Annotated in this window: 57 protein-coding genes, 1 tRNA gene and 1 other annotated feature (1 of these 59 running past the window's edge); of the genes, 31 read left to right on the forward strand and 27 right to left on the reverse strand. The window is 41.0% G+C overall.

The annotated features are described in order from the left end of the window. Positions 1 to 39 precede the first annotated feature (39 nt). Positions 40 to 240, forward strand: a complete 201-nt coding sequence (locus DW938_RS06285; RefSeq protein WP_118124235.1) for a hypothetical protein — start codon at positions 40 to 42, stop codon at positions 238 to 240. 104 nt (positions 241 to 344) lie between these two features. Beyond that, positions 345 to 1958, forward strand: coding sequence for a recombinase family protein (locus DW938_RS06290; RefSeq protein ID WP_118124236.1), 1614 nt, complete (start codon positions 345 to 347; stop codon positions 1956 to 1958). A 135-nt stretch (positions 1959 to 2093) separates the two neighbouring features. Here the strand turns inward: DW938_RS06290 and DW938_RS06295 are convergent. Both DW938_RS06295 and DW938_RS06300 read right to left on the reverse strand, forming a co-directional pair. After that, positions 2094 to 2177: transfer RNA gene (locus tag DW938_RS06295), tRNA-Leu, on the reverse strand. Between the two features lie 97 nt (positions 2178 to 2274). Then, entirely contained in the window at positions 2275 to 2586 is a 312-nt protein-coding gene (locus DW938_RS06300) for a thioredoxin family protein (RefSeq protein WP_181981559.1), read from the reverse strand. Between the two features lie 373 nt (positions 2587 to 2959). Between DW938_RS06300 and DW938_RS06305 the strand changes: the two genes are divergently transcribed. The 5 genes from DW938_RS06305 to DW938_RS06325 all read left to right on the forward strand — a co-directional run bounded on the left by DW938_RS06305 (position 2960) and on the right by DW938_RS06325 (position 8237). After that, positions 2960 to 4027, forward strand: a complete 1068-nt coding sequence (locus tag DW938_RS06305; protein ID WP_118124237.1) for an ABC transporter ATP-binding protein — start codon at positions 2960 to 2962, stop codon at positions 4025 to 4027. Between the two features lie 17 nt (positions 4028 to 4044). Next, entirely contained in the window at positions 4045 to 4821 is a 777-nt protein-coding gene (locus tag DW938_RS06310) for an ABC transporter permease (RefSeq protein WP_118124238.1), read from the forward strand. 25 nt (positions 4822 to 4846) lie between these two features. Then, on the forward strand, positions 4847 to 5899 hold the full coding sequence (locus DW938_RS06315; RefSeq protein WP_118124239.1) for an ABC transporter substrate-binding protein: 1053 nt from the start codon (positions 4847 to 4849) through the stop codon (positions 5897 to 5899). Between the two features lie 17 nt (positions 5900 to 5916). Continuing rightward, complete coding sequence (locus DW938_RS06320) at positions 5917 to 7407, forward strand: aryl-sulfate sulfotransferase (protein WP_117856430.1); 1491 nt, start codon at positions 5917 to 5919, stop codon at positions 7405 to 7407. Between the two features lie 161 nt (positions 7408 to 7568). Then, a complete protein-coding gene (locus DW938_RS06325; RefSeq protein WP_118124240.1) occupies positions 7569 to 8237 on the forward strand; it encodes a redox-sensing transcriptional repressor Rex in 669 nt (222 codons plus the stop codon). A gap of 48 nt (positions 8238 to 8285) precedes the next feature. Here DW938_RS06325 and DW938_RS06330 read toward each other — a convergent pair whose 3' ends face one another. Continuing rightward, positions 8286 to 8876 (reverse strand): hypothetical protein, encoded by a 591-nt coding sequence (locus DW938_RS06330; protein ID WP_117856428.1) that lies wholly within the window; start codon positions 8874 to 8876, stop codon positions 8286 to 8288. 211 nt (positions 8877 to 9087) lie between these two features. Beyond that, the gene (locus DW938_RS06335) at positions 9088 to 9846 is read right to left on the reverse strand and encodes a phosphotransferase (protein WP_022288440.1); all 759 of its coding nucleotides are present in this window, start codon (positions 9844 to 9846) and stop codon (positions 9088 to 9090) included. Positions 9847 to 10334: 488 nt separating this feature from the next. Between DW938_RS06335 and adhE the strand changes: the two genes are divergently transcribed. From adhE to udp, 5 genes are all read left to right on the forward strand, one after another. Beyond that, complete coding sequence (gene adhE / locus DW938_RS06340) at positions 10335 to 12953, forward strand: bifunctional acetaldehyde-CoA/alcohol dehydrogenase (RefSeq protein WP_117898028.1); 2619 nt, start codon at positions 10335 to 10337, stop codon at positions 12951 to 12953. Between the two features lie 281 nt (positions 12954 to 13234). After that, positions 13235 to 14731 (forward strand): FAD-binding protein, encoded by a 1497-nt coding sequence (locus tag DW938_RS06345; protein WP_118124241.1) that lies wholly within the window; start codon positions 13235 to 13237, stop codon positions 14729 to 14731. Then, positions 14728 to 15567, forward strand: coding sequence for a carboxylating nicotinate-nucleotide diphosphorylase (gene nadC / locus DW938_RS06350; RefSeq protein WP_022288437.1), 840 nt, complete (start codon positions 14728 to 14730; stop codon positions 15565 to 15567). Before DW938_RS06345 ends, nadC begins: the two co-directional genes overlap by 4 nt. A 62-nt stretch (positions 15568 to 15629) precedes the next feature. Continuing rightward, entirely contained in the window at positions 15630 to 16184 is a 555-nt protein-coding gene (locus DW938_RS06355) for a DUF3592 domain-containing protein (RefSeq protein ID WP_022288436.1), read from the forward strand. 20 nt (positions 16185 to 16204) lie between these two features. Then, entirely contained in the window at positions 16205 to 16993 is a 789-nt protein-coding gene (gene udp / locus DW938_RS06360) for a uridine phosphorylase (RefSeq protein WP_118124243.1), read from the forward strand. A gap of 41 nt (positions 16994 to 17034) precedes the next feature. Here udp and DW938_RS06365 read toward each other — a convergent pair whose 3' ends face one another. Next, a complete protein-coding gene (locus DW938_RS06365) occupies positions 17035 to 17658 on the reverse strand; it encodes a pentapeptide repeat-containing protein (RefSeq protein ID WP_242992423.1) in 624 nt (207 codons plus the stop codon). A gap of 1 nt (position 17659) precedes the next feature. Next, entirely contained in the window at positions 17660 to 18412 is a 753-nt protein-coding gene (locus DW938_RS06370; protein WP_118124244.1) for a glycerophosphodiester phosphodiesterase family protein, read from the reverse strand. A 197-nt stretch (positions 18413 to 18609) separates the two neighbouring features. Here DW938_RS06370 and DW938_RS06375 point away from each other — a divergent pair, with 197 nt between their 5' ends. The 3 genes from DW938_RS06375 (at position 18610) to DW938_RS06385 (ending at position 22119) form a co-directional block, all read left to right on the forward strand. After that, a complete protein-coding gene (locus tag DW938_RS06375; RefSeq protein ID WP_118124245.1) occupies positions 18610 to 19830 on the forward strand; it encodes a peptidylprolyl isomerase in 1221 nt (406 codons plus the stop codon). A gap of 211 nt (positions 19831 to 20041) precedes the next feature. Then, positions 20042 to 20677 carry a hypothetical protein gene (locus DW938_RS06380; protein ID WP_242992416.1) on the forward strand — a complete coding sequence of 212 codons (636 nt, stop codon included), beginning with the start codon at positions 20042 to 20044 and terminating at the stop codon, positions 20675 to 20677. 38 nt (positions 20678 to 20715) lie between these two features. After that, entirely contained in the window at positions 20716 to 22119 is a 1404-nt protein-coding gene (locus DW938_RS06385; protein WP_118124285.1) for a serine hydrolase, read from the forward strand. 49 nt (positions 22120 to 22168) lie between these two features. Here DW938_RS06385 and DW938_RS06390 read toward each other — a convergent pair whose 3' ends face one another. Next, positions 22169 to 23491 (reverse strand): AI-2E family transporter, encoded by a 1323-nt coding sequence (locus DW938_RS06390; RefSeq protein ID WP_117927360.1) that lies wholly within the window; start codon positions 23489 to 23491, stop codon positions 22169 to 22171. A gap of 206 nt (positions 23492 to 23697) precedes the next feature. Beyond that, positions 23698 to 23950, forward strand: a binding site (T-box leader). Between the two features lie 75 nt (positions 23951 to 24025). On the opposite strand from DW938_RS06390, the gene trpE reads away from it, so the two are divergent. Genes trpE through trpA form a run of 7 tightly spaced genes read left to right on the forward strand, consistent with a single transcriptional unit; the run spans position 24026 to position 31635 of the window. Beyond that, complete coding sequence (gene trpE / locus DW938_RS06395) at positions 24026 to 25501, forward strand: anthranilate synthase component I (RefSeq protein WP_117876088.1); 1476 nt, start codon at positions 24026 to 24028, stop codon at positions 25499 to 25501. A 19-nt stretch (positions 25502 to 25520) separates the two neighbouring features. Then, a complete protein-coding gene (gene trpS / locus DW938_RS06400; RefSeq protein WP_117876089.1) occupies positions 25521 to 26597 on the forward strand; it encodes a tryptophan--tRNA ligase in 1077 nt (358 codons plus the stop codon). Positions 26598 to 26609: 12 nt separating this feature from the next. After that, on the forward strand, positions 26610 to 28247 hold the full coding sequence (locus DW938_RS06405; RefSeq protein ID WP_118124247.1) for a bifunctional anthranilate synthase component II/anthranilate phosphoribosyltransferase: 1638 nt from the start codon (positions 26610 to 26612) through the stop codon (positions 28245 to 28247). 3 nt (positions 28248 to 28250) lie between these two features. After that, positions 28251 to 29030 (forward strand): indole-3-glycerol phosphate synthase TrpC, encoded by a 780-nt coding sequence (trpC, locus tag DW938_RS06410; RefSeq protein WP_118124248.1) that lies wholly within the window; start codon positions 28251 to 28253, stop codon positions 29028 to 29030. Continuing rightward, entirely contained in the window at positions 29031 to 29663 is a 633-nt protein-coding gene (locus DW938_RS06415) for a phosphoribosylanthranilate isomerase (protein WP_118124249.1), read from the forward strand. It begins immediately after the preceding gene. After that, a complete protein-coding gene (gene trpB, locus DW938_RS06420; protein WP_118124250.1) occupies positions 29664 to 30854 on the forward strand; it encodes a tryptophan synthase subunit beta in 1191 nt (396 codons plus the stop codon). After that, positions 30844 to 31635, forward strand: coding sequence for a tryptophan synthase subunit alpha (trpA, locus tag DW938_RS06425; protein ID WP_118124251.1), 792 nt, complete (start codon positions 30844 to 30846; stop codon positions 31633 to 31635). Before trpB ends, trpA begins: the two co-directional genes overlap by 11 nt. A 95-nt stretch (positions 31636 to 31730) precedes the next feature. On the opposite strand, the gene DW938_RS06430 is transcribed toward trpA, so the two are convergent. Beyond that, a complete protein-coding gene (locus DW938_RS06430; RefSeq protein ID WP_118124252.1) occupies positions 31731 to 33146 on the reverse strand; it encodes an extracellular solute-binding protein in 1416 nt (471 codons plus the stop codon). Positions 33147 to 33395: 249 nt separating this feature from the next. Here DW938_RS06430 and rnhA point away from each other — a divergent pair, with 249 nt between their 5' ends. The 4 genes from rnhA (at position 33396) to mnmA (ending at position 36652) form a co-directional block, all read left to right on the forward strand. Then, positions 33396 to 33833 (forward strand): ribonuclease HI, encoded by a 438-nt coding sequence (gene rnhA, locus DW938_RS06435; protein WP_117927368.1) that lies wholly within the window; start codon positions 33396 to 33398, stop codon positions 33831 to 33833. Between the two features lie 106 nt (positions 33834 to 33939). Further along, positions 33940 to 35145 (forward strand): cysteine desulfurase NifS, encoded by a 1206-nt coding sequence (gene nifS / locus DW938_RS06440; RefSeq protein ID WP_118124253.1) that lies wholly within the window; start codon positions 33940 to 33942, stop codon positions 35143 to 35145. 12 nt (positions 35146 to 35157) lie between these two features. Beyond that, positions 35158 to 35589, forward strand: a complete 432-nt coding sequence (gene nifU, locus DW938_RS06445) for a Fe-S cluster assembly scaffold protein NifU (RefSeq protein WP_022288418.1) — start codon at positions 35158 to 35160, stop codon at positions 35587 to 35589. Continuing rightward, entirely contained in the window at positions 35582 to 36652 is a 1071-nt protein-coding gene (gene mnmA, locus DW938_RS06450) for a tRNA 2-thiouridine(34) synthase MnmA (RefSeq protein WP_118124254.1), read from the forward strand. The genes nifU and mnmA overlap by 8 nt, the downstream gene beginning before the upstream one ends. Before the next feature lie 41 nt (positions 36653 to 36693). On the opposite strand, the gene DW938_RS06455 is transcribed toward mnmA, so the two are convergent. Then, positions 36694 to 37524 carry an AraC family ligand binding domain-containing protein gene (locus DW938_RS06455; protein WP_117856409.1) on the reverse strand — a complete coding sequence of 277 codons (831 nt, stop codon included), beginning with the start codon at positions 37522 to 37524 and terminating at the stop codon, positions 36694 to 36696. Between the two features lie 163 nt (positions 37525 to 37687). Between DW938_RS06455 and DW938_RS06460 the strand changes: the two genes are divergently transcribed. From DW938_RS06460 to yfcE, 3 genes are read left to right on the forward strand one after another with little or no spacing between them, the layout of a single operon-like run. Continuing rightward, positions 37688 to 38689: an SGNH/GDSL hydrolase family protein gene (locus DW938_RS06460; RefSeq protein WP_118124255.1), complete on the forward strand. Its 1002-nt coding sequence runs from the start codon at positions 37688 to 37690 to the stop codon at positions 38687 to 38689. Between the two features lie 6 nt (positions 38690 to 38695). Further along, on the forward strand, positions 38696 to 39883 hold the full coding sequence (locus tag DW938_RS06465) for a PIN domain-containing protein (protein WP_118124256.1): 1188 nt from the start codon (positions 38696 to 38698) through the stop codon (positions 39881 to 39883). Between the two features lie 13 nt (positions 39884 to 39896). Beyond that, the gene (gene yfcE / locus DW938_RS06470) at positions 39897 to 40412 is read left to right on the forward strand and encodes a phosphodiesterase (protein WP_118124257.1); all 516 of its coding nucleotides are present in this window, start codon (positions 39897 to 39899) and stop codon (positions 40410 to 40412) included. A 34-nt stretch (positions 40413 to 40446) separates the two neighbouring features. On the opposite strand, the gene DW938_RS06475 is transcribed toward yfcE, so the two are convergent. From DW938_RS06475 to DW938_RS06525, 11 genes are all read right to left on the reverse strand, one after another. Beyond that, positions 40447 to 41574 carry a DUF4317 domain-containing protein gene (locus DW938_RS06475; RefSeq protein WP_118124258.1) on the reverse strand — a complete coding sequence of 376 codons (1128 nt, stop codon included), beginning with the start codon at positions 41572 to 41574 and terminating at the stop codon, positions 40447 to 40449. 108 nt (positions 41575 to 41682) lie between these two features. Next, on the reverse strand, positions 41683 to 43080 hold the full coding sequence (locus tag DW938_RS06480; protein ID WP_022288411.1) for an oxaloacetate decarboxylase subunit alpha: 1398 nt from the start codon (positions 43078 to 43080) through the stop codon (positions 41683 to 41685). Positions 43081 to 43117: 37 nt separating this feature from the next. Beyond that, the gene (locus DW938_RS06485; protein WP_117923454.1) at positions 43118 to 43480 is read right to left on the reverse strand and encodes a biotin/lipoyl-containing protein; all 363 of its coding nucleotides are present in this window, start codon (positions 43478 to 43480) and stop codon (positions 43118 to 43120) included. Between the two features lie 38 nt (positions 43481 to 43518). Beyond that, on the reverse strand, positions 43519 to 44901 hold the full coding sequence (locus tag DW938_RS06490; protein ID WP_118124259.1) for a carboxyl transferase domain-containing protein: 1383 nt from the start codon (positions 44899 to 44901) through the stop codon (positions 43519 to 43521). Between the two features lie 233 nt (positions 44902 to 45134). Then, the gene (locus DW938_RS06495) at positions 45135 to 45866 is read right to left on the reverse strand and encodes a pseudouridine synthase (RefSeq protein ID WP_117897423.1); all 732 of its coding nucleotides are present in this window, start codon (positions 45864 to 45866) and stop codon (positions 45135 to 45137) included. Between the two features lie 37 nt (positions 45867 to 45903). Continuing rightward, positions 45904 to 47088: a D-alanyl-D-alanine carboxypeptidase family protein gene (locus DW938_RS06500; protein WP_242992419.1), complete on the reverse strand. Its 1185-nt coding sequence runs from the start codon at positions 47086 to 47088 to the stop codon at positions 45904 to 45906. A 24-nt stretch (positions 47089 to 47112) separates the two neighbouring features. After that, a complete protein-coding gene (gene ytfJ / locus DW938_RS06505) occupies positions 47113 to 47508 on the reverse strand; it encodes a GerW family sporulation protein (protein ID WP_117927375.1) in 396 nt (131 codons plus the stop codon). Between the two features lie 20 nt (positions 47509 to 47528). Further along, the gene (locus DW938_RS06510) at positions 47529 to 48533 is read right to left on the reverse strand and encodes a hypothetical protein (RefSeq protein ID WP_118124261.1); all 1005 of its coding nucleotides are present in this window, start codon (positions 48531 to 48533) and stop codon (positions 47529 to 47531) included. A 19-nt stretch (positions 48534 to 48552) separates the two neighbouring features. Further along, a complete protein-coding gene (scpB, locus tag DW938_RS06515; RefSeq protein ID WP_118124262.1) occupies positions 48553 to 49116 on the reverse strand; it encodes an SMC-Scp complex subunit ScpB in 564 nt (187 codons plus the stop codon). 20 nt (positions 49117 to 49136) lie between these two features. Beyond that, entirely contained in the window at positions 49137 to 50324 is a 1188-nt protein-coding gene (locus tag DW938_RS06520) for a segregation/condensation protein A (RefSeq protein ID WP_118124263.1), read from the reverse strand. A 26-nt stretch (positions 50325 to 50350) separates the two neighbouring features. Beyond that, the gene (locus DW938_RS06525) at positions 50351 to 51016 is read right to left on the reverse strand and encodes a site-2 protease family protein (protein ID WP_038671741.1); all 666 of its coding nucleotides are present in this window, start codon (positions 51014 to 51016) and stop codon (positions 50351 to 50353) included. Positions 51017 to 51264: 248 nt separating this feature from the next. On the opposite strand from DW938_RS06525, the gene rpmB reads away from it, so the two are divergent. Beyond that, positions 51265 to 51450 carry a 50S ribosomal protein L28 gene (rpmB, locus tag DW938_RS06530; protein WP_022288401.1) on the forward strand — a complete coding sequence of 62 codons (186 nt, stop codon included), beginning with the start codon at positions 51265 to 51267 and terminating at the stop codon, positions 51448 to 51450. 105 nt (positions 51451 to 51555) lie between these two features. Here rpmB and DW938_RS06535 read toward each other — a convergent pair whose 3' ends face one another. Beyond that, complete coding sequence (locus DW938_RS06535; protein WP_118124264.1) at positions 51556 to 53826, reverse strand: LTA synthase family protein; 2271 nt, start codon at positions 53824 to 53826, stop codon at positions 51556 to 51558. 427 nt (positions 53827 to 54253) lie between these two features. Here DW938_RS06535 and DW938_RS06540 point away from each other — a divergent pair, with 427 nt between their 5' ends. Beyond that, positions 54254 to 55039 (forward strand): HAD family hydrolase, encoded by a 786-nt coding sequence (locus DW938_RS06540; protein WP_117923460.1) that lies wholly within the window; start codon positions 54254 to 54256, stop codon positions 55037 to 55039. 47 nt (positions 55040 to 55086) lie between these two features. On the opposite strand, the gene nspC is transcribed toward DW938_RS06540, so the two are convergent. The 6 genes in view from nspC to DW938_RS06570 are tightly spaced (at most 16 nt apart) and all read right to left on the reverse strand, a layout consistent with a single transcriptional unit that may run on beyond the window. Next, positions 55087 to 56217 carry a carboxynorspermidine decarboxylase gene (gene nspC / locus DW938_RS06545; RefSeq protein WP_118124265.1) on the reverse strand — a complete coding sequence of 377 codons (1131 nt, stop codon included), beginning with the start codon at positions 56215 to 56217 and terminating at the stop codon, positions 55087 to 55089. Between the two features lie 16 nt (positions 56218 to 56233). After that, a complete protein-coding gene (locus DW938_RS06550) occupies positions 56234 to 56518 on the reverse strand; it encodes a hypothetical protein (protein WP_038671736.1) in 285 nt (94 codons plus the stop codon). Next, the gene (locus DW938_RS06555) at positions 56519 to 56839 is read right to left on the reverse strand and encodes a YbjQ family protein (RefSeq protein ID WP_022288396.1); all 321 of its coding nucleotides are present in this window, start codon (positions 56837 to 56839) and stop codon (positions 56519 to 56521) included. Next, positions 56820 to 57050, reverse strand: a complete 231-nt coding sequence (locus DW938_RS06560) for a hypothetical protein (protein WP_022288395.1) — start codon at positions 57048 to 57050, stop codon at positions 56820 to 56822. The genes DW938_RS06555 and DW938_RS06560 overlap by 20 nt, the downstream gene beginning before the upstream one ends. 12 nt (positions 57051 to 57062) lie before the next feature. Beyond that, complete coding sequence (locus tag DW938_RS06565) at positions 57063 to 57302, reverse strand: hypothetical protein (protein ID WP_117923462.1); 240 nt, start codon at positions 57300 to 57302, stop codon at positions 57063 to 57065. A 14-nt stretch (positions 57303 to 57316) separates the two neighbouring features. Then, positions 57317 to 57671 carry the end of a saccharopine dehydrogenase family protein gene (locus tag DW938_RS06570; RefSeq protein ID WP_117957932.1) on the reverse strand. The gene runs 848 nt beyond the window's last position, so 355 of the gene's 1203 nt are visible here — the last part of the coding sequence; its start codon lies off the right edge, out of view; its stop codon occupies positions 57317 to 57319.

The following is a 57671-nucleotide window of genomic DNA, read 5'->3' on the forward strand; positions in this document are numbered from 1 at the left end:
AAGCATAGCCTGTCACCACTGTAGTCAGCAGTTTGGACTATGCTAATATCATACCAAAGAAACGAAAGCTGTTGCTCCGGCAGCATAACGCAAACTGAGGATAAGTATATCAAAAGTCGTTCCGAGATCATTGACGGAATTGTTTACAACATCAACTCGGTGTTTGATATGACCTCAAAATCCACAGCTGAGGACAAGCTGAAATATTTGCTGAGATCCGCCGCTGAAAAATTATCATAAATTTATAGATTATCGCTGGACTTTCAGAATCGATTGTGATATACTATCTGTAATCTCAATCGGTTTGACAGAGTCCGCATAATGGACGGAAAGAGAGGTTAATAATGTCAGACACGAATAAGATAACGGCTTTGTATTGCAGGCTCAGTCACGAGGATGAGCTTGCGGGAGAAAGCAACAGCATTTCAAATCAGAAAGATATACTTCAAAAATATGCCGATGAACATGGATTTTACAACACCGCGTTCTACATTGACGACGGGTACACGGGAGTAGATTTCGAACGTCCTGCATTCAAACGCATGATAGACGATGTGGACAACGGCAGGATCGGCACAATAATTACAAAGGATCTCTCAAGGCTTGGTCGAAATCATCTGCACGTAGGATTATACACAGAGGAATATTTTCCGCGCAGAAATGTCCGCTATATTGCGATCAATAACAATATTGATTCCGATAATCCGGATTCCTCCGCTGTCGATATGGCGGCATTCTACAACATTTTTAACGAATTCCACGTCAAGGATACAAGCAGAAAAATTAAGGCAAGCTGTGTAATAAAATCCGAAAGAGGGCAGAGAGTCGCTTCACGTCCGCCTTACGGTTACATGAAATCTCAGGAGGATCACAACAAAATTCTGCCCAATCCCGAAACAGCGCTGGTCGTAAAATATATTTTTCAACTATGCGCTGATGGCTTGGGTCCGGCTCAGATCGCGCACAGGCTTGAGGAAGAACAGATATACACTCCTGCGATGTACGAGTACAGTCAAACGGGAAATGTTATTTCTAACTTTGATACAAGCTATCCCTACCGCTGGAATCCGACCGCAGTTGCAAATATTTTGGAGGACGTCAGCTATCTCGGACACACTTGTAATTTCAGGTTCGGCAGAGCGTCATACAAAGACCATCGGAAATTAAAGCTGCCCAAAAGCGAGCACAAGCTGATTGAAAATACTCATGAGCCGATAATCGACATTAATATATGGGAGATAGTTCAGCGACTCAGGCAGAGCAAGCGTAGGTTCACAAGGAGCGGAGAGAAAAGTATTTTTGCCGGAATAGTCTTCTGTGCGGACTGCAAACAGAAGTTATATTTTCACAGACACGCAAGAGAGAAGTCTGAAAACTGGAAATTTATCTGTTCTTCGTATCGAAAAAATAGTCGGGAACAATGTACCATGCACGGTATTAAGGAAAGTCATCTCAAGGAAATCGTACTGCATGAAATACGGAATGTGACTGCGTTTGCGAGAGAACGTACAGATGATTTTGCTGAGTATATCAGTCGGGAGTCAAATACTGCTGCTAAAAAAGAGCTGTCCGAAGCTAACAAAAAACTGAAAAAGAGCGAGAAAAGGCTTGCCGAGGTCGGAATAATTTTCAGAAAGCTGTACGAAGATCACGTTCTTGGTACGATTGATGATGATCAGTTCAGAATGCTGTCGCAGGGATACACTGATGAGCAGAATCAGCTTAAAGCGGAAATATCAGACTTGAAGCATACGATGCAGGAGTTTCAATCCCAGACGGCTAACACCGCAAGATTTGCTGCGCTTGCTAAAAAGTACACAGATATTACAGAATTAACTCAGGAAATCTTACACACGTTTGTATCGCGCATCGAGGTTCACGAAAAGCTGAAAGACGATAACGGCAGTATCACGCAGGAAATCGATATTTACTTTACTCATATCGGAATTGTAAAGTAGACAAAAAGAAAACGGAGAGCATTAGTCTGAATAAATCAGATGACTCTCCGTGATACATAAGTTTAGGGTCGTTCCCTATTTGTGCCGCGATAATACGAGCTTTTCGAGGTGTGCATCTATTTTATTGCACAAGTATGGTGCGGGTGACAGGACTTGAACCTGCACGGTGTTGCCAATAGAACCTAAATCTATCGCGTCTGCCAATTCCGCCACACCCGCATACAAAACAACATTATTATTTTATCATAAACTCCCTACTTTGTCAAGACCTTATGCTCAAAAAAATGCCCGATGCTCAAAACATCGGACTGTTTTTTTATAATCTCTTAATATTGTCAAGAATTATCAGCTTGTGTGTAAAACCCTCAAGCTTGTTTTTGATATCACCGTTCTTTATAAAAAGGAGTGTTGGCAATGCTGTAACGTCATATCTCTTCGCAAGATCTGGCTGAGAGGTGATATCACACTTAGCTATGATAGCGGTTTCTCCAAGCTCTTCTGCAGCTTCGTTAAGCCCTGCCTCTGTTCTTTTACAGTGTACACAGGTAGGTGAGTAAAAATCTATAACAAGCGGTTTGTCTGCTGATATCAGCTCGTTGTAATTCTGGTTTGTCAGTTCTGTAAGCATTTTTTTATTTCCTCCAATATATATTATATTATTCATATAGCTTTACTATGAATATAGTGATTATATCACTATTTACGCACTTTGTCAAGAGTATTATCAAACATTTCTGTATATCATATTTCTCATATATGTTAGTTATGAATAAAATGTACAACAATAATAAAGTATTCCTATCATATATGTATGATTTCACGAAAATCATTCATAACTATTGACATTTCCATAAAATCATGTATAATAAAAACATACTAATCATATCGACTTGATATGAATTGAAAGTGAGGAGCTTAAATTGTCAAAGATCAATAAGCGAATGCAGCGATGTTGACACTGGAACTATCACAGCAATATATCTAAATTGGAGTTGTCAGCTATGTATATAGAATTAAAAAACATTAATAAAAGCTTTGGCGATTTTAAAGCTTCGGATAACGTAAGTTTTGGTATTGAAAAGGGAAAGCTTATCGGTCTGCTTGGACCGAGCGGCAGCGGTAAAACAACTATCCTGCGTATGCTTGCAGGTTTGGAAAAACAGGATAGCGGCGATATTATTATAGATGGTAAAAATGTCAACAAACTTCCATCAAATGAAAGAGGTATCGGATTTGTTTTTCAAAGCTATGCGCTCTTCCCTTTTATGACAGTTTACGATAATATAGCTTATGGTCTGAAGGTTCAGAAAAAAGATAAGAAGTTTATTAAACAACGTGTGGCTGAGCTTCTTGAACTTGTTGGCTTACCTGACGTTGGCAAGCGTTATCCTGATCAGCTTAGCGGAGGTCAAAGGCAGCGTATCGCTCTTGCAAGAGCACTAGCACCTCAGCCTGAACTCCTTCTACTTGACGAACCTTTTGCAGCTATCGACGCAAAGGTAAGAAAAGAACTGAGAACATGGCTTCGTGATACTATTGATAAAATAGGCATAACAAGCATTTTCGTTACACACGATCAGGACGAAGCAATAGAGGTCGCAGACGAAATTGTTATCACAAACAAAGGCAGAGTTGAGCAGATAGGCAATCCGGTTGAGATATACCTTGAACCTAAAACTCCTTTTGTTGCTCAGTTTATCGGTCAGTCAGCTATTATCGAGGATTACAGCAAACTAAAGGGTTTTGAAGTTACAGAAAATAATGCCTCAGCTATAATCCGACCGGAATTTATTGAAATAAATAAATTTGAAGACAGCGAGTATCACCAGTTTGAAAGCTCAATGGAGGATGCCATTGTGGAAGAAGTTTCATTCAGAGGAAACGCCTTTGAGGTTAAAGCTTCCATAGACGGTATCTCAGTAACAGGCAGATATCCGCTGAACGCTTCCCGTCTGAAAAAAGGTGATAAGGTAAAAGTACTTATCAAGAAGCTTTACACTATTGATGAAAACACGACAAATATTCTCGTAAACAAAGCTCTTGATGACTCAGAGCTGTACTATATTTAATAAGGAGGACATTAAAGATGGAAAATAATAAAACAAAGTCCTCTGCTATACAGAAGATACTAAAATGTGGCATCATATCATGGGTAGCAATAATTGCCCTTTGGGGAATAGGATCTTTGAAATATGATGAATATTTTCTTCCAAGCCCAAAGGAAACGATCGACAGCATGAAGGAACTTATCAAAGACGGAACTCTTTGGAGTGACATTGTTGCAAGCGTCGGAAGAGTAATAAAAGGCTGGCTACTTTCAATAATTTTTGCTGTTCCTATGGGTCTTATTGTAGGAAATTTCAGACCTGTACGCTGGCTCGTTGAACCTATACTTAGCTTTTTCAGATTTGTGCCTGCTATTGCATTGACGACACTCTTTCTAATGTGGTTCGGAGTAGGCGAAGAATCAAAAGTCGCACTTATTTTCTACGCATCATTCTTTCCCATGTTCGTAAACACTATAGCGGGTGTGGCTTCAACTGATAAGCAGCTCGTGGAAGCAGCTTCCTGCATGGGGGCAAAAAAAGCAAGAGTTTTTTTCACAGTAGTTGTACCATCAGCGGTATCTAATATCTACACTGGAATAAGACTAGGACTTAGCTCAGCTATCATCTGTGTTGTGGCAGCTGAAATGCTGGTCGGCAGTGATGGCCTTGGTTATCTTATAAACAGCTCGAAGCTTTATTACAAAACAAGCTGGGCTTTTGCAGGAATCGTCACACTTGCTGTGATTGGCTTTGCTGCTGACAGGCTCCTACAGTTTATTGGCAAGAAAAAACTTAAACACTTTGACGTAAAATAATTAATTTAACAGGAGAGATTTAAAAATGAACATAAAAAAGATAATCGCAATATTAGCATCGACAGCATTGACTGCAACTCTTCTTGCATCATGCGGTAGTTCATCAAGCGGAAAAACCGCAAAGAAGGTTACCAAAGACGGTAAAGAGCTTAGCGTTTTGAGAGTTGCGAACATGACAGGTCAGCCAGATCAGTATGCCGACTATATCGGTATGGAGCAAGGAATATTTGAGAAATACGGTATATCTCTCGAAACATCAGAATACGCTGCCGGCATTAACACAGTTGACGCTATTGCAACAGGCACAGCAGATACAGGACTTCTTGCAGATTTTGCTGCTGTAAACAGAATTGGAAATACTCTCGATAACACTAATCTTGTGATTTTTTCAGATCTAAGTTCTAGCGTTTCATATAACGGCGGTCTTTTTGTTGCACCAAAATACAAAGATGATCTTGATGCTTTAGATGAAAGTGAAGGATGGATAACTTCTATTGGAACAGTTTCAGAATACTTCAACTGGCAGGCTCAGACTTATTTAGGACTTGACCCGTCAAAGCAGAAAAACGTAAACACAGATTCCATATCAACTCAGATAGCAGTTGCACATAACGGTGAGGCATCAGCCGCTATCGTTACAGGCTCAGCTATAAAAAAATATGAAGCAGAGGGCTGGACTCAGGTCGCATCCGCAAAAGATATAGGGATAAACGTATCTGCTTATCTTATAACATCAAGCGACTTTGCAAAGAACAATACTGAAACTCTTACGAACTATCTTAAAGCACTTGATGAAAGCGTTAAATACATAAATGACAACTTAGATGAGTCGGCTGAAAAAATATCAAAGAAATATGGAATCGAACCAGATGATTTCAAAACAAACTGGGAACAGTACAGTATTAAACTGGGACTTTCTGAGGAAGCTGCATCTCATCTTGATGAAATAAATAAGTGGGCGTATGAGAATGGTAAATATTCAAACAATTACAACATAAGGAAATTTTATTATCCAGACTCAGCAAAAAAAGCATTTCCATATAACGTTACGGCAGACCTGACAAAAGCAGACAAATAAACAAGGAGGAATCAGACATGGGTTATCCAAGCATTTATCCAACAGGAGTTACAATATACAACAAAGAAAAAGCCTACAGCGGCTATACGATCTTCCCGTCCGCTAAAGGTGCTCTGCTCATAGATATGAATGGCAATGAAGTAAAGCTTTGGGCTGGGCTTGGAGGATTTCCTAACAAAATACTCCCAGGCGGATATGTAATGGGCACAACAGGAGCAAGAGGAGGTAAATATGCATATCAGGATCAACTTGATCTTGTTCAGGTAGACTGGGACGGTCATATCGTATGGAAATTCGACAAAACTGAACTTGTTGCCGACCCGGGTAAGGAACCGGTCTATATGGCTAGACAGCACCATGATTTTCAGCGTGAGGGCAGCACTGTGGGTTACTATTATCCAAATGGCGAGCCAAAGACAGACAGTGGCAATACACTTATCCTTACTCACGAGAACCTCTACAACCACGATATTTCAGACAAAAGACTTATCGACGATAAGATCATCGAAGTGGATTGGGAAGGCAATATAATTTGGAGCTGGCGTGCAAGCGATCACTTTGATGAGCTTGGCTTTGATGAGGCCGCAAAGAACGCATTGTTCAGAAACCCCGGTCTTCACGGTGAGGCAGGTGGAGATTGGATGCACATAAACAACTTCTCTACCCTTGGCGAAAATAAGTGGTATGACGCAGGCGACAAACGCTTCCACCCAGACAATATCATATTTGACGCAAGAAACTCAAACATACTCGGAATTATCGAGAAATCAACAGGTAAGATAGTATGGCGTGTAGGCCCTAACTTCAACGAAAGCGAAGCCACAAAGAAGCTTGGCTGGATAATTGGTCAGCACCACCTGCACATGATACCAAAGGGACTTCCTGGAGAGGGCGACCTGTTGGTATTCGATAACGGTGGCGAAGGTGGCTACGGCACACCTAACCCTGCTTCCCTCACAGGCGTGAACAATGCACACAGAGATTACTCAAGAGTACTTCAATTCAATCCTGTTACACTTGAAATAACATGGCAGTACACTCCCCTTGAAGCAGGAAATCTGCTTTTTACTGACGCTTCTAAGTTCTATAGCTCATACATCAGCTCTGCACAGCGACTTCCGAACGGAAACACTCTTATTACGGAAGGTTCAGATGGACATCTTCTTGAGGTCACACCTGACCATGAAATAGTTTGGGAATTTGTAAACCCTTATTTCAAGAATTTTGCTGGAACATTCAAAAGCAACATGATCTACAGAGCTTATCGTGTACCATACGAGTGGATACCACAGCTTGAAAAGCCTGTTGAAACCTCTATCGAGCCTATCGACATTACAAAGTTCAGAGTACCGGGTGCTTCTATTGGCGAGGGTACAGGACTTGTTACAGCCGTTGACGGGATCGATCCAACAAAAGGAGTTCCTCTCACAGGTTCAGGAAATGAAGAAGATGATGAAGAACGCATCGACTTCTGTGTTGCTTCTGTAAAGAAAAAAGATCTAGAATAAAATTAATGTACATAAGGCAGCTTCTGTAAAACGAGGCTGCTTTTTTAAGACCGCATAGAGTTTACAAGTCCTTGACAAAAGAAAAGATTAGTGCTATTATATTATGTGATATTGTTATTTATTTATCAATCATGTTTATTAGTAAAGGAAAGTGTAAATATATGTCTAAAGACGGTTCGATATCCGCATCAGTAATAAAACGACTGCCACGTTATTATAGATTTTTAGGTGAGCTTCAAAAAGAGGGACTTGAAAGAATATCTTCAAGGGAGCTTTCTGAGAGAATGAAGCTCACGGCTTCACAAATAAGGCAAGACCTTAACTGCTTTGGCGGATTTGGTCAGCAGGGATATGGCTATCACGTTGACGAGCTTAGAATGGAAATAGGCAAGATACTCGGAGTAGACAAGCATTTCAAGACCATACTTATCGGTGCAGGAAACCTCGGTAAAGCTATCGCCACACATATTAACTTTGAAACAAGGGGTTGTAATCTCATAGGCATATTTGATATAAACCCTAAGCTCACCGGCGAAGTAGTAGGAAACATACCGATTCGTCACACTAATGATATAGAAAGCTTTTGCGAAGCAAACTCCCCTGTTGTAGCTGTGCTTTGTATACCGAAAGCAAACACTCAGGCTATTGCAGACCAACTTGTTAATCTTGGTCTGAAAGCGTTCTGGAATTTTTCACATTATGATCTTAGCATCGACTATGAAAACATAGTTGTGGAAAATGTCCATTTGGGTGACAGCCTGCTTACACTTACATATGCAACAAATATCATCACAAGCACTGATGCTGACAACAGCGAAGAGATCGAATAAAAAAATCACACCAGAAAATTCTCTGGTGTGATTTTTTTATATAAAGTATTAGCGAACTGTTTTAACCGCGGCTGTTTCAACAACTGCAGCAAGATGGTCGTTAACCTCTTTGCTCTGATAGTATTCAGCAAAAGACTCAGTTACTTGATCTGCCCATGACTCTGTAGATTGAGTTTTAACATCCTCGGTATTGATTTTTTCAGCACTTCCTGTTTCATCATCAAGAACGTAAAGCTTATCTGATGCGACCTCGGCAGCGACAGTTGCCACCTTTGTCAACACATCGTCATTTTTATCATATATAACAAAAATGTAACAATTCTTTTTGTTCACAGTCTTAGTGCCTGTATAGCCATAAAGCCTTTTTGTTTTTTCAGCCAAAGGGTATATCTCCTTGCAGACATCTACGACCTGATTAAACGAATCAACAGCCTCATCTGGTATCTTTTCAAGAGTGCTTCTGTCAGGGAGTGAAGTAGTTTCGTCTGGCACTTCATCAGAAACCTCTGTCTGAGCTGTCGTTACGTCATTATTTGTAAGATTAACATTATTTTCTGTTTTATTATCGGCATTTTTTCCACAAGCCGGGAAAGCAAACATAGTGCAAACTATAGCAACAGCTATCATTAGCTTTTTCATATTGATCCTCCGAATAACCTCTGTAGTCCTAAATCATTATGTCATATTTCAACAGTTTCACATTATATCACATGAAAATTACTCTGTAAAGAGATTATAAAGAATTGTAACAAAATATCCCGATTATGACGAAACTCATAATCGGGATAAATCATTTTTTAGCTATTTGCACAATAAGAGGTTACAAATTTGTTACAACCTGACAAAAAGACTAATCGTAATCTACAACGTCGATCCACTTCATGAGCAGATCCTTCTCCTCTGGTTTGCCCTTAATGAGCTGTGCTGCTGCAACGATCGGCAACCAAGCCTGTACATACTGCTTAGATGTTCCGCTCTTTACGCAATACTTATCAAGATAAGCCTCAGCAAGATCAGGATTGTTAAGGCAGAACAGCAGGTATGTTCTTGCAACGTCAGCAGAAGCATTGCCTTGTCTAGCAGAACCCCAATTGATAACATAAGTACCTTCGTCATTGATGATAACGTTCTTTGGCTCAAAGTTACCATGGCAAAGCTTGATGTGCTTTGGCATTGAATCAAGTCTTGTGAGAAGCTCATACTTCTTTATCTCGTCGATCTGACCAAGAGTCTTGATCTGTCTTGCCATCTTATCTTTCAGCTTTGAAAGAAGTGGCATATACTGAGCGTGTATCTCGCACTGAATGTCGATAAACTGGTTAAGATATGTGTCTTTCTTGTCTGGATTTTCGTCCATAAGCTGCTGAAGAGTCTTACCTTTTATAAAGTCCATTGTAATAGCCCATTTGCCGTCGATAACGGAAACCTCGTGAAGAACAGGCATTTTTATAAAGGAATTGCCAAGTGTTGTTTCAACTCTTGCGTGTGTAAGAGCCGCATACAGACACTTTTCCTTGTATTCAGGCTTCTTATAGATCCTGACTGCCATTCCATCAGATTCATAAACATCATAGATGTCGCTGGATGCTACAAAGTTATCAAGTTTCATAAGTCATATCTCCTTTTATTTTAAAATATGGTATTAAGTCGAGTTTCAGAGTATACATTGATTTTTCAACAGCCTTATTGTGTAAAATTACCTTTACATCTCCGTGCTTTCTATGTATCTCTGTTATGTCTATATTATACTACAGATTTTCTAAATGTCAAGCACTTTTTCGTTATTTTCACAACTGTTTTATTTTTGTTTAGTTTTTATCTTATATTTATTAATCTCTTTCCAGGCAGCATATATGATAAATTTTTATCAATCTGATTTTAATTGTGCAGTTTGACGGTCATGAATTGTTAATCTATCATAAAACAATGTTCAATATTTATGTATATTGCATAATAAAGTGACGTAAAATATCAAAAAAGCTGTAACTTTATAAGATTGACAAAAAAATAACAATCGTATATAATATAACTAAGATAAAACCCGAGCGGGGGTTATCAAGAGTAAAAACAATAATTAATTTATTGGAGGTTTATTTTATGGCAAAGAGTGAAGCTAAAACAGTCGGCATCGTCGATACAGAGGAAGCTCTGACTGCTAAGATCGCTGAAGTAAGAGCTGCGCAGGCAATCTTCGCTACCTACACACAGGAGCAGGTAGACAAGATCTTCAAGGCTGCTGCTATCGCTGCTAACAAGGCAAGAATCCCACTTGCAAAGATGGCTGTTGAGGAAACAGGCATGGGTATCGTGGAAGACAAGGTTATCAAGAACAACTATGCTGCTGAGCACATCTACAATAAGTACAAGAATGTTCAGACTTGTGGTGTTTTTGAGGAAAATAAGGCTTACGGCACAATGAGAATTTACGAGCCTATCGGTCTTATCGCTGCTGTTATCCCAACAACAAACCCAACTTCTACTGCTATATTCAAGACACTTATCTGTCTTAAGACAAGAAATGGTATCATAATCTCACCACACCCAAGAGCAAAGAAGTCAACTATCGCTGCTGCTAAGATCGTTTATGATGCAGCTGTTGCAGCAGGTGCTCCAAAGGGTATCATCGGTTGGATCGATGTTCCTTCTCTTGAACTCACAAACATGATCATGAGAGAGTCTGACACAATCCTCGCTACAGGCGGTCCTGGAATGGTAAAGGCTGCTTACTCATCTGGTACACCAGCTCTCGGTGTTGGTGCCGGTAACGCATCAGCTATTATTGATTCTTCTGCTGATATCGTAAACGCTGTAAACTCTATCATTCATTCTAAGACATTTGATAACGGTATGATCTGTGCTACAGAGCAGACAGTTATCGCTGATAAGACAGTTTACAACGATGTTAAGAAGGAATTCATCAAGAGAGGTTGCTACTTCCTTAATGATGAAGAGGCTGACAAGATCAGAAAGACAATGCTCATCAACGGTGCTCTTAATGCTAAGATCGTTGGTCAGCGTCCTGTAACTATCGCTAAAATGGCTGGTTTTGAAGTTCCAGAGGATACAAAGGTACTCATCGGCGAGGCTACAAGCACAGCTCCAGAAGAGGCTTTCGGTCACGAAAAGCTCACAACTATCCTTGGTATGTACAAGTCAAAGAACTTTGACGACGCTCTTGACATCGCAGAGGCACTTCTCGTAAACAACGGTGGTCTTGGTCATACTTCAGTACTTTGGGTAGATAACATAAACGAGAGAGAAAAGCTCAATAAGTTCGCTGCAAGAATGAAGACTTGCCGTCTTATCGTAAACACACCTTCTTCACTCGGCGGTATCGGTGACCTCTACAACTTTGACTTTGCTCCTTCCCTCACACTCGGCTGCGGCTCATGGGGCGGCAACTCAGTTTCTGAGAACGTTGGCGTTAAGCACCTGCTGAACATTAAGACAGTCGTTGAGAGGAGAGAGAATATGCTTTGGTTCAGAGCACCTGAAAAGGTATACTTCAAGAAGGGTTGTCTCCCTGTTGCTCTTGACGAGTTGAAGACTGTTATGGGCAAGAAAAAGGCATTCATCGTAACAGACCAGTTCCTTTATAAGAATGGTTATACAAAGGCTATCACAGATAAACTCGATGAAATGGGTATTCTCCACGAAACATTCTTCGATGTTGCTCCAGACCCAACACTTGCTTGCGCACTTGAGGGTGTTGCACAGTTGAGAGCTTTCGAGCCTGACACAATTATCGCTATCGGCGGTGGTTCTGCAATGGACGCTGGTAAGATCATGTGGGTTCTTTACGAGCATCCAGACGCTGACTTCTTCGATATGGCTATGAGATATATCGATATCCGTAAGAGAGTTTACACATTCCCTAAGATGGGTGAGAAGGCATACTTCATTGCTATCCCAACATCTTCTGGTACAGGTTCTGAGGTAACACCTTTCGCAGTTATCACTGACGAAAAGACAGGTACTAAGTATCCTCTGGCTGACTATCAGCTCATGCCTAACATGGCTATCGTTGATACAGATATGATGATGTCTGCTCCAAGAGGTCTGACTTCTGCATCAGGTATCGACGCTCTGACACACGCTCTTGAGGCTTATGCATCTGTAATGGCTACAGATTACACTGACGGTCTTGCACTGAGAGCTATGAAACTTATCTTTAAGTATCTGCCAGATGCATATGACAACGGTCAGACAGACGTTAAGGCTCGTGAGGAAATGGCTACAGCATCTACAATGGCTGGTATGGCATTCGCCAACGCATTCCTCGGTGTTTGCCACTCAATGGCTCATAAGCTCGGTGCTTATCATCACCTGCCACACGGCGTTGCTAACGCTCTCCTTATCACAATGGTAATGAGATACAACGCTGACCCAACACCTAGAAAGATGGGTACTTTCTCACAGTATCAGTATCCACATACTCTTGAGAGATACTGCGAGTGTGCACATTCACTTGGTATCGTTGGTAAGAACGATGAGGATACACTCAACAAGTTCATCGACGCTATCGAGGCACTCAAGGAAAGAGTTGGTATCAAGAAGACTATCGCTGATTACGGCGTAGACGAGAAGCACTTCCTTGAGACTCTTGACAACATGGTTGAGGACGCATTTGATGACCAGTGCACAGGTGCTAACCCAAGATATCCACTTATGAGCGAGCTTAAGGAAATGTACCTCAAGGCTTACTACGGCAAATAAAATTTGCTGACAAAGCAATTTGCAGAGTGACTAATATTTGATTATTAGTTGATCTATAATAAACCTCCGACTGCTTGTTCCCTTTTGGGAGCAGGCAGTCATTTTTTTGTTAAGTTGCACTTAAAATAATTTAAGGTATGTGCATTATATATGCAAATAACAGTTGAAAAAGGGAAAAATATATGGTATAATGGAATAAGTATAAATTATTTCAGAGCAATATCTGATGTGATTTTTACATAACACTTGGCGACACTCCGCCATATAAAGAGGTTATAAATATGAACAACAAAAATTATGACGTTATTATCGCTGGCTGCGGTGCGGCAGGTCTATATGCAGCACTTAACCTTTCCCGTGATTTAAATGTACTTGTGCTTTCCAAAAGAGAGCTGACCTTGTGTAACTCTTCCCTTGCACAGGGTGGAATTGCAGGCGTTTATGACAATCCAAAGGACTCGCCTGAATATCACAAACATGATACATTTGTAGCAGGCGGATTTGAAAATGATCCTGAGTCCACTCAGGTCCTTGTTGACGAAGCCTATATTGACATCGGAAAACTCATAGAGCTTGGCGCTGACTTTGATAAGTGTCCTGATGGATCTTATCACCGCACTCTCGAAGGTGGACACGGTATGAACAGGATTTTTCATCATGCCGATACCACAGGTCTGGAGATCGAAACAACTCTACTAAGAAATGTTCAACAGCTAGATAATGTTGAGATACTCGAAAATGCCGTTATGTGCAACGCAAAGAAAACCGAAACAGGTTTCTCCATTCTTGTGCTGACTAATGACAACGAATATACGACATATAATTGCAGATACGCCATTTTTGCAACCGGTGGAATTGGCAGAGTTTACGAATACACTACAAACTCCGCTATCGCAACAGGCGACGGCATAACTATTGCTCATGAGCTTGGAGCAGAGATAAAAAACCTCAGCTATATCCAGTTCCACCCAACAGGCTTTAACAACAAGCACACTCGTGAAACTTTCCTTATCTCTGAATCTGTCAGAGGCGAGGGAGCTTATCTGAAAAACTGCAACGGCGAAAGATTTATGCAAAACTATGATGATCGTCTGGAGCTTGCACCAAGAGATGTTGTTTCTCATGCGATCATGGCTGAAGCCAAGAAAACAGGCTCTGACAAATTCTATCTTGATATCACTCACAAAGACCCTGAGTTTGTCAGAAACAGATTTCCTATGATAAATGAAAAGCTTCTCGAAGCAGGTTATGACATGACCAAGGATATGATACCTATTTTCCCTTGTCATCATTACCTTATGGGCGGAATAAATGTTGATACATATGCAAGAACTAACATTGACAGGCTTTATGCCTGCGGCGAATGTTCACATACAGGTGTTCACGGCAATAACAGACTTGCAAGCAATTCACTACTTGAAGCTTTGGTATTTTCAAGACGTGCTGCGGCTGACATCAATGAGAAGATAAAATCTGACAGCGGTGACCTTGAAACATACGATTTCAAGATAGACAATGAAGCCCCGCACATTCCTCATGGCATAAGAACAGAGATAAGAGATATAATGCAGCGTGCATATTTCGTTATCCCTGATAAGGAGGCTTTGCCGCCTGATCTTGAAGAAGTAACAAAGCTAAAAAATTTCCTTTGTGACGGTAATTTCAAAATAGACAGAGATTATGTTGAAGCAAGGTCTCTTACAACTGTCGCTTATATCGTATTAAAGGACGCTATCGAAAAACTCAAATCCAAAGAAAAAATGGAGGAAAACAAATGAGATTAATGCAGTTTCAGATCGACGATATCATTAAAACAGCTCTGCTGGAGGATATCAACTATATAGACGTTACAACGGATTATCTTGTTGACGAAAATTCAGTTTCAACAGCAAAGTATGTTTCAAAGGACGAAGGCGTTCTTTGTGGAATTGATGTGGCAATGAGAGTTTTTCAGCTTCTTGACAGCAATGTTAAATGTGAGATATTTATCCATGACGGTGAAAAAGTCAAGAAAGGCGACATTATCGCAAGAATAACAGGCTCAACAAGAGCCTTGCTCAAAGGCGAAAGAACGGCACTGAATATCGTTCAGCATATGTCAGGCGTTGCAACTGCAACAAACAGATGCGTTGAGCTTGTAAAGGGTACAAAGGCGTCTGTTGCGGATACAAGAAAAACGCTTCCAGGTCTTAGAGTTTTGCAGAAATATGCAGTTACAGTAGGCGGTGGAAAAAACCACAGATACAATCTTTCAGATTGCGCAATGCTAAAAGACACTCACCTTGACGCATATGGCAGCATGACTGGTGCGGTAAACGCTCTTAGAGAAAAAATGGGGCATACTGTCAAGATAGAAGTTGAAGTCGGAAACCTTGAAGAACTCAAAGAAGCTCTTACACTTGGCGTTGAGATAATCATGCTTGACAATATGACAAATGAAGACATGGCAAAGGCTGTTGAAATGACAAATGGCAAAGCACTTTTAGAAGCTTCAGGAAACGTGACCTCTGAAACAATCCGTGCAATAGCTGAAACGGGCGTTGATATCATTTCTATCGGTGCTATCACACACTCAGTCAAGGCGTTTGACATTTCAATGAAAATGGAAAAGTAAGATAAAACAAAAGCCAACGCCATATTAAGGTGTTGGCTTTTATGCTTAAATGGGGGAAAAATATGCGTTATTACAAAAGATCTCATGTGCATTACAGCAAATCAGCAATGAAAATAATAGCGTTAGTTTTCATGTTGGTTGGCGTGACATTTCTTGCAGTTGGAATAGGTTTTGCAATACACCAAACTCAACTCAAAAACAGATGTACTCTTGAAGTCAATGCTATAATATCAGACATTCTCAGCAAAGATGAACGACATGAGAACGATGACGGACACGTATCATATAGCACAGTTTACACACCAGTGTATTCATATAACGTTGACGGACAGCTCTACACCACTCACAGCAATACATATTCCAGCAACATCAGATACAGAAGAGGACAAACGATCCAGATATTCTGTGACCCTGACGACCCTGAAACGTTTTATGCACCAAATGATACAACCAATACCATATTAACAGTTGTTTTCTGTGGATTAGGCGGGCTGTTTGCGATTATAGCAATAGTGCTTATCATAGTGCTTATACATATAAAGAAAAAACAGAAATCCGGAAAAAATTTTGCAGAAAATGAATTATACGAAGAAAATAATTATCCATACGACGAATAATTCTGAGAGGAGGAATTTTTATGGCAAGCATTATGGACGGTGAAAGACAATTTCACATCAGAACTATCCCTGATGAAGTGGGCAGATATGTTATTATGCCGGGTGACCCTGGAAGAGTGCCAAAAATAGCGGCACTTCTTGATGACGCAAAGCAGGTGGCTCAAAACAGAGAATACAATGTTTATACAGGCTATCTTGACGGCGAAAAGGTAACTGTGTGCTCGACCGGTATCGGTGGACCATCTGCGGCAATTGCAGTGGAGGAACTGGTAAAGTGCGGTGCAGACACATTTATTCGTATCGGTACAAGCGGAGGAATGGATCTTTCCGTTAGCGGTGGCGACCTTGTTATAGCTTCGGCGGCTGTCCGTGGCGAAGGTACGTCAAAAGAATATCTCCCCGAGGGCTACCCTGCTGTGGCAGATTTCACGGTCACAACTGCACTGGCAAAGGCAGCGGCTGAACTGTCAGAAGATAAGCTTGGCAAGCGTTATCATGTGGGCGTTGTCCACAGCAAGGACAGCTTTTATGGAGAAGTAGAGCCTGACTCAATGCCTGTGAGCGGCGATATAAATTACCGCTGGGACGCATATTTAAGGTGCGGCTGTATGACTTCCGAAATGGAATGTGCCGCAGTTTTCTCAGTAGGTATCACAAGACACGTCCGCTGTGGAGCTGTTATAACAGCTATATGGAACGTGGAGCGTTCAAAGGCAGACCTTGAAGACAATGTGAGCGACGACACCACAAGAGGTATCCACTGTGCAGTGAACGCTGTGAAAATACTGATAGAACAGGATAAAAAGTGATAAAAAAGCCGCTGTGACGTTTATTGTCATAGCGGCTAAAATTATTTTATTCTTATTCCAAGGAGCATTGAAAGCTCCACAGCTTGATTGGCTGAAAAAACAGCGTTTCGGAGTTCTCTGAATGTATCAGAAACGCGCAGTCCACTTACAAGACAGGTAGAAAAATCAACGCCGCCGAGAGCCGTTCTGAAAAATGATGTGCCGAGATATTTACTTCCGCTTGTCTTAAACGCTTTTAAATTGCAGGAAACAAGCTCAGCCGAGGACATATCACTGTTTTTCACCTGGGTTTCAGACAGCTTGCATTTATCAAATATGGCATATCCGCAGTTTGAGGATTCAAAGGCTACACCTTGAATGGAGCAATCCTTGAACTCTGCGCCAACGAGCTTGCAGGAGCGGAACTCACATCTGCTGAGGTAGGATGAGTCCAGTGATGAATTTGACAGATCGCAGGATATGAACGTCACATCAACGAATGAGGAACGCTCAAAATCGCAATCGGTAAAGGTGCAGTTTTCAAACATACAGTTTATAAATGACAGGCAGGAGAGATCTTCGCTTTCAAGATATTCTCCGCTAAATTTACAGCCTGAAATATCGCTGTCAGTGCGTTTGGCAGTACGTTTGACTTCGTTAAGGTCGCACAATGGAAGGTCTTGCATCTTATTCACAGCTTTCCTCCCAATTGTCAGAAAAGTCAAAATCATCTGGAAACTGCTCCGCTATAACTGTCTTTGAAAACTGTGAAGCAGTTTCTATAAGATCTTTGCCTCTTCCCGTCCATGTGAGCAGGTCTGCGTCGATATCGACAGCCTGAAAAGCAGTTTCAAGGCTTATAGATCTAAGGTCAGCTGCAATGAACTGAGGCTTTGAAATAATTCTCCAGATAAACGGCTGAGCACAAATGAACCTTTCGATATATTCAAGGTCTATATTCTTTCTGTATTTTGAGATAAGCTGACCCCTTGTGACTTTTGGTGAATGAAACCTAAACCACATCACTGAGAACGGGTTAAAGCTCTGCACTGCAAATTCGCCTTTGTATTTCTTCATCATATGGTCAACTCGGCTTTCAAGCTCACCGAATGGTGCACCGCCTTTAAGCTCAATAAGAAGTGGCACTTTACCGTCAACAGTTTTCAGCACCTCAGACAGCAGTGGTATCTTTTCATCACTGTTTTTAAGTTTAAAGGCAGAAAGCTGTTCATATGTGTAATCAAACACTTTGCCCTCAACGCTGCACATTCTCATAAGGTCATTGTCATGGAAAACCACAATGCGGCAATCCTTTGTTAGACGTACATCAAGCTCGATAGAAAGACATTTTTCAACCGCAAGCCTGAATGCGGTAAGAGAATTTTCAGGAACAAGTTCTGAGTGAAGACCTCTGTGAGCAATATATTTGCCAAAATCCATATGGGATACCTCTTTTCATATTAAAGTCATTTATATTATACTCTCCCAGACTTAGATTGTCAACTATATCACGCTGGATAATATATATTTCATTCACAGAAAGTTTAAGAATTATCACACAGTATCATCACAATAATAAGATATAATTGAATTTATGTTATTCAGAGGATTTTCTCTCAAAGGAAAGGACAATTATTATGATAAAGAAATTAGCCGCTGTTACAGCAGCTCTCACAATAGCTATTTGCAGCTTTACTTCATGCAGCAAAAATAACGACAGCTCATCAACCGTATCTTCCACAGCGGATTCTTCTGTTTCAGCTGTTGACAGCACAACTGAAAAACAAACACCTGAGCCGTCCCTTACAATTGACGGCAAGTCCATTGATACTAAGAACTTTATCGTTTGCACCATTGACGGCAAGGATATTGATTTTGATACTTTCAGATACTACTATTATTATACTATAAGCAAGTACACTTCCACTTACGGAGCTACCCTTGACACTATCAAGTCAACTGACGGTGGTTTTGAGCTTCTTATGGAGGATGTTATCACTGCACTTAAGCAGGAACTTGTTGCACCTGAGCTTGCAGAAGAAAACGGAATTGAACTTACAGACGATGACAACAAGACAATTGATGACCAGATAGCTAAAGCAAAAGCAAACTATGATTCTGATGAAGCTTATCTTAATGACCTTAAGTCAGCTTACCTCACAGAGGATCTTTACAGAAAAATGCTTGAAACAGCTACTATCTATACTAAAGTAAACGATACTCTTTTTAAGAATGACGGCAAATATGCAACAAAAAAAGAAGACTTTAGAAAAATAGTCAAGGATACAAGCGAGTATTGCCGTGAGATTCACGTTATGATCCCTTTCTATGCACAGGTAGATCTTGATGACAGTACTGCTGACAGTTATGACAGTATGTCACTTTCAGACAAAGCGAGCGCAAAGCAGTCAGCTTATGCGAAGCTTGATGATGACGGTGTAAAGAAAGCTAAGGAAAAGGCTAAGAAGCTTGCAGAAGAAGTTCTGAAAAAAGCTCAGGACGGAGAAGACTTTGACAAGCTTATTGAGGAGTACGGCTGGGATCTCGGTCTTGAAGATCCTTCAACAGGATATTATTTCAATAAAGATACGACTGGATATCCTGAGGAGCTTGTAAAAGACGCTTTCAAACTAAAAGAAAACGGCATTTCCACTGAACTTACAGAGAACGACACATATGGATATTTCATAATCAAGCGTTTGCCGGTTGATATGGATTATGTAGAACAGAACATAGACGATATGATCTATTCATATGATACACCTGCTATCTCAAAGCTTTACAACGAAAGAATGGACAAAATGGAAGTCAAGTATTGCGACCAGTGGGACAAGATAACTGCGGACAGCATAACCTGATGGATCATGGTATGATTAAAGAGCCTGAGCAGATCTCAGGCTCTTTTTATGCGTTTTTGTGATTGACGTGAGAGTGAATATCTGATATAATAAAAACTGAGGTGATCTTACGGACAGGCTGAAATTTCAAGATGCTTGTGATAAAATCATAGGCAAAAGCCGTGAACGCAACGGCATCGGAACTCTAGGCGAGAAAACGCTTCATGCTGTTTTGAAAAACTATTTTGAGCCATATGGTGAAAATCAGGAGATACGCATTGGCGGATATGTGGCTGATATCGTAGGAGAGAACGGTGTTATCGAGATACAAACAAGACAGTTCAACAAACTGCTGAAAAAACTTGAAGCCTTTCTTGACTACTGTGACGTGACAGTGGTCTACCCTATCCCTGCGGTCAAATATGTCCGTTGGATAGATACAGAAACTGGAGAGCTTTCAGAAAAGCACAAATCGCCGAGAAAATACACTATCTATGAAGTCATGCCCGAACTGTACAAAATAAAATACACCCTTGATAACCCTCGATTTCATTTGTGCCTTTGTATGCTTGAAACCGAGGAGATAAGATTGCTTAACGGCTGGTCAAAGAACAAAAAGCGTGGATCTTCACGCCATGACAGGATACCAAAAGGTCTTATTGATGAAATACATATCGACTGCCCTGCCGACTTTGATATGTTCCTCCCGGAGGACCTGCCAAAGCAGTTCACTTCTAAAGACTTTGCCCTTAATGCAAAGATATCTCGTGAATATGCACAGGTAACGCTTAGTATACTCACATATCTTGAAAGAGTGAAACGTGTGGGCAAACAGGGTGCTAGTATACTTTATGAGAAAACTGAATGAGCAAGGCTCTTTACATACAGTGCGAAAGGAAGCTGTCAATGAAACTAAAACGAAAAATCAGCAGGATATTATCCATGACGCTGGCAATAATGCTGCTTGTGCCTGCGATGTGTGCAGACGCATTCAATTTTACACCTACATCAGGCTATGACGATGACGGAAAAGCGATACCGTTGAAGCTTTACTCTGAAGCGGTCTATATGGTCAATCTTGACAGCGGTGAAGCTATCGTTGACATAAACGGTGAGGACGAGCGTGTGCCTGCTTCCCTAACAAAAATAATGACTGCTGTGGTGCTTCTGGACAAATTCAAAGGTGATGAACAAAAGCTGAAAGATACATACTATTCAGCAGGCTCGGAAGCATTTGATGAACTATATGATACTGGTGCTTCAACAGCTGATATACAACCAGGCGAAGAAGTAAGCTGTTATGATCTCCTGGCGGCACTGCTTATCCCATCCTCATGTGAAGCAGCGAATATAATCGCTTTGAATGTGTCCGATTCCATAACAGAATTTACAGACCTTATGAATGAAAAAGCTGAAAAACTCGGCATGGAAAATACACACTTTTCAAACGCACATGGTCTGTGGGCGCAACAGAATTATTCGTCCTGCAAGGATATGGCAACTCTTTGCGAATATGCCATAAGCAAATATCAGGTATTTCGTGATATTGTCTGTCTGCCAAGCTATCATATGGCATCCACCTCTTATCACTCAGATGGTACAGATATTTATAATACAAACCTTATGCTTGACTCAATGACCGATTATTACTACTCCTATGCTAAAGGCATAAAAACAGGCACCCTTGACTCCGCTGGAAGATGTTTAGCTTCATATGCGGAATATGAAGGCACCACATATCTTATTGTGACAATGGGTGCACCAATGGATAAGCTTAAAGAAGATGTGAAGAAGGGCGAGGAAGATCCTGATTCCATATATGGTGGAGATAATGTTTACTACAACCTCCTTGATCACATCAGCCTTTACAAATGGGCATTTTCAAGTCTTGTAGCAACGGATTTTGTGGACAAAAACAGCGAAGTCCGTGATGTAAAGGTAAGCTACGGTGACGGCATAGATTATGCAAATCTAAAACCTGCAAATGGTTTTACAAGGCTGTGGCCTGTAGATATATCAGTAAATGATGTGGAAAAGAAAATAACCGTTTATGACAACGTTGTTGCACCTGTTGAAGTTGGCGATGTGCTTGGTAAAATGGAACTTGTCTACAAAGGTGAGGTGCTTGCAACTATAGATCTCGTTTCCACAACTAAAGTAGAACGTTCTCAAGTCAAAGCGAAGGTTAAAATAGCTAAGTCATACTTTGAATCGTCTGTTTTCAAGGTCACATTAACAATACTTATTGCACTTATAGTAATATACTCTGTGATACATATTGCAAAAATACAGAAAAAATACATGAAATAAAACAAGCGGTCTGCTCACTATGAATTGTGAACAGGCCGCTCTTTTGCGTTTACTGATCTTTATTTTCGTTGTGATCGTCAACTATTTCTGGATCATCCTCTCTGTTGACCTCATTTACCTCATCAGCACTTGGAATGACCATGGCGTCAAGCTGTTCAGGCGTAAGCGGAATACGCTTTTCATTTTTCTTATACAAATGCTCAACATCCTCCATATAATAGTCGGTATCTACAGGGAGCTTCTTCTTTCTTAAACGCTGAACAACGCTCTCTCGTGTAAAAGTATAAAGCAATGCAAAAGTCGGAACTGCAATGACCATACCTATGAACCCAAACAAATTTCCAAAGAAGAACAGTGATACCAGCACCCAAAAACCAGGAAGCCCAGTAGAATCACCAAGTATCTTAGGACCAAGGATATTGCCGTCAAACTGCTGTAGAATAACTATGAAAATGAGAAGTATAATGGCTTTTTTAGGATCAATAAAAAGCATAAGTGCAGTTGATGGTATCGCACCGATTATCGGTCCAAAAAATGGGATAATATTAGTTACACCCACTAGAACACTTATCATGATGTTGTAAGGCATATTCATGATAGTCAGACCTATAAAGCAAAGAACTCCGATTATTGCCGAGTCAATGATCTTTCCGCTCAAAAAACCTGCAAAAACTTTATTTGTTTCAGTGCAAACTCTCATGATCTTCTCACATGTAGACTTTTTTGTGTTTGCAATGATTATCTTCTTAGCCTGAGCAAGAAGCTTTTCCTTGCTGCAAAGCATATAGATAGAAACGATAAATCCAAATACAAAGTTTTTAAGAACAGTGATAACGCCCCATGCACCCGAAAGAATATTTTCAAACATCGGCTGTATCTTCTCGATAACGGTTCCCAAATCAGTTGAAAAAGCTTTGAGTTTCTCCGTAGCCATTGTTTCGATATCAGGATAGTTTTTAAACAGCTTATTTATCCAACCCTGCACTTTAACAACGATGTTAGATGCATTGTTAAAAATATCAATTATGGAATTTATAAGTTCTGGAACAACAACATAAGTAAGTCCAACAACTATCCCCAGAAAAACAAGTGACGCTACAGTTACTGAGCAGGCTCTGGTAAGCTTTTTCTTAGCTGGATTTTTTACCACTTTATTTCTGAACAGCTTTTCAAAATTCACCATTATAGGATTTATAAGAAATGCGATCACAAGACCAACTATAACAGGCGTAAGTGCAGAAACAAGTGTGGAAATAAGCTTTAAGATCGTATTAAATTTAAATACAGCCACTACCAAAAGCACATTTATAGCAATAACGATAACTGCATAAAATGCAATTGTGGTGTATTTCTTATTAGTTTGTACTTTCATATATTTTCCTTTCTCAATTACCTTAACTATTACTTTATTATACACTACATTATTTATAAATGCAAGGAATATTGAAAATTTAAAATTATTTATTTTGGTATAAATCCAAATTGCAAAAGAATATTTACATAATAGCAATAATATTTACATTTTCTGATATTGACATTTTAGAAACAGAGGAATATAATAAAACTAAAGTTAATACGATAAATCCTATGAGCAAAAGTAAGTAGTTTGATGCAAAAGGTCACAGAGAGTCAGCGGTAGGTGTGAGCTGATACATTTTCTTCAGATGAATGGATTTGTGAGGAGCGGTGTGAAAGTTTATTCGAGTATCACTCGCCGTGATTCCTGCGTTAAAGGACAGGATATTGATTTCTGCCAGTCAGAATGCGTATCTGTGAGCCGATAATTTATTATCGGGAAATTGGGTGGCACCACGGTTCTATCGTCCCATAACTAGATGTTATGTGTGATGACAGGACTTTTTTTATTGTCAATTTTACGACAAAAAAGCATTTAGGAGGAATATTTATGCTGTACCCTGCTATTGAACAAGTAAAGGAACTTTTTGAAAACTACAAGACTGTGCCTGTATTCTATGAGCTCCTCATGGATTCATGTACGCCAATACAACTTTTTAACTGTCTGCACGAGGCGTATGATGATTGTTTCATTCTTGAATCTGTAGATAATAAAGACCAGTGGGGCAGATATTCATATGTGGGCATTGATCCTAAATGCGAATATATTCTTGACAAGCACGTTGTTACTGTTAAGGAGAAAGGCAAGGCTGATGAAACGGTAAAAGTCGATGATCCTATCGCTTTCTTTTCTGAGATAATCGAAGGCCACAAGTCACCGAGATTTAATAATTATCCAAAGCTCACAGGCGGTCTAATAGGATTTTTCGCTTATGATATGATAAGATACTTTGAGAAAACACTGTGCAACCCACCTGAGGACGATCTTAAGCTTCCTGACGCTGACCTGCACCTTTTTGAAAAGATCGTTGCTTACGATCACCTTTCAAACAAGGCTGTAATAATCCTCAACATCAATAAGAGCGATGATCTTGAAACTAAATACAAAGAATGTGAAAAGATATGCAACGAAGTAGTTGAAACTCTTAGAAATTACAAGCCTGTTATGAAAACTCCAAAGACAATGGAGGACAACATCACAGTAAAATCCAACATCACAAAGGAACATTATCTTGCAAACGTTGAAAAGGCTAAGGAATACATCAAAGAGGGCGACATCTTCCAGATAGTTCCGTCACAGAGATTTGAGATAGACAATCCGCCTGACAGCTTTGACGTTTACAGAATGCTCCGCTCCACTAATCCGTCACCTTACCTTTACTACTTTAAGCACAATGATTATGCTGTTGCAGGCGCTTCACCTGAAATGCTGGTATCAGTAGAAAACAGAACGGTAGTAACAAGACCAATTGCAGGCACTATCAAGCGTGGAGCGACCTACGACGAAGATATCCGCAATGAACAACAGCTTCTCAACGATCCAAAGGAAAGAGCTGAACACACAATGCTCGTTGACCTTGGAAGAAACGACATAGGAAAGGTTTCTGAGTTCGGCTCCGTAACTGTTACAGACATGATGATAGTTGAAAGATATTCAAAGGTGATGCACCTTGTATCTAATGTAAAGGGTACACTGAGAGAAGATAAGAAACCTCTTGACGCACTTATGGCAGTTCTTCCTGCCGGCACTCTTTCAGGCGCACCGAAGGTAAGAGCAATGGAGATAATCGACGAGCTTGAAACAACAAAAAGAGGCCTTTATGGCGGAACAGTTGGTTATCTTGCATTTGACGGTTCGCTGGATACTTGTATCGCTATAAGAACAGTGCTTTTCAAAAATAACAAGGCTTATATCCAAGCAGGAGGCGGAGTTGTTGCAGACTCAGTTCCTGAGAACGAATATCAGGAGTCATGCAACAAGGCAATGGCTGTTATAAATGCAATAAAAGAAGCAAGCAAATTATAATTTAAAAGGAGTTAATAACATGAACAATAATATTATTCTTACAGGCGATAGACCAACCGGATCGCTTCACCTAGGTCATTATGTAGGTTCTCTCAGAAAAAGAGTTGAACTTCAAAACACAGGAAAATTTGATCAGTTCGTTATGATAGCCGATCTTCAGGCACTTACAGATAACGCTGACAATCCGGAGAAGATAAGACAAAACATTCTTGAGGTAATGCTTGACTATCTTGCGGTAGGGCTTGAACCTGACAAGACAACATTCTTCGTTCAGTCACATATCCCAGCACTTTATGAGCTTCCAATGTACTATTCAAACCTCGTTACAATGTCAAGACTTGAAAGAAACCCTACTATCAAGTCTGAGATAAAAATGAGAAACTTTGAAAGAAACCTTCCTGTTGGCTTTATGACATATCCTATCAGCCAGGCAGCAGACATCACAGCATTCAAGGCTAAGTATGTTCCTGTTGGAGAAGATCAGCTTCCAATGCTTGAACAGGCAAGAGAGATAGTAAACAGCTTCAACAGAATTTATAAGTGCGATATACTTGTTGAGCCTGAGGCTGTTCTCCCAGACAACGCAAGCTGCAACAGACTTGTTGGTACAGACGGCAACACAAAGATGAGCAAATCTCTTGGCAACTGCATTTATCTTAAAGATGATGAAAAGACGCTGAAAAACAAGATAATGTCAATGTACACTGACCCTACACACATCAATGTAAGCGACCCTGGTCACACAGAGGGCAATCCGGTATTTATCTATCTTGACGCATTCAGCAAGGACGAAGATTTTGCTAAATACTTCCCTGACTATAAGAACCTCGCAGAGATGAAAGAACATTATGAGCGTGGCGGCCTTGGCGATATGAAATGTAAGAAGTTCCTTAACAACGTTATGCAGGAATTTCTCGCACCTATCAGAGCAAGACGTGAGGAATATGAGAAAGACAAAGAGCAGCTCATAGAGATACTTAAAAAAGGCACACAACGTGCAATAGAGGTTTCAAACGAAACTGTTTCAGAAATAAGGAATGCTATCGGCATAAACTACTTCAACGACAAAACTTTCATTGATAAGTTTGTACTGTAAAGGAAGATTACTATGATTTTACTTATTGACAACTATGACAGCTTTACCTACAATCTTTATCAGGCTGTAGGCGTACTCACAAAAGACATAACAGTAGCAAGAAATGATGAGATAACCATAGAAGAGATCGAAAAAATGTCACCTGCGGCTATCATCATCTCCCCTGGTCCTGGTTATCCAAAGGACGCAGGAATTTCCGAAGAGGTCATAAAGACATTCAGTGGCAGGATCCCTATACTTGGCGTTTGTCTAGGACACCAGGCGATAGCCGAAGCATTCGGTGGAAAGATAGTTCACGCAAAGCAGCAGCTTCACGGCAAGCAGACAGATATCAATCTTAACACTGCAAACCCACTTTTCAGCGGTCTGAAAAGCACAATAAAAGCCGCAAGATATCACTCACTTGTTGTTGACAGCATTTCACTTCCTACCTGCCTGTCTGTTATTGCAACTGACGATAAAGCTCAGATAATGGCAATAAGACACAGAGAACACCCGACCTACGGCGTTCAGTTCCACCCAGAGTCAGTTCTCACTGGCGAAGTTGGAAACATGATAATCGAAAACTTCCTGAACGATATCGCTGGCATAAAGACCACAAAAACAAAGTCCGCCGCTCTTCCTGACAGCGAAAGAGTTGAGCTTAAAAAGTATCTCAAAATAGTATGCGATGGAAAGTCACTCACTGAGGACGAAGCTTATAAAGCAATGGATATCATCATGAGCGACAGAGCTTCTAATGCTCAGATCGCCTGCCTGCTCACAGCTCTGAGAATGAAAGGTGAGACTATTGACGAGATAACAGGCTTTGCAAAGGTAATGAGAGAAAAAATGTCAAAGGTCAATGTCAAGGGTACTCTTGATATAGTTGGCACAGGCGGAGATCTTTCAAACAGCTTCAACATTTCCACAACCTCTTCATTTGTAATTGCGGCAGCAGGACAGAAAGTCGCAAAACACGGCAACAGAAGCGTTTCTTCAAAAAGCGGTGCGGCTGATGTTCTCGAGGCTCTTGGAGTTAAAATTCAGTCAACACATGAGCAGGCTGAAAAGTCCCTTGACGAGATCGGTCTTTCATTCCTGTTTGCACAGTCATATCACTCAGCAATGAGATTTGTAGGACCTACAAGAGCGCAGATAGGTGTAAGAACTGTTTTCAACATTCTCGGACCTCTCGCAAATCCTGCAAAAGCAGACTTCATGATACTCGGCACATATGATCCTGATCTACTCGAACCAATGGCTAAGGTGCTTATGAATCTTGGCATAAAGAGAGCAATGCTCGTTTACGGCAACGACAGACTTGACGAAGTTTCTATCTCAGCTCCAACAACTATCTGCGAGATAAACGGCGGAAAGCTTATCAAGTATGAGATAAAGCCTGAGGACTTCGGTCTGAAAAGAGGAAAGCTTGCTGACATCGTTGGCGAGGACGGAAAGGGCAACGCAGCTATCACAAGAGGTATACTTGAGGGCTCAATCAAGGGTGCAAAGAGAGATATTGTTCTTCTCAACTCAGGCTGTGCACTTTATATCTGCGGCAAATGCGACAGCATCGAAGAGGGCGTAAAGACTGCAGCTGAAATGATAGACAGCGGAAAGGCTCTTAAAAAGCTTGAAGAACTTGTTGAACTTACTAACAGAGGATAAATAATGATACTAGACAATATCTGCGACAAAAGAAAAGAACAGCTTGAAAAAGATATATCAATAATATCAAGACAAGATATCAAATACATGGCAGCCGAAAAAGAGTATCAGACAGTTTCCTTTTCAAAATCCATCAAGCGTGATACCCTTTCAGTCATAAGCGAGGTCAAGAAAGCTTCTCCGTCAAAGGGACTTATCTGCCCTGATTTTGACCCTGTGAAAACCGCCTGCGAGTATGAGAAAAACGGTGCGAATGCAATATCCTGTCTTACTGAGGAACATTATTTTCAAGGCTCCGGGGAATATCTCAAAGCAATTAGAGCGGCTGTGAATCTGCCGATACTACGCAAGGACTTCGTTATCGACGAATATCAGCTCTACGAGGCAAGAGCCTTAGGTGCTGATGCAGTGCTGCTTATTTCGGCAATACTCAGCGAGGGTCAAATGAAAGAATATTCTGACATTGCACACGAGCTTGACCTTGAATGTCTTGTAGAGGTGCACAACGAGGACGAGTATAAAAAGACGCTTTGTTTTAAGCCTGATATGCTTGGCATAAACAACAGAAATCTTTACACCTTTGACGTTGACCTTGAAACTACGGGCAGGCTCAGCAATATAGTAGGCGACCATGCAGTGCTTGTTTCAGAGAGCGGTATAAAAACAAATGCCGATATGAAAAAGGTACGCAGCCTTGGTGCGGACGCTGTGCTTATAGGTGAAACGCTTATGAGAAGCGGCAATATCGGTACAACTCTCCATGAACTGAGAGAGGGCGTATAAATGACAAAAATCAAGATATGTGGTATGCGCCGTGTGGACGATATTCTTTATGTGAACACATACCATCCTGATTATGCAGGCTTTATACTGTCGGAGGGTTTTAAACGCACGGTAGACATTGACACATTCTACGATCTTGAACTTCTTCTTAATAAGGAAATCAAACGAGTGGGCGTTTTTGTAAACGAGCCTATAGAGAATATTCTGAAAAGCTTTGCACAGAAGCTTGATGTTATTCAGCTTCATGGTGAGGAAAACGCAGAGTATATTGATAAGCTCCGTGAAAACTGCGACTGTGAGATATGGAAAGCCGTTCGTGTGAAATATGCTGATGATATTGCAAAAGCTGACGCACTTCCCGTCCACAAACTGCTTATAGACAGCTTTTCAGCAGGCAATTACGGTGGGACTGGCAAGCGTGTTGACCTTGATATATTTTCACAGGTAAACATATCAAAGCCGTTTTTCCTTGCAGGTGGACTGAACGAGGATAACATCTGCTCTGCTATGGAAAAGGTACAACCTTATGGCGTTGACTTTTCAAGTTCAGTGGAAACCGATGGCTTCAAGGACGAAAACAAGATAAAAAGGATAGTTGAAACTATCAGAAATAATACCGAAAGAAGGATATAAATGAGTAAAATTGGACGATTTGGCGAATTTGGCGGACAATATATTCCTGAAACTGTCATGACTGCTGTTCACGAGCTTGAAAAAGCTTACGATAAATACAAGGACGATCCTGAGTTCAACAAAGAGCTTAAAGAGCTTTACCACAATTATGCAGGCAGACCGTCAATGCTTTATTATGCAGAAAAGATGACCAAAGATCTTGGCGGAGCTAAAATATACATCAAACGTGAGGATCTTAACCACACAGGCTCACACAAGATAAACAACGTTTTGGGTCAGATACTTCTGGCAAAGAAAATGGGCAAGAAGCGCATAATCGCCGAAACCGGTGCAGGTCAGCACGGTGTTGCTACCGCTACAGTTTGCGCTCTTATGGGTCTGGAATGTGAGGTCTACATGGGCGAGACAGATATGAAAAGACAGTCCCTTAACGTTTACAGAATGAATCTTCTTGGTGCAAAGGTAACAGGCGTTGCAAGCGGTACTGCTACGCTGAAAGACGCTATCAATGAAGCTTTCAGAGATTGGGTATCAAATATCGACACAACTTTCTACTGCATAGGCTCTGTAATGGGACCTCACCCTTACCCTACAATGGTTAGAGATTTTCAGAAAGTTATCAGTGCCGAAATAAAATCTCAACTTATGGAAAAAGAGGGCAGGCTTCCTGATTGCGTTGTTGCCTGCGTAGGCGGCGGCTCAAATGCTATGGGTGCATTCTACAACTTTATTGAAGACAAGTCAGTCAAGCTTGTTGGTGCAGAAGCAGCAGGCAGAGGCATTGACACACCTGACCATGCGGCTACAGTTGCAAAAGGTTCACTTGGTATATTCCACGGCATGAAATCGCTTTTCTTGCAGAACGAATATGGTCAGATCGACCCTGTTTACTCAATTTCCGCAGGTCTTGACTACCCAGGTATCGGACCTGAGCACGCATATCTCAACTCTATCGGCAGAGCGCAGTATGTTGACATAACCGATGAAGAAGCGGTTTGTGCTTTTGAGTACCTTTCAAGAACAGAGGGTATAATCCCTGCTATCGAGTCATCACACGCAGTTGCCGCTGCGCTTAAGATCGCTCCTACAATGGATAAGGACTCAATACTTGTCATCAACCTTTCAGGCAGAGGCGACAAGGACGTATACTCAATAGCAAGATACAGGGAGGTAGACCTTAATGAAGAATAAGATAGACGCTTGTTTTGAAAAACTCAAAGCAGAAAACAAAAAGGCGCTTGTGACATTTATCACAGCAGGCGACCCTGACATGGATACAACAGAAAAGTGCGTTCTTGAAATGTACAAGAACGGCTCTGACATTATCGAGATAGGCGTGCCATTCTCAGACCCTATCGCAGAAGGTGCGACTATACAGAAAGCTTCTCTGCGTTCACTGAGCGGCGGAACGAATCTTGACAAGATATTTGACCTTGTGAGAAAACTCCGCACACAGACTGACAAGCCTATGCTTCTGATGATGTATATAAACACTATATTCAAGTACGGAACAGCGAAATTCTTTGAGCTTTGCAAAGAAACTCAGATAGACGGCGTTATCGTTCCAGATATGCCTTTTGAAGAACGTGAAGAGCTTCAGAGCGAAGCTGAGAAAAATGGTATCTACACTATCTTCCTCGTAGCACCAACTTCACACGAGCGTGTAAAAATGATAGCTGAAAAATCAAAGGGCTTTTTGTATGTTGTATCTTCACTGGGCGTTACTGGTATGCGTTCTGAGATAACAACAGACTTTAACGAGCTGCTTGCACCTATCCGAAACAACGATCACTGTCCTTGCTGTATTGGTTTCGGAATTTCAAATCCTGAGCAGGCAAAGAAAATGTCCCAGTACGCTGACGGCGTTATCATGGGAAGTGCTGTTGTCAAGATAGTTGAGGAACACGGCAAAGACGCTCCTGAATATGTTGGCAAGTTTATCAAATCCGTTCGTGAGGGAATGGACAACTAAACATAAAAAATATGGCTCTGAGAAATGTATCTCTCAGAGCCATATTTTTATGCAAAAACAAGACCCCGATAAAATCGAAGTCTTGTAAAGTATTCTTATGAATTTTTCTTATTGAATGCAACAACAGCATCATTGATAGTCTTAAGCTCAGCGTCAACAGTTGCGGAGTATGATTCTCTCAGCTCTGTCCATGAGAACTGTTTGCCGTTTTCGTCAGCCTTATTTGTGTATTCATAAAGCTTTCTTGTTACGCAGTTGCCGTCTTCGTTTGCATTGTCGTCAGACATTGTGGAAGAAATTCCGTAGCCGTAGTCAAACACCTGATTGTATTCAGAAGATGAGCAGTCAACGATCACCTGATACATATCCTCTGTCCAGTTAGGGTTAGCGTTGAGGAATTTCTCCTTGCCGTTTTCCTTATATGTTTCATCTGTGTTAGCCATTCTGCAGCACTCATACCAACACTTTACAGCCTCTTTAGCTGTTGAACCTCTTACCCACATATATGCCGTCATATCAGATGTCATGTACTTTTCATCAGTGTTAGGATCAGACGGAACAGGGACCACTCTCCAAGTGTCAGCGTCAGAAGGTCCGTTATTTCCTGTCATAGCCCATGTACCCATGCAGTAGAACAGCAGATTGCCGTCTTTAAGTGCCTGCTTTGCATTGCCAAGCCAGTTTCCGTTTACAAGGTTGTTCTTACCTACCTGATAAAGCAGATCTTCTGCCCTTTCGATATCAGGGTCATTTATATTGTTTGTGAACTTCTCTCCGTCATAGTTTACCATTGTTTTACCGGTCTGCTGAATGACCTGTGTCTGGAACCAACCATTGATACCAAATCTCTCAACATCAGCAGGAGCATTTGAAACAAACTCCGACATCATGTCATACCAGTTATCCCAATTCCACTCACCATTCTGATATAGCTCATATGGATCATCAAGACCCTCAGCGTCGATAACGTCCTGATCATACATCATAAGTGTGCCGACTGTGAAGCTTATAGGAGCAACATAATGCTTGCCGCCCATAACGAACTTGTCAGCAGTTGTTTTCACATCAGCCCACAGCGGATCGTCAAAGTTCACAATATCGTCAACAGGCTGATACATATCCTTAAGCACCTGTGCAGGGAAAGCCATCCACTCATACTTGAAGATATCAGGCACATTCTGCTGAGCCATGATAGCACTGGCGAGCTGGTCAAATTTTTCGCTATCAGTTACTCTTGTGTACTCTACTTTACCACCTTTGTTGTTGAAAAGGGTCATCTCAACGGACTTATCCTCGCCCTTTTTCTCGTTAGGATTAAGGTCATATGTACCCATCCAACGGATAGTTTTCTGAGCGTCGTCAGGGATAGCCTCTATCTCCTGTGTATCCTCGACCTTAACTTTCTTTACTGTTGATACCTTTGAACTGCTGTCGCCTGTGGAGCCGCAACCTGCAACTGCAAAAACAGATGTAAGCGCTACTGCCAATGCAAGAATCTTCTTGATCTTCATAAAATAATTGACCTCCAAATCAAATGATTTTCTGTCTTAACAACCAATGTTACACTACAATTATAAAGCTTAATGTCCTTTAAGTCAATTCTCAAATTATACAAAGACATTCAAGTCATTTGTATAATTTGAACATTTCAAAAGTGATAAATATTAAAATATTAAACCTTGTGGGGTACTTGAAAAAACGAGAGAAATGTAGTATAATATGTTTTGCATAATAATCATCACAAAAACGGAGATAAATAAATGAAGAAAATAGAAATTTTCACTGACGGTGCTTGCTCTGGAAATCCTGGACCGGGTGGATATGGTGTTATACTAAGATACAAAGGCACATCAAAAGAACTTTGGGGCGGCGACCCTTCAACTACCAATAACCGCATGGAGCTAACCGCTGTTATCACTGCTCTTTCAGCACTGAAAGAGCCATGTGAGGTAGAGCTTTACAGCGACTCAAAGTATATAATCGACGCTGTTACAAAAGGCTGGGCAAAAAAATGGCGTGCAAACAACTGGGTGAAATCGGACAAGAAAAAGGCTCTAAACAGTGATCTGTGGGAAAAGCTTCTTGATCTGCTGGAGGTGCATAAGGTCAATTTCAACTGGGTAAAAGGCCATGCAGGACATCCGGAAAACGAACGTTGCGACGAACTTGCAGTAATGGGCTCTAAACAGTATAAATAGAATTAAATAAATATTAATTTTTTATTAAGTTAGGGAAAACTATTGCATTTTGTAGTAATTTAGTATATAATAAAATAGAAATCTATATATGAAAGGTATGATTTAATTGGAAAAGAGATTTGTCTATGCAGATAACTCAGCTACGACTAGAGTATCTCAGAAAGCTCTTGACGCCGCTCTGCCTTATTTCACTGAGCTATACGGAAATCCGTCAAGTATATATTCTTTGGGAATGGAATGTGCAAAAGCCGTTCTTAAAGCAAGAGAACAGGTCGCAAACGCTCTTGGTGCGAAGGTCAACGAGATCTATTTCACTGCTGGCGGCTCTGAGTCTGACAACTGGGCTATAAGAGGCTGTGCACAGCTGGGCGAAAAGAAAGGCAAAAAGCATATCATCACAACTGCTTTTGAGCATCATGCTGTACTGCATACTTGTCAGTATCTTGAAAAGCTTGGCTTTGAAGTAACTTATCTTCCTGTAGGTGACAAGGGTCTTGTTACCGCACAGCAGGTTGAGGACGCTATCCGTGAGGATACCTGCCTTGTTACTATAATGACAGCAAACAACGAGATAGGCACTCTCCAGCCAATAGCTGAGATAGGTGAAGTATGTCACAAGCATGGCGTATGGTTCCACACTGACGCTGTTCAGGCTGTTGGAAACGTGGATATCAATGTAAAAGATATGAACATTGATATGCTTTCACTTTCAGGACATAAACTCCACGCTCCTAAGGGCGTTGGTGCACTTTATGTAAAGACAGGCATCAATCTGCCTAACCTTATCTACGGCGGAGCACAGGAGAGAAACAAGCGTGCAGGTACTGAGAACGTGCCTTCTATCGTTGCTCTCGGCGTTGCTATCACTGACGCCGTAAAGGATATCCCTGCAAAGAACGAGCGTGTCAGAAAGATGAGAGACAGACTTATCGAGGGTCTGCTCAAGATTCCTGAGTCAAGGCTAAATGGTGATATCGAACACAGACTTGCAGGAAACGTAAACATATCTGTTCGTGGAGTAGAGGGCGAGAGCCTGCTGCTTTCACTTGACCTTCAGGGAGTTGCCGCATCATCAGGTTCAGCCTGCACAAGCGGTTCACTTGACCCTTCACACGTTCTTCTTGCACTTGGTCTGCCTCACGAGGTAGCACACGGTTCACTCAGACTTTCTATCAATGACGAGAACACCGAGGAAGACGTTGATTACATTCTTGAGGTTCTTCCGCCTATCGTAAAGCACCTGAGAAGTATGTCACCGCTTTGGGAAAGAATTTGCAGAACTGAAAATATTCACGACTATACACTTGACTAGGAGGAATAAAAAATGATATACAGCGAAAAGGTAATGGATCATTTCGCACATCCGAGAAATGTCGGCGAGATAGAGGACGCTGACGGCGTTGGTGAGGTAGGCAACGCAAAGTGCGGAGATATTATGAAAATGTACATTAAGGTCAATGACGGCGTTATAACTGACGTTAAGTTCAAGACCTTCGGCTGCGGTGCAGCTGTTGCCACATCTTCTATCGCTACAGAAATGATAAAGGGCAAAAAGCTTGAGGACGCTTTGAAACTTACAAACAAGGCAGTTGTTGAGGCTCTTGACGGTCTGCCGCCAGCAAAGCTCCACTGCTCTGTTCTTGCTGAGGAAGCAATGAAAGCCGCTGTTTCTGACTACTATAAAAGACAGGGTATCGATCCAACTCCGTTCGTAGGTAAGCAGTCTGCTCCTGATTGTGAGAACTGCAATGGCTGATAAAGTTCTTGTGGCAATGAGTGGCGGCGTTGACAGCTCTGTTTCGGTCAAGCTCCTTCTTGATGAGGGTTATGACGTGGCAGGGGCTACCATGCGGCTCTACAGCAATGAGGACATCGGTCTGGATAAAACAAGAACGTGCTGTTCTCTCAATGATGTAGAGGACGCACGTTTTGTTGCTTTTAAACTAGGCATTGATTTCCATGTATTCAATTTTTCTGATGATTTTAAGCACTATGTTATAGACAATTTTGTTGATACATATCTGGCAGGCGGCACGCCTAATCCGTGTATCGAGTGCAACAAACATCTGAAATTCGCAAAATTCTATGAGCGTGCAAAGCTGCTGGGCTTTGACCATATAGCTACAGGGCATTACGCTGCCAAAGAATATGACGGAAATTCAGGCAGGTGGCTTCTGAAACGTTCACCTGACAGGTCAAAGGATCAAAGTTATGTGCTTTACAGCATGACGCAGGAACAGCTTGCTCACACTCTCTTCCCCGTTGGCGAGATGCACAAGGACAAGATCCGTAATATCGCAGAAGAAAACAAGCTTATAAATGCAGACAAGCCTGACTCTCAGGACATCTGTTTTATCCCTGACGGTGATTACGCAGGCTTTATCACAAAACGCTGCGGTGAACAGCAGTCGGGAGATATCGTTCTTTCTGACGGCACAAAGCTTGGTAAACACAAAGGTCTGATACACTATACTATTGGACAGCGAAAGGGCGTAGGCATTTCATATAGCGAACCGCTTTTCGTTGTTACAAAAGATATGGAGCATAACAGGCTTATTATGGGCAAGGCTGATGAAGTATACAGTGACAGCCTTGTGGCAGGAGATGTGAACTTTATTCCGTTTGACGCCCTCACAGAGCCTATAACCTGCACTGCTCAGACACGTTATCATCAAAAGGACGCTGAATGTACAGTTTCACCAATGAATGATGGCAAGGTACTCGTGACTTTTAAAGAACCTCATAAAGCTATCTCAAAGGGACAGGCAGTGGTTTTCTATGACGGCGAATACGTTATCGGAGGCGGAACTATATTATAAAAAAAGCCCCACGGAATCCATTTCCGTGGGGCATCATGTTTTTAATTACCTGCTTTTTTATGAAGAGAACGAAATTCTGCTGGGGAAAGCATTTCATGCTTTTTGAACACCGCACAAAAATAACTGCAATCGTTATAACCTACCTCCGCAGCGATTTCATTGATGTTAAGCTTATCCTCCAATAAAAGCAGCTTTGCCTGCTGTATACGCTTTCTTGCTAGATACTCAAAAGGTCTTAGACTAAGACACTCCTTGAAAAGTCTGCAAAGATACTGCGGTGAAAGGTCAATAAGATCAGCAAGCTCCACAAGTGTAAGTTCTTTTCTGAAATTCTTATCAATATAATCAATTACAGGCTGCAGCTGATTGAGTTTTTGTCCGTCCTGACTACCATTTTGTAGGTTTACGACTCTGTGCAGCTCAATAAGAAACTGATATAGATATGCCGAACACTGGTGACCACAGTAGTAGTAATTAGTCTTCATAAGGTAAAGTATCTTCTTAAATATGGCATCAACAGCATTGATATCATTTATGTGAAACACTTTAGCTTTCTCAAGCTTGATATGCTTGAGAATTTCAATTGCTTCCCTGCCCTCAAAGGTTATCCAGTGGGTTTCCCATATATCACCAACAGGATAATACTCATGCGGCACAGAAGGCGGCAGATAAAATGCGTCCCCCGGCTTTATATCATACTCATGACCATCAAATATAATGTGACCCTGACCACGAGTGCAGTATATTATCTGATGATTAGGATAGCCATCTTCTCTTACAAAATGAAATTCTCTATCTCTCGCACCGATTCCAAGCACATACAAAGGCAGGCTCGTTTCATCGCTGAGGACAGGGTAATAATAGTCAGTCATAATAAATCTCGCTTTCCAAACTGATTTCATATTCTTTTATTATATATTATCACAACACGCTAAAAAAGTCAAGAAATTTCAAAAAATATGTTGTACAATTGTCCTGAATGTGGTACAATATATTATATAATAAGGTTAATATACTCATATAGGAGATGATAAGATGTTAAAACAATTAACGGCTTTTTTCACGGCAGCCGTTATGGCATGTGCCACACCTCTTGCCTGTAACGCTGAAGTTATAAAGCATGAAGTAAATGTTCCGCCTAATATACTTGTGCTTGGGGATTCAATCGCCGCTGGCTATGGTCTGGAAGGCTACAGTGAAAACAGATATTCTTGTGCGTCTTATGCAAATCTTCTTCACGACCAGTATGACGCTGAGCTTAAAGACGCTGGCGGCTGTAAGCTTGTGAACTCTGCTGTTGTGGGCGACACTTCACAACAGCTTCTTGACCGCATTAATTCAGGCGAATTTGACGCTGACCTTGCAGACAGCGACGCTGTTATTATATCCATAGGTGGCAATGATATTCTTGGTCTTTTCATAGATTTTTTGATGAATGATCTGGGCATTACTTCTAAAAGCACAATGTCTGATTTGATGGATAAAACCAAGGATATTATTGGCATTGCAATGGATATGAAGGATATGTCTGATGATATGGATAAGGCGCTGAAAAATTTTACGAGCACTCTAGATGATATAATTAACGCTGTTGAAGCTAAAAGTAAGGGCGAAATAATCGTTCAGACACTATATGACCCGCTTGATAATTTCACTGCGGCTGCTGTTTTCCAGAGTATATCAAAGGATAAAATTTCAAAACTTAACAACATTATCAAAGAACACTCCACTGACGAAAATGAAAATGAGAGATACATAGTGGCAGATGTTTTTAGTGAATTCAGCGGTCACGGAAAGGAACTGACCAACATAAATGACTTTGATATACACCCTAATAAAAAAGGTCATGCACTTATTGCTTCTTGTATAGACAAGGTGTTAAGGACAAAAACTTATACCTATGAGGAGATCGTTCCTGACAGCAGCAAGAACGATGAAAAAGGCAAAAATGCCATACTTATGACAGCAACTGCGGCAGGGGGACTAATTGTGATTATTGCTGCTACGACACTTATACGACACAAAAAGAAAGGATAGATCAACATGAAAATTTATTTGGTAGACTTTGAAAATGTCAAATCCAAAGGACTTCAAGGCATAGACAATTTAACTGAAACTGATACCGTCATAATTTTTTACAGTGAAAATTCCGATACCATTAACTTCGAAATGCACCAGAAAGTTCTTACATCAAAGGCTGATATTGAATACTTCAAGGTAAACGTTGGTGGCAAAAATGCCCTGGATTTTCAGCTTTCAACACTTCTGGGTTATCTGGTAGCCAAGGATACTTATACGAATATTTTTGTTATCAGCAATGACAGAGGTTTTGACTTTCTTCATGATTTCTGGCACGGTAAGTATGTTGACAGCCCAAATGCTATGGTCTACAGAACTAGGACAATACAAACCGCTATTAATTTTGCTAATCATAAGGTTAATCCAACCGAAAACAATGAAGATGAGGAATCGACTAAACATATAGTCGAAAAAGAAGAGGAAATACAAGAAACAGCAGAAATTCAGACAGAGTCAGAGATAACTCTTGACGAAGCTGATGAGCCAAATCCTGAGTCTGCGGCTATAGATTATTCTGTTACACTAAACGAAAATATGAATGGTAATACAGAAGAGGTCGAAGAAGAACCAGAAGCCTGTGCACCTGATAATGTCGAAGTAGAAAGTGATCCTGTTGTTGAAACTATCGTCAAAGTGAAAAAGGGTAGAAAAAAGTGTACCGCACAAAAAAACAACGATCTCCAAAGCATACTTGCAAACATTTGCAGTGAAGAGCAAATAGAAGAGATCAGCAAACTTATAGCTGAGTCTAACACAAAAGAAGAGCTTCACAACTCTCTTGCAAAGGTATATAAAAAGCAGGCTACAGATTTTTACAAGCTTCTCAGACCAAGATATCTGCGACTTAAAGGATTACAGGAATCCGAAAATACATCCACCGCTGATGAAGATAAACCGATGACGGCTCAGAAAGCTGAAAAGGTTGTTTACCATGATGTACTATCCGTAAAACTTGATGAGCTACTCGACGGCAAATGCAACAAAGACGAACTGGCGCTTATAAGAGAAGCAGTCATTGACGCCACAACAAAACAGCAGCTTTATATCAGAATGGTAAAAGAGTTCAAAAAGGAAAAAGGCTGCGATATATATAACAAAATAAAGCCAGAGTATGTATCTTTGCACAAGCTTGCATCTGAGATCATTAAATAAAGGAGTGTAAAATATGAAACTTATGATAGCGTCAGACATTCATGGTTCGGCTTACTGGTGCAAAAAAATGCTTGAAGCCTTTGAGCAAAACGGCGCAGAAAAACTAATTCTTTTGGGTGATATCCTCTATCACGGACCAAGAAACGACCTTCCAAAGGAATATGCACCAAAGCAGGTGATAGCCATGCTCAATCCGCTAAAAGACAAGCTTCTGTGCGTGCGTGGTAATTGTGACACAGAAGTCGATCAAATGGTGCTTGACTTCCCTGTTATGGCGGAATATGCTTATATATGCTGTGACGGACTGAGGATATTCGCCACACATGGTCACAAATTCAACTGCGACAATCTGCCACCGCTGTCTAAGGGCGATATTCTGCTCCACGGTCACACCCATGTACCTGTTATTAAAGACTGCGGCGATTACACCTATATAAACCCCGGTTCTGTTTCCATACCGAAAGAAAATTCAGCACACAGCTATCTGATACTGGAAAACGGCAAGTTCTCGTTTGGCGAGCTTATATAAAGAAAAGGCAGCGTGGAGCTGCCTTTTTTTATGCCTATTTTATTGTAGTTTCAAGTCCGTTGACCTCTATCTCAGGGTCATCAAGATTGATTATAAGGCATTTTCTGCCATCGACTATCTGAGTTTTTACCTTGTCAACTGCGTCCTTGCCGATATTTACGGTTATGCTTGGAGCAGAAACTACGGTCCTTTTCTCCACAAGGTTTACCGCTGTGAGTGGCTTTCCGCCAGCCGCAGCGTCAAAAACTTTAGGAAGATTATCAAGCTTATCCTGACTAACTCCAGCTTCCCACAGAATGGACGAAAGTTTATGTTCGTCAATTGTCGGTATCTCAGTTTCATGAGCATTTTGGTCAACAAATGTGGAAATCTTGTCATTCACAATAGTGATAAGGTCATAATCAAGCTCATCACCCACAACACTTGTGAGAATATCCTTGAAAGTTTCCTTTTCGTTCTGACAGGTCATTGAGAACTCGCAGCCCAAAAGCTCTTCCACAACGGAAGTGTTCGGCTTTTTTGCGTTTTTCGTGTAGTAAAGCACGCCGTTGATATCTGGTGCACGGTCATTGAAAAGAGGGAACAGGAAGCCGTCACTTGGCAGTTCAACAATTCTGTCGCATGACTCTTTCTTAGCGATAGAGTTGTCCTGTTCATCATACACAAGCCCGTCAATACGCAGATTTACAGGGCAAAGAGCTGTCACAATAAAGTTATAATCAGTGTCAGCTTCGTCCTCAAACTCGTCCATTTTGTTCTTTTTCAGCACAGAATATGTACAATGTGCCATGAAAATGGTATATGTTGACACATATTCAACCTTTTCAACTATGGCGTTGAGAAAATTATCAACCTTTTCTTCGTCAACAAGCTTGCTTTGCAATGTTTCATACATGAAAGGCTGTGCGCCACCCTCAAGATATGCGTCCTTCGGAAACGAATATTCCAGCAGATTTTTGCCTATAGAGCCGCTGAGTACCTTTTTCAGGTTTATCATTATCAGCTCCGCCTCGTCCTGCGGAATAGTGTTGTAAAGCTGATTGGTCTTGCACTTTATGTTCTTTTCAGCGTCCACAAATGCCGTAACAACGTGGTTCACGGTGAAAAAGCCGCAGTCATCGCTGAAATTCTTCTTAATTTCATTTATTTCCTTTTTGTTCATCTTGGCGTCCTCCCGAAAAAATGTATATTAATTATAGCACAAATGTACAGATTTTTCAAGAGCCACAGACAAAAAAATCCCACAGCCGAAACTGTGGGATAATTGTTATTAAACTGGGTGAACCTTATTTTCAGCGTCTGAGTGCTTACCGTCAACGCCGTATTTTCTATCACGTCTGTCCTTGAAGAACTTAGGTGCAACCTTAGGGAACATTGCATATGTGAGGATATCTTCCTCCTGCTCTGTCCACTCAGCAGCCTCTTTCTTCATTGTTTCAAACTCTGGCTGGAGAAGGTCAGCAGGACGGCAAGTGATAGGCTCTTCGTCGCCAAGAATCTTCTTCTGGAACTCTGGGTCGATAGCAACTGGTGTCTTACCATACTCGCCCTTAACAAGTCCCTTGAACTCCTTAGTAACTGTCTTGTATCTCTCGCCCATGATTACGTTGAACACAGCCTGTGTACCAACGATCTGTGATGTAGGTGTAACCAGTGGTGGGTAACCTGCGTCCTTACGAACCTTTGGAACTTCCTTAAGAACATCATCAAGCTGATCTGCCTTGCCAGCCTGTTTCAGCTGTGAAAGGAGGTTTGAAAGCATTCCGCCAGGAACCTGATACAGAAGTGCGTTTGTATTTGTAGCGAGCATTGATGGGTCAAGCAGACCGTTGTCGATGTACTTCTTTCTGAGTTTCATGAAGTAATCTCTTATCACGTTGAGCTTAACAAGGTCAAGACCTGTGTCATACTCAGTGCCCTTGAATGTGGCAACGATAGACTCAGTTGGCGCATGAGATGTACCAAGAGCAAGTGGTGACATTGCTGTATCAACGCCGTCAACACCAGCCTCAACAGCCTTAAGGATACACATGGAAGCAAGACCTGATGTGTAGTGAGTATGCAGCTGGATCGGGATCTTAACTGCTGACTTGAGGTCCTTAACAAGTGTTTCAGCCTCATATGGAGTCAGAAGAGCCGCCATATCCTTGATACAGATAGAATCTGCACCTGCATTCTCGATCTGCTTTGCATAGTTCATGTAATACTCATGAGTAAATACCTCGCCAAGTGTGTACGAGATAGCAACCTGAGCGTGACCATTTTCCTTCTTAGCAGCCTTGATAGCTGTTTCAAGGTTTCTGATATCGTTCAGTGCGTCAAAAATTCTGATGATATCAATACCATTTGCAATAGACTTCTGTACAAAATACTCAACAAGGTCATCAGCATAGTGACGGTAGCCAAGCATATTCTGACCTCTGAAAAGCATCTGGAGCTTTGTGTTAGGCATTTCTTTTCTAAGTATACGAAGTCTTTCCCATGGATCTTCATTTAAAAACCTGATACATGAGTCAAATGTAGCACCGCCCCAACACTCAGCAGAATAAAAACCGATCTTGTCGATTTCAGGGAGTATCTCACGCATATCGTCCATTGACATTCTTGTAGCGAGAAGTGACTGATGAGCGTCACGGAGGACAGTTTCAGTTATTTTAAGCTTTGCCATTTTAAATCGATCCTTTCGTTATTTTTCAGGAATGTTATTAGCCGATAACAGCAAGAACTGCACCAGTCTCAACAGCAGAGCCCTTAGTTGTATTAACGCTCAGTACCTTACCGTCGCAAGGAGCGTTAACGTCATTTTCCATTTTCATAGCTTCCAATACGCAAATAGCCTGACCAGACTTAACAGTATCACCTACAGCTACCTTGATGTCAAGGATAGTACCAGGCATTGGAGCTGTTACCTTTGTGCCATCTGCAACAGGTGCTGCGGCTGGAGCTGGAGCAGCAGGAGCGGCTGCAACAGGGGCAGCGGCTACAGGAGCAGCAGCGGTGCTTCCGCCAACTTCTTCAACTGCAACGTCATAAGCTTTTCCGTTTACTGTAATATTATATCTTTTCATCTTAAAAAACCACCAATCTTTTTAATTTGATATGTTTATCACAACTGAATATTGCTGTGTTTCTTAGGCAGTCTGGAAATTCTCTTTCCAGCCATTACCTCGATAGAATCCATAAGTGTCTGTCTGATCTCGTTCTTAGCGATTATGCCGTCAACACAGCCGTTCTTTGCAGCAACAGCGGAAGATGCATTTTCCTTAGCAAACTTATCAGCAAGAGTGTTTCTTGCAGCAGTAAGATCAGCAGCACCCTTCAGCTCATCATGCTGGAGGAATTCAACAGCAGTAACAGGAGCAAGTGCAGAGATAACTGCTGTATCAAGAGCAAATGACAGATCAGCATTTGAACCCTTACCAGCAAGTGCAATAAATGCAGGACCATAAGCCTTACCTGTAACAACAGCAAGTTTAATAGTAGTAGCCTCAGCGTAAGCGTGGCAAAGCTTTGCCATATCCTTAACAGCGCCGTAAGCTTCTGTTTCATCATCAGCTTTGAATCCCTCAGTATCAACAAAAGTTACAACAGGGATAGCATAAGCGTCACAAGTTCTTACAAATCTTGCGATCTTTGAGCAATCAGCAGACGTAAGCTTGTCGCCTGTCTTGTTAGTAGCAACAACGCCGACTGTAGCACCGCCAAGTGTTGCAAGTGCTGTATAAGAAGCCTTGCCATACTCAGCATTAAGCTCAGTTACACTGTCGCCATCGCAAACAGCCTTTGCAATGCCATCAGCGTCATCACCAACAGCCTCATTTGGATCAGCAAATTCATACATTGGTACTGGTGAAAGGTTGTTCTGTGGAAGTTTTGTAAGTATATTCTTTGCAGCCTCAACAGCAGCCTTATCGTCCTCACAAACAACAGCAGCAGTGCCGTTTTCAGCAGCATTTTCAGCAGAGTTCTTTATGTTTGCATTTGGTGCAACATAAAGCTCAGCGTCCTTAGCGATAACAGTGAAGTCAGCAGACTCAGCGAGCATTGCTGCACAGCCTGCACAAGTGCCAGCGACAACAGCTATCTGAGGAACAACACCTGAAAGGTTAGAAGTCCACATAAGCAGTTCACCATAAGCATTGAGAGCCTTTGAACCGTCGCTTACGTCAGCACCATAAGAATCGAATATTCCGACAACAGGAACTCCTGTCTTAGCAGCAAGGTCATAAACCTTTGCTATTTTCTTTGCCTGTGCCTCTGTCAAAGCACCGTCCTTAACAGTCACGTCCTGAGAAAAAGCATATACAGGATTACCCTCAACATAGCCAAAAGCAGTAATAACTCCAGCAAGGGAGTCACCCGCAGCAGCATAAGCGTCAAGCTCTGTAAATTTTCCTTCGTCAAACAAATATGTCAGCCTGTTTCTTGCAGCAGTAGGAGTCTGTGACGCAGCTTTAAGCTCTGCAAGAGTAGAAATTGAATCAGACATACAGTTTCCTCCATTCAAATAATTTTTGTGATAAAATAACGCAAAACTACTGGATTTTATCATATTTATACACTTAATATTATACTATTTTTTCGCCAAATTTACAAGAGTAAATTGACCTATTTCCGCATATTTTACGTTTAGTAGCATAATCAATATCGATACACGCATATTATTAAGCATTTTGCACAATAGCAAAGGGTCTCCTGACATAAAGAGACCCTCTGTGAGTGTTATTTCTTGGTGATAGCATTTCTTAAAGCCCTTAGCTCGTCAGGTTTAAGCTCTCTATACTCACCTGGTTTTAGCATACCAAGTTTAATCGGACCGATGGCAGTGCGCTTTAGTCTTGCGACTTCAAGTCCCACAGCTTCGCACATTTTTCTTATCTGACGGTTCCTACCCTCATGGATAGTCATTTGAAGCACAACCCTGCCAGGCTGTTTGTCGAGCACAACAACTGAACACTCCTGCGTCATTTTGCCGTCTATTTCAACTCCTGAAGCAAGCTTTATGAGCTGCTCATCGTTTATGTCAGGTCTTACTGTAACACGATAAGTCTTAGCAACATGCCTTGAAGGGTGCATGATATCATTGGCAAAATTTCCGTCGTTTGTGAAAAGTAACAGACCCTCTGAGTTTTTGTCAAGTCTGCCAATAGGATAAACTCTTTCAGGCACTTTTGTTAGAAGCTCGGTTACGCACTTTCTATCAAGCTCATCGCTCATTGTAGTAACATATCCTCTTGGCTTGTGGAGCATGATATAATAAAGCTGTCTTTTCTTGGCAACATATATTTTTTCCCCATCAAGGGTGATTATATCCTTGCCTGCCAAAGCCTTGTCGCCAAGCTTGCAAGGTCTGCCATTGACCTTTACCCTTCCCTCTGAGATATACTCCTCTGCCTTTCTTCTTGAACAAACACCACTGTCAGACATTATTTTCTGTATACGAATCTTTTCCATATTTTCTCCTTATTTATGTACGGCTCACTTTGAGCCGTTATGCAAACAATTTTTTCAGCTTATCTAGATAATAGTGGAATATATCTGGCTTTTCAGGCTCTGCAAGCATCACATCTTCCACCGCCGTGATATCAGTTCGGGCTATTTCCACATCATTGTAGTAAAACAATGCCAGCCCTATTTTATCTCCACTTTTCACAGGCGCATAAACAAACCTTGGCAGATATATCTTTGTCTTGACTTTGTAAGCCCTGCCATTCAAAAGGACAGCACTTGCATGTCCTACCTTACATTTCACACTGTCGCTCACTCCGCCAACAACTGCAACACCAAAACTGCTTTTATCCAGCGGAAGCTTTTGTTTTGATACAAAATCAAAGCAATGATCATAGAGCTTTGAGTGATCATTCCAATCGTCAGGAGCATTCAAGGTAACGCATATAAGCTCTTTATTCTTTCTGTCACAGGCTGAAACAAGACATCTCCTCGCCTTGTCTGTAAACCCCGTTTTTACGCCCACAATACCCTCACAGCTTTTTAAAAGCTTGTTTGAGTTAATTAGCCAGCGGTCATACGGTGGGTTTCCATAGCACAACTCAACCTTTTCAAGGTGGCATATAGCCCTGAAATCTTCATTTTTCATTGCTTCCGCCGCAAGCTTTGCCATATCCGCTGCAGTGGAATAATGCTCATCTGTATCATCATCAAGCCCTGACGGCGTTACAAAATGAGTATCATTAAGCCCCAATTGTTCAGCCTTTTTGTTCATAAGCTGAACGAACTTGCCGATACTTCCTGCCACTCTTACCGCAGCAGCATTTGCAGCGTCATTTCCGCTTGGAAGAAGCATGCCACAGCATAGATCGCGCAGAGTGACTTTGTCACCATCTTGAAGACCCATGGACGAGCCTTCGACCTTTATAGCTTCGCTGTCTACCACGAACTGCTTGTCAAGATCTTCACCACTTTCAAGCACAAGAAGCACAGACATTATTTTGGTAGTGCTTGCCATCGGACGCCTTTCATAAGCGTTTTTTTCAAACAGCACATCACCTGTTTCACCGTCTATAACTATAGCACTCTTTGCGGATATCTCACTGAGATCGTCAGCACTGACATTCATACAGCAAAAGCACATCATCATGACCGTACAAATAAATACCGCCACGCATTTCAAACAAACCACACCCTTAAAATCAATTTCAAGGATTAGTTTGCTCACTTACACTTTTAAAATTCAGTAAAATTATTCCTCGTCTTCGTTCTCGTCGTCAGACTTTTTGCCAAGAAAATCTGTTATCTTATCTATTACCTCAGGTACCATATTTATGATAGCGTTTTCCTTTGTCGCATTCATTGAAAGCTGTAAAAGCTTTGCTTCGCCCTTGTAAACAGCGATAAAAGCGATAGGCTGGATAGTTACTCCTCCGCCTGAGCCACCGCCGAACGTTTCCTTTGTGCTTTTTGTTGGCAAGTCGGAGCCACCCGACGCAAAGCCAACCGATATCTTTGAAACCGGGATTATAGTAGTACCATCTGCGGTAACGATTGGCTTGCCCACAACAGTTTCGCAGTCTGCCATTTCACGGACCTTGTCCATTGCAGTTTTAACAAGTCCCTCGATCTTTGTACTTTCGCTCATTTTTCTCAACCTTTCGTATTTCAATTTATTGCTTTAACTTCATTCTTCTTAGCCGCAAGCTCTTTATTGCGACGCTTGGCAGCACGCTTTTTCTTATGTCTGCCTGAAAGATATATTTTAAGAAAATTAACGCCCGTGCAAAACCCTATTGCTATCAAAGTGCTTGGTCTTACCCTGACTAAAGTATGAACGTCATATCCGAACTTTTTTTCATCAAAAATGCAGTTCACATCAGCTTTTTTAAGCTTTACTGTAAAAACACCCGCAAGTATTGCAATGGTATTGAAAAGCCCTGCCTGCACCTTGCCGTATAGCATAGCCGCTTCGTAAGCGTCCTCTTTTCCAACGTCAAGAACTATCCTTGTGTCTGTAAAGCGTATAGCTTTCAGAAGCTTTTTAAAATATTTCCAACCCATTGGAATATAAGGCTTCACCTTTTTATACTGCGCTTTCAGCTCATAGAACTTGCTTTTTTTCTTACCTTTAGACTTAGAAACCGGCTTCTTTTCACCCTTATCCTTTTTATGAAAAAGCTTTCCGGCAAAGCCCTTTTTCTCATGCTTCACAGTTATTTCCTCGGGTTTGTCCTCTGCACCAGCTTCAACTTTGGTATCAGTATCAATATCAGAGATATCTTCCTGCTTATCCTCTACCTCAGACACGCTGACATTTTCATCTGCTTCATTCTTTGCTATATTTTCAGGCTTAGCTTCAACGATTTGCTCGGACACTTCTCCTGTTTTATCAGGCGTATCATCAGTCTGTGGGACAGGTAAGCTTTCTTCAATATTGTCCTCAAACTCCTCAAAATCATCAAAACTATCCTCAGGCAGTTCAGCTTTTTTTGATCTTTTCTGTTTTTTCTTCTTAGGCTTTCGTGGATAAATGTCAAAAAACATATACCGTACTTTAAGATCAAAGCCTTTTTTATTCAGATCTATCTGTGCCGTAATGGAAAAATGCAGCAGGATAACAATAACCGCTATAATACCAAGCAGTATCCATAAAACAATTATCGTTATCATCTCCCCTCACGGTCATACTTTATTCTTCCGTATCATTCTCTTTTGTTATCTCGTCAATGGTTATCTGCTCCTGCTTATCAGGGATAGGCGGCAGATCGTCCAGGCTTGACAGCCTAAAACAACGGAGAAAATTGTCCGTCGTCTTGTATGCAATAGGTCTGCCAGGCAGGTCAAGTCTGCCAGCTTCTGCAAGCAAACCCTTATCCACAAGAGAATTTACAACTCCCGAGGAGTCAACTCCCCTGACGTGCTCCACAAAGCCCTTTGTTACAGGCTGATTGTATGCGACTATTGTCAGCGCCTCCATTGCCGCAGGGCTAAGAACAGAGTTTTTCTTTATCTCCAAAGCCGCCTTAATGAATGTCGCAAGCTCTTCTTTTGTGGCAAGCTGATATGACCCATTAAGGCTCAGAATCGTAATTCCGCTTTCAGCCTTGCTGTATTTATCTGCCAAAGAGCCAAGAGCTTCCTCAAGCTGATCTTTGACGATACCAACTGCCTCGCATAGCTTCTCGCTCTCCACAGGCTCTCCGCTTGCAAAAAGCACAGCCTCGACGGCTGCCTGTATATTTGAATGTTCCATAGATTATCCCTTTTCTTATTTTATCCGTAGCACCAGTAATTATTGCCTCCGTCATCGCCAACAGGTGCATATCCCCAATAATATCTTCTTTTTGCCCAGTAATTAGGCTTGAACACTGTGTCAGGGGTGATATCCGCAAGCTGTTCCAAGAGCTTAATTTCCTCCATAGCGGCTTCATCAGGCTTTGCCATAACAGGCTCGGTATATACATCAACACTGTCTATCTTTTCAGATATCTGCTCCATTTCTGCCATGACCTCCTCAGCTGACTTCACAGGAGCATACGCCGCAATGACTTCACCTGATATGCGCTCGGATTTTGCAGATATATACCGCTTTGACTGAGAAGCTTCTTCACGCTCTGAGTCAACATCAGCAACTTCTTCTATCTCATCTGCAGGCTCATCGTCAAGTATATTTTCTATAGGCTCAGGCTCGGGGACAGCTTCTGTCGTTTCGCTTTCGACAACAACGGGCTTATCGAAGTCGGATTCGACTTTTTCGTTCTTTGAAGCCTTGTTGAAAAAAATCTTTGAATTATCGTCATTGAGAAATATCCTGCCAGACTTTGTAAGCTCCAATATAGCGAGAAAAGTAGCGACTTTCTCGCTTTTCTCCGTCATGCCGTCATAAAGGTCGCCCATATCGCATTCACCATGCTTATATAGTCTTTTAAGGACATGGATTATCTTTGATGTGACCGATACTATCTTATGTGAAACTATCGGCTCGAACATCTTCGCTTTCAGCGGAACGCTCTCACGGGCTTTCTTTGATATGCCCATATAAGCGTCATAAAGGCACTGAGGGTCATGCTCACGGGTATAGGTCTTGTTTACAGGAAGTTTTATCGCCGTCCTTATAAAAACAAGGTCACCAACGTAAACTTCACGGAGAGTCTGTGCAGCCTGTTTGCACAGAGAATACTCGATGATCCTGCCTTCAAGCTCTTTTTTAAGCTCTTTTGACTCCTCGTCATGAGGCAAAAGCGAACAGGTCTTTATGTATATAAGGCGTGCCGCCATTTCAAGAAAATCAGCGGCATCCTCATAATCCTCGTGGTCAAGATCATTGATATAGTCCATATACTGTTCAAGGAGCAAAGATATCTCAATATCGTAAATATTCAGTTTGTGCTTGCTGATAAGGTGAAGAAGCAAGTCAAGCGGTCCTTCAAACATATCCAGCTTGAACTGAGCAGCACTCATTTACGTTTTTCCTTTCATGAACAGTTTTATTTCAAAAATATCGCTTTTAGTATAGGGTCAACCCAGAACGTAAGCTTATCCATTATCCAGAACATACCATTTTGCAACCAACCTATAGGCGTATCAAGAACGCCTGTTACAACAAGTATCATAAATGCAATAGCGATATAGTTCTGATACTGCGCCATAAAGCGATCTACCTTACTGCTTGTAAAGTAAGAAAGTATCTTCTGACCGTCAAGCGGCGGGATAGGTATAAGGTTGAACACTGCAAGTCCCACGTTTATAGCTGTAAAGTAATACAATATAAGCGACACATAGTAAAGAGCTATAGAATAATGCACTATATAAAGAACATAGAAAAGCTTATAAAGAACTATTCCGATAAGTCCCATTATGATATTTGAGATAGGACCTGCGGCTGCCGTAAGTGCCATGCCCTTCCTGTAATTCTTAAACCTGATAGGGTTTACCTGAACAGGTTTACCCCAACCAAAACCTATGAAGAATATGCACAATGCACCAATAGGGTCAAGATGTGCAAGAGGGTTAAGGGAAAGTCTACCCTGATAACGTGGAGTATCATCCCCAAGCTTTGTTGCCGCCCATGCGTGAGCGTACTCATGGATAGGTATACACATGAAAATTACGATGAGCTTTGCACCGTAATCAAGAATTTTCTGCGGATCCATATTTTCATGACCTCCTGTCATTTCAAAACAAAATTACACAAATCACAAGTGTAATTATACACTATTTTCAATGAAATTTCAAGGCATTTTGTCTTTATTTTTAATCGAAAACGATAAATATATGCGATTTTACGGAAATTTCAAAAAAAATCTCAAAAAGCCCTTGCAATTTCTTTTCAGTTATGCTATAATATTAAATATTGTGAATAATAGTATTGCATTTTTAAGGGTAAAGGAGGTGCAGCGTAATGGCAAAATGCGAGATCTGCGGTAAGGGCGTTACTTTTGGTATCAAGGTATCACACTCACACAGAAGAACAAACAGAACTTGGAAGCCAAATGTAAAGAGAGTTAAAGCTGTTGTAAACGGCACTCCTTGTCACATTTACGCTTGCTCAAGATGCCTGCGTTCAGGTAAGGTAGAAAGAGCTTAATGCTTGAATATTCCAAAAAATCGACTAGCTTCGCTAGTCTTTTTTTTATGCTTTTTAAGATACAAAAAAATCGGAGCCGAGTGTCATACTCTGCTCCGATTTTTATTATGCAGCGTGTCTGCCAAATGTTCTCTTATTCTCAGGCGGTGCAAAAACAGAATTAGCACCTGACGATGAATTGTCACTGTTCATATTGTTGTTGCTGAAACCGTGGTCGGTCTTATATATCATATCATAGTAGATTATAGCATTGGAGATGTTAATTCGCTCCTCGGCATAATTTGAATAGTTACTGATATAATCCTCGTCCACAACACCATCGTTTATTCGTGCATTACAAGAATCCTGACAGTACGTTTCATTCACAGTGGTCTTGAACAGACCCTGATCGTTGTCCATATACACTGGGTTAGGATCATCTTTATATACTTGATTGCATGACACCGCCGTTGCCACATTTTTGTAATCCGTAAGATCAAAATATGTGTTTTTCTGGCTATCATAGTAAACAGTATCTGTTACAAAATTGCCGTTTGGGAAGATAACAACATTTTCCTCGTTATCAGCAACAGAAAAGATATCATGACCGAGTGCATAGACATTTGAGAAGCCAAACATATTTCCAAGTGTTGGCTGAACGTCATACATACCCATTATCTGCTTGACCTCTGTAGGCTTATATCCGCCGTCCTTTGACCAGATTATAAAAGGCACTTTTCTGTTAAGATTGTAGTAGAAATCGTCAACAGGAACATAGCCCTCATCATCTTCTGTAAGCACAGAATCAGTAAATGGATTATAGTTGAAATATCGGTCATACTCCTCTGCCTTTATTTTTGCGTCATGGTCACCATAAATAACAACTACAGTGTTATCAAGAAGTCCTGCATTGTCAAGTTCTGTCATGAACTGACCGATAGCCTGATCTGCATAGTGAACAGACTTAAAATAAGATCCAAGCTTTGTGCCCTCAAGGAACGGTGCAGATTTTTCCTCATACATCCCGTCCTCTTCGTTGTACATCTTATACTTGAAATCTACCTCATAGTCGCTCACACGCTCAATGTCAGTAAACGGCGTATGGTTTGTGAGCATAAGGAACGCACCATACCACTTATCATGCTCCTTGTTTATCTTATCGATCTTTGGAACTGCCTGTCTGAAGAACGATTTGTCTGACAGACCAAGACCAATAGTTTCATCAATGTTAAAATCTTTGTTATAGTTAAAGAAATCATCATAACCAAGGGAATGATGTAGATTAAGTCTGTTCCAGTAAGAGCCGTTGTTGCCGTGCATACTGAAAGTATAATAGCCCTTCTTCTTAAGCATTTTCTGGGTAGTTGTGTAATCTCTGTCCCAATAGTTGATAGCAACTGTACCGCTTGAAGCTGGCATAAGTGAAGAAGCAAAGGTAAACTCGCTATCTGAGCTTGTTCCCACGCTCTCTTGAGCGTAGAAATTTGAGAAATAAAGACCCTCTCTCGCAAGCTTGTTCATATTAGGTGTAAGCTCTTCTCCGTTTATATATGTATCCATACAAAATTGCTGAAAACTTTCAGCGTGGATAACTATAACGTTCTTACCCTTGAAAATATTTGTGTACTTGTTACTCTTTTCTGAAGTTTCCTCAGTTTTCGACTTATCATCATAAAACTTATTGAAAACCTCCTCGCTCTCCTCATAGCCAAACATCATATTTATTTTCGCATGAGTGCAGGAAATAACATCGCTGAACTGATATGTGTAAAGACCAAAAGTGCCAAGAACATATTCTCTGTTCCACTGCTTAGCGAGTCTTGAATAATCAGTGCCGGTAAGTGTTGAACAGAAAATTCCTGCAAGACCTATAGAAACACAAAATGTTCCAAGAGCATATCCACGGCGCTTTCTCTTTTCCTTGACCTCGGTGATATAATCTCTTGTACGTCTTTTAAGAAGTATGTACACAACTATGATCGCAGGGATATCCCACAGGAAAATAAGATCCTTTGGTTCCATGATGTTCTCAGTAACAGCGTCCATTACTCCGCCGAGCTGTGAAGCCGTTGAAATAAGCGACACTGAGATAAACGACTTATAATTTGTATAGTATATAGAATTTGCCGTACAAAGAATAGAAAAAATTATGGTGAGTACAAGCAAATATACAAATTGCTTTCTTGGCTTTTTAAACACATATGAAATTAGAGCAAGCAACAGTATAACTGCCATATCAGCCATGAGCGGTTTTATCTGGCTGTAATTAAACTTAACAGTAAATGCTCTAAGAAGAAATCCATTCAGAACAGATGCAAATACAAATGTTAGAAACAAGATGTTATCTTTCAGATATCCGCCTATTCCGCTGCGGATCTTTGTTATGACCTTATTCATTTATATCTCCTTTTCAATTTACTTTATTCAGTCGCAAAGAATATTGTATAATTTTTTCTGATAAAAGTCAAGCATATTAAAACCTTTTCAGTGAAATACACAAAACTTTCCTCAAACTAGCCAACTAATTTAAAGGCAATATTCCTTGAACAAAGTATATTTTACTCCCATTGAACCTTAATGTCAACAAATTAAGCTGAAATTTCAGCTATTTTTCACTTTTGTAATAATCACGTAAAACAATTTACATTTTATGTATGTTCAAATAATTTAACTGTACAATAATCTCAATGTGCTTTTGTTTATATGGAATAAATATATTAAAATCGACAAAGTTTTTTGTCAAAAATCAAAAATAATTGAAAATAGTATAGAAATACATTATAATATGAATGTCTGAGCATAACAATGATCACGGAGGAAAACAATGATAAAACTTATTGCAACTGACATGGACGGCACTTTGCTTGACGATAACAAGCAGCTTCCCAAAAATTTTGACAACATAGTAAAACGGCTGTTTAATAAAAATATCAGATTTGTTATTTCAAGTGGCAGAAGCTACTGCACGCTAAAAAAACAGTTTTCTGAATATCTTGACGACATGACATTTATTTGCGACAATGGTGCATATGTTGTTGATAAAGGAAAACTTCTTTCGGTTTCAGTGTTGCCAAAGGATACCGTTAAAGAAGCTGTTAGATTTTGCGAGAAATTAGGACTTACAGTTCTTCTTTGCGGAAAAAATGGCACATGGCATAACTCAAGAAATGATAGCCAGCACCAAGAAATAGCTTCATACTATGTAAATCAAGTAAAGATGGAGGATCTCACCCTTGTTGACGATGATGTTTTCAAGATAGCCGTTTTTGAAGAAAGCGGCATTGAAAATGACGGCTACAGCAAGCTTGAAGAACGCTTCGGCGAAAATTTCAACGTGCAGCTTTCAGGTAAATACTGGACGGATATAATGAATAAGGGCGTAACAAAAGGCACTGCACTGCGAACCATAGAAAACCGCATTGGAGTACGATATGAAGAAACCATGGCTTTCGGTGATTATCTTAACGATGTTGATATGCTCAACAATTCTTACTACAGCTTTGCAATGTCAAATGCACACGAGTCTATTAAAAAGGTAGCAAATTTCATGACAGGCTCAAACAATGACAACAGCGTTATGAAAGAAATCGAAAAACACTGCCTTACATAAATAAAACATAAACAAAGCGATCTGACCAAAAATCAGACCGCTTTTTCTTATAATCTCATTTTAAAATCATCATAGCCGAACTCTTTTATAAGCTCCAATTCGCCGTCAAGCTTTTGAAGATATATTGACGGCAAAGGCATTCCGTTGAAAGTGTTGTTTTTACACATGGAATATATAGCCATATCACAGAAAACAAGCCTGTCACCCTCTTTAAGCGGCTTATCAAAGGAATAATCCCCGATTATATCTCCTGCAAGACAGGTCGGACCGCCAAGGCGATATGTGTAAGCCTTTTCGTCTGCCTGCCCTGAACCGATGATATTCGGTCGGTAAGGCATTTCCAGAACGTCAGGCATATGACAGGCTGCTGATGCGTCAAGGATAGCAAGATCCATGCCGTTTTTAGCCGTGTCTATCACCTCTGAAACAAGAAATCCTGCATTAAGTGCAACAGCCTCGCCCGGTTCGAGATAGACCTGAACACCATATTTGTCATGAAGATAATTCACACACTCGATAAGGGTATCTAGGTCATAGTCATCACGGGTTATGTGATGTCCACCACCAAGATTTATCCATTTCATATTGTAAAGATACTTGCCGAACTTCTCCTCAATATGTGGTATCGTTCTTTTTAGCACATCAGAGCCTTGCTCACACATAGTATGAAAATGCAGACCATCTATGCCATCAATAAGACTGTCATCAAAATTATCTAAAGTTGTTCCGAGCCTTGAATTTTTGAAGCATGGATTGTAGATATCCGTTTCGATCTCCGAATACTCAGGATTGCACCTTATTCCACAGGATATCTTCCTGTCGCTTTTTTCAACAATGCCCTTGAATTTCTGCCACTGTTTTGGTGAATTGAACACGATATGGTCGCATATCTGAACAAGCTCATTCATGTCCTTTTCTGTGTATGCAGGAGAATAAACATGAACTTCTCCGTCAAACTCTTCCCTGCCAAGCTTTGCCTCATAAAGACCGCTTGCGGTAGTGCCTTTCAAGTGCTGTGATATCATAGGATATGTGCTATACATGGAAAAAGCTTTCTGTGCCAAAAGTATTTTACAACCCGTTTTCTCCATGACATTATCCAAGATAGTCAGATTTTTTAGAAGCTTTGCTTCGTCAACAACATAACAAGGGGTTTTCACCTTAGAAATATCAAACATTCTTTTCCTCCACGGCTCATCTATATGAACCATCGTTGATAAAGTTTACTGTAATATTTTTGTTTTTCATTCTTGCGTCCATAAAAACACTAAGAACACCCTTGGCAAACTCAAGACTCTCCTCAGGAATATCGTCAAAGTCATGTATCATTACTTCAAGCGGTTCTTCGACTTCACAGAGCTTCTCATAAAGCTTGTCGCCGTTAGCTATAGAATCCATATCATGAGCAAGCGCCTTGCTGACATATGGGTAAAACATATCAGCATTTACCATTTTAACATCGTCTATCATCAATATCATTTACTCGTCCCCCATAAATTTTACTGCTGTTCCGTATGCAATGACCTCAGCCGCGCCTGCCGCAATAGCAGATGAAGCATATCTTATATTAACTACTGCATCAGCACCCATTTGTTCAGCTTCAACCACCATTCTCTTCGTGGCAAGAGCTCTTGCATCATTCATCATCTCATTATAGGCTGTAAGTTCTCCGCCAACAAGATTTTTAAAGCTCTGCATGATATCCTTTCCAACATTTTTGGTCTGGATAGTTGAGCCTTTGACAAGCCCAAGCATTTCAAGCTTTTTGCCGGAAATATAATCAGTATTTACTAAGATCATCATCTTCGCCCTTCTTTATTTCTTTTATACGCTGAATAAGCACCGTTATCGCAACGCCTGACAGCAAGGCAGGAACTACCAGAGCAATTATCTTTGCAAGCATAGGAACACCATTCATATATGCAAAAATAACGCCAATAGCTATATAATAAATAGATATCAAAGCAACTATCACAACTGGTGCTATCATTTTTTTTGTTTTGGTTTTCACTTTTCGTCACCTTTAATCAAAAACCATTTTCTTTTTGCCGTTTTTGTTTCGTGGATACTCTCTTATCCTGATGATATTGGCTGTATTCACGATACTTTCGTTTCTGTCATCACCCTGAGTAACTCTCACCCAGCCATCGCCTATCTCTTGAAGTGTGCAGTCTATAACTGATGAAAGAGAGCCTCCCTGCGAAACTGTATACACAAGCACCTCTTGTCCGAGGTATCTTGCAAATGCTTCTTCGATCATCATTTTTTGTTATCCTATTAGTCAACAAGAACAGGATCAAAGTTCTCTGTCCAAGGCAGACCCCACTTATTAAGTGCGTCCATGAATGGATCCGGATCAAACTCCTCTATATTGTGTACACCCGGCTTTTTCCACTTACCTGTGAGTATCATCATTGCGCCTATCATTGCAGGCACGCCTGTTGTGTAGGAGATAGCCTGTGAACCGACTTCCTTATAGCACTCCTGATGATCGCATACATTGTAAACGTAATATGTCTTGTCATTGCCGTCCTTTTTGCCCTGGAAGATACAACCGATATTTGTCTTACCCTTTGTTCTTGGACCGAGTGAAGCTGGATCAGGAAGAACTGCTTTAAGAAACTGTAGCGGT

The sequence above is a fragment of the Ruminococcus sp. AM43-6 genome (assembly GCF_003461785.1).
Taxonomy (GTDB): domain Bacteria; phylum Bacillota; class Clostridia; order Oscillospirales; family Ruminococcaceae; genus Hominimerdicola; species Hominimerdicola aceti.

What these genes read in the sequence shown, in the direction of transcription:
- DW938_RS06550 (WP_038671736.1), bottom strand. Translation starts at nt 56,518, where the DNA reads ATGATATTGATGATAGACGATGTTAAAATGGTAAATGCTGATATGTTT.
- DW938_RS06565 (WP_117923462.1), bottom strand. Translation starts at nt 57,302, where the DNA reads ATGATGATCGAAGAAGCATTTGCAAGATACCTCGGACAAGAGGTGCTT.
- rpmB (WP_022288401.1), top strand. Translation starts at nt 51,265, where the DNA reads ATGGCAAAATGCGAGATCTGCGGTAAGGGCGTTACTTTTGGTATCAAG.
- DW938_RS06290 (WP_118124236.1), top strand. Translation starts at nt 345, where the DNA reads ATGTCAGACACGAATAAGATAACGGCTTTGTATTGCAGGCTCAGTCAC.
- DW938_RS06455 (WP_117856409.1), bottom strand. Translation starts at nt 37,524, where the DNA reads ATGACTGACTATTATTACCCTGTCCTCAGCGATGAAACGAGCCTGCCT.
- trpS (WP_117876089.1), top strand. Translation starts at nt 25,521, where the DNA reads ATGAACAATAATATTATTCTTACAGGCGATAGACCAACCGGATCGCTT.
- DW938_RS06365 (WP_242992423.1), bottom strand. Translation starts at nt 17,658, where the DNA reads ATGCAAGACCTTCCATTGTGCGACCTTAACGAAGTCAAACGTACTGCC.
- DW938_RS06540 (WP_117923460.1), top strand. Translation starts at nt 54,254, where the DNA reads ATGATAAAACTTATTGCAACTGACATGGACGGCACTTTGCTTGACGAT.
- scpB (WP_118124262.1), bottom strand. Translation starts at nt 49,116, where the DNA reads ATGGAACATTCAAATATACAGGCAGCCGTCGAGGCTGTGCTTTTTGCA.
- DW938_RS06310 (WP_118124238.1), top strand. Translation starts at nt 4,045, where the DNA reads ATGGAAAATAATAAAACAAAGTCCTCTGCTATACAGAAGATACTAAAA.
- trpE (WP_117876088.1), top strand. Translation starts at nt 24,026, where the DNA reads ATGCTGTACCCTGCTATTGAACAAGTAAAGGAACTTTTTGAAAACTAC.
- DW938_RS06535 (WP_118124264.1), bottom strand. Translation starts at nt 53,826, where the DNA reads ATGAATAAGGTCATAACAAAGATCCGCAGCGGAATAGGCGGATATCTG.
- DW938_RS06475 (WP_118124258.1), bottom strand. Translation starts at nt 41,574, where the DNA reads ATGAACAAAAAGGAAATAAATGAAATTAAGAAGAATTTCAGCGATGAC.
- DW938_RS06510 (WP_118124261.1), bottom strand. Translation starts at nt 48,533, where the DNA reads ATGATAACGATAATTGTTTTATGGATACTGCTTGGTATTATAGCGGTT.
- rnhA (WP_117927368.1), top strand. Translation starts at nt 33,396, where the DNA reads ATGAAGAAAATAGAAATTTTCACTGACGGTGCTTGCTCTGGAAATCCT.
- nifU (WP_022288418.1), top strand. Translation starts at nt 35,158, where the DNA reads ATGATATACAGCGAAAAGGTAATGGATCATTTCGCACATCCGAGAAAT.
- DW938_RS06385 (WP_118124285.1), top strand. Translation starts at nt 20,716, where the DNA reads ATGAAACTAAAACGAAAAATCAGCAGGATATTATCCATGACGCTGGCA.
- DW938_RS06390 (WP_117927360.1), bottom strand. Translation starts at nt 23,491, where the DNA reads ATGAAAGTACAAACTAATAAGAAATACACCACAATTGCATTTTATGCA.
- trpC (WP_118124248.1), top strand. Translation starts at nt 28,251, where the DNA reads ATGATACTAGACAATATCTGCGACAAAAGAAAAGAACAGCTTGAAAAA.
- nadC (WP_022288437.1), top strand. Translation starts at nt 14,728, where the DNA reads ATGAGATTAATGCAGTTTCAGATCGACGATATCATTAAAACAGCTCTG.
- DW938_RS06335 (WP_022288440.1), bottom strand. Translation starts at nt 9,846, where the DNA reads ATGAAACTTGATAACTTTGTAGCATCCAGCGACATCTATGATGTTTAT.
- DW938_RS06460 (WP_118124255.1), top strand. Translation starts at nt 37,688, where the DNA reads ATGTTAAAACAATTAACGGCTTTTTTCACGGCAGCCGTTATGGCATGT.
- DW938_RS06465 (WP_118124256.1), top strand. Translation starts at nt 38,696, where the DNA reads ATGAAAATTTATTTGGTAGACTTTGAAAATGTCAAATCCAAAGGACTT.
- DW938_RS06520 (WP_118124263.1), bottom strand. Translation starts at nt 50,324, where the DNA reads ATGAGTGCTGCTCAGTTCAAGCTGGATATGTTTGAAGGACCGCTTGAC.
- DW938_RS06320 (WP_117856430.1), top strand. Translation starts at nt 5,917, where the DNA reads ATGGGTTATCCAAGCATTTATCCAACAGGAGTTACAATATACAACAAA.
- DW938_RS06285 (WP_118124235.1), top strand. Translation starts at nt 40, where the DNA reads ATGCTAATATCATACCAAAGAAACGAAAGCTGTTGCTCCGGCAGCATA.
- yfcE (WP_118124257.1), top strand. Translation starts at nt 39,897, where the DNA reads ATGAAACTTATGATAGCGTCAGACATTCATGGTTCGGCTTACTGGTGC.
- DW938_RS06315 (WP_118124239.1), top strand. Translation starts at nt 4,847, where the DNA reads ATGAACATAAAAAAGATAATCGCAATATTAGCATCGACAGCATTGACT.
- DW938_RS06355 (WP_022288436.1), top strand. Translation starts at nt 15,630, where the DNA reads ATGCGTTATTACAAAAGATCTCATGTGCATTACAGCAAATCAGCAATG.
- nspC (WP_118124265.1), bottom strand. Translation starts at nt 56,217, where the DNA reads ATGTTTGATATTTCTAAGGTGAAAACCCCTTGTTATGTTGTTGACGAA.
- DW938_RS06345 (WP_118124241.1), top strand. Translation starts at nt 13,235, where the DNA reads ATGAACAACAAAAATTATGACGTTATTATCGCTGGCTGCGGTGCGGCA.
- trpA (WP_118124251.1), top strand. Translation starts at nt 30,844, where the DNA reads ATGAAGAATAAGATAGACGCTTGTTTTGAAAAACTCAAAGCAGAAAAC.
- DW938_RS06430 (WP_118124252.1), bottom strand. Translation starts at nt 33,146, where the DNA reads ATGAAGATCAAGAAGATTCTTGCATTGGCAGTAGCGCTTACATCTGTT.
- DW938_RS06405 (WP_118124247.1), top strand. Translation starts at nt 26,610, where the DNA reads ATGATTTTACTTATTGACAACTATGACAGCTTTACCTACAATCTTTAT.
- ytfJ (WP_117927375.1), bottom strand. Translation starts at nt 47,508, where the DNA reads ATGAGCGAAAGTACAAAGATCGAGGGACTTGTTAAAACTGCAATGGAC.
- DW938_RS06305 (WP_118124237.1), top strand. Translation starts at nt 2,960, where the DNA reads ATGTATATAGAATTAAAAAACATTAATAAAAGCTTTGGCGATTTTAAA.
- DW938_RS06325 (WP_118124240.1), top strand. Translation starts at nt 7,569, where the DNA reads ATGTCTAAAGACGGTTCGATATCCGCATCAGTAATAAAACGACTGCCA.
- DW938_RS06370 (WP_118124244.1), bottom strand. Translation starts at nt 18,412, where the DNA reads ATGGATTTTGGCAAATATATTGCTCACAGAGGTCTTCACTCAGAACTT.
- udp (WP_118124243.1), top strand. Translation starts at nt 16,205, where the DNA reads ATGGCAAGCATTATGGACGGTGAAAGACAATTTCACATCAGAACTATC.
- trpB (WP_118124250.1), top strand. Translation starts at nt 29,664, where the DNA reads ATGAGTAAAATTGGACGATTTGGCGAATTTGGCGGACAATATATTCCT.
- DW938_RS06525 (WP_038671741.1), bottom strand. Translation starts at nt 51,016, where the DNA reads ATGGATCCGCAGAAAATTCTTGATTACGGTGCAAAGCTCATCGTAATT.
- DW938_RS06415 (WP_118124249.1), top strand. Translation starts at nt 29,031, where the DNA reads ATGACAAAAATCAAGATATGTGGTATGCGCCGTGTGGACGATATTCTT.
- DW938_RS06555 (WP_022288396.1), bottom strand. Translation starts at nt 56,839, where the DNA reads ATGATCTTAGTAAATACTGATTATATTTCCGGCAAAAAGCTTGAAATG.
- mnmA (WP_118124254.1), top strand. Translation starts at nt 35,582, where the DNA reads ATGGCTGATAAAGTTCTTGTGGCAATGAGTGGCGGCGTTGACAGCTCT.
- adhE (WP_117898028.1), top strand. Translation starts at nt 10,335, where the DNA reads ATGGCAAAGAGTGAAGCTAAAACAGTCGGCATCGTCGATACAGAGGAA.
- DW938_RS06490 (WP_118124259.1), bottom strand. Translation starts at nt 44,901, where the DNA reads ATGTCTGATTCAATTTCTACTCTTGCAGAGCTTAAAGCTGCGTCACAG.
- DW938_RS06330 (WP_117856428.1), bottom strand. Translation starts at nt 8,876, where the DNA reads ATGAAAAAGCTAATGATAGCTGTTGCTATAGTTTGCACTATGTTTGCT.
- DW938_RS06300 (WP_181981559.1), bottom strand. Translation starts at nt 2,586, where the DNA reads ATGCTTACAGAACTGACAAACCAGAATTACAACGAGCTGATATCAGCA.
- DW938_RS06485 (WP_117923454.1), bottom strand. Translation starts at nt 43,480, where the DNA reads ATGAAAAGATATAATATTACAGTAAACGGAAAAGCTTATGACGTTGCA.
- DW938_RS06480 (WP_022288411.1), bottom strand. Translation starts at nt 43,080, where the DNA reads ATGGCAAAGCTTAAAATAACTGAAACTGTCCTCCGTGACGCTCATCAG.
- DW938_RS06375 (WP_118124245.1), top strand. Translation starts at nt 18,610, where the DNA reads ATGATAAAGAAATTAGCCGCTGTTACAGCAGCTCTCACAATAGCTATT.
- DW938_RS06495 (WP_117897423.1), bottom strand. Translation starts at nt 45,866, where the DNA reads ATGGAAAAGATTCGTATACAGAAAATAATGTCTGACAGTGGTGTTTGT.